Origin of the sequence: Pantoea sp. 18059 (assembly GCF_902706165.1) — a bacterium.
GTDB classification, from domain to species: domain Bacteria; phylum Pseudomonadota; class Gammaproteobacteria; order Enterobacterales; family Enterobacteriaceae; genus Pantoea; species Pantoea agglomerans.
The window spans coordinates 1-56625 of the sequence record NZ_CACSJS010000007.1 but is presented as its reverse complement, the minus strand read 5'-3'; the positions used below and the strand labels follow the sequence as shown (position 1 = coordinate 56625).

The following is a 56625-nucleotide window of genomic DNA, read 5'->3' as shown; positions in this document are numbered from 1 at the left end:
GCCCAGCGCCATGGCATCATAGCCAATCAGGTTCATCGCGCGAAAATCGGGTTCAGCGTCCAGCTCATCGGACTCCGGTACGCCCGTGTTCACATCACCGGCAGAGAGAATCAATGCGCCGCCGCCTCTGGACTGCACATCGTAGCGCATCGTATCCATTAAGGTTTTCTGCGCCGCCAGACCATATTCACCCTGCTCAGTAAACCAGAAATGACCATGCTCATCGTTGGTGTGCAGCAGGCTGAAACGATAGGTGCGATCGGCCTGGGCGGCCTGTGAAAACAGCGGCATCAGGGCCACCAGTAGTGCCACGCCCGCCCCTGTCCATTTAGATAACAACACTGTGATTCTCCTTAATTTGCCGTCTGGCCCGATTTTCTGCCGGTTTGCCCCACTGTGTCGCACATTCCCCCGGCGAACTCAAGGCCAACGCACATTCGCCTGTCTCTGTATGCCGCTCTTTTTATCTCCGGACCGCTTTTGCTGAGCATGACAATAGCCGCAAGGCCGCGCCCGCGTCAGACTGGTTTGTTCCGGATAAGCCAGAACGGGTAGCCAGGCCTGATGTTAACCAGTTGTTTACCCCTGCAAAAGTGCCGCTGACGGGCTTTACCCTGTCTGTGCGCGCATTTAACCCTTATTTGTGTCATACCCACGGCATTTAGGGATGCTAATTTTTATTTACCCGGACCGCTTTAAACCGTCAAATCAGCCAATATTATGGATAATGAACAAAAACACCCTTTCGATTGTGCATTTGACTTTTTTTCCTGCTTTTTTAGGGTATTCCCGCAAATTGCTCAGCGAAAGAATAGATTTTGTTTTAAACTCATTTGTTACAAGCGGATACATTTGTATACAAGGAGACAGGCATGCATCACACCACACCGTTGATCACTACCATTGTCGGAGCACTGGTTCTGGCATTTCTCCTTGGGATGCTGGCGAACCGCCTGCGTATTTCGCCCCTGGTTGGCTACCTGATGGCAGGCGTGCTGGCTGGACCTTTTACTCCCGGCTTTGTTGCCGATACCAATCTGGCTCCTGAACTGGCAGAACTCGGCGTGATTCTGCTGATGTTTGGTGTCGGCCTGCACTTCTCAATGAAAGATCTCATGTCGGTAAAGTCGATAGCCATTCCCGGTGCCATCGCACAGATCGCGGTCGCGACGTTACTGGGAATGGGCTTATCGTGGACAATGGGATGGTCGTGGATGACCGGCCTGGTGTTTGGTCTCTGCCTCTCTACCGCCAGTACCGTGGTGTTACTGCGCGCGCTTGAAGAGCGGCAACTGATCGATAGCCAGCGCGGGCAGATTGCGATTGGCTGGCTGATTGTTGAAGATCTGGTGATGGTGCTGACGCTGGTGCTGCTGCCTGCGATTGCCGGCATGATGGAACAGGGCAACGCCAGCGCCGGACTGCTGGTCTGGGACCTGCTGTGGACCATCGGCAAAGTCGCCGCCTTTATGGTGCTGATGATGGTGGTGGGACGGCGTGCCGTCCCCTGGATCCTCGCCCGCAGCGCCGCCACCGGCTCGCGTGAGCTGTTTACTCTGGCGGTATTAGCGCTGGCGCTGGGCATCGCCTTTGGTGCTGTTGAATTCTTTGATGTTTCGTTTGCGCTGGGCGCTTTCTTTGCCGGTATGGTGCTGAACGAATCGGAACTGAGCCACCGCGCCGCGCGCGATACGCTGCCGCTGCGTGATGCCTTTGCCGTGCTGTTCTTTGTCTCGGTCGGCATGCTGTTTGACCCGTCGATTCTGGTGACGCAGCCGCTGGCAGTGCTGGGCGCGCTGGTGATTATTGTGGTGGGTAAATCGGTCGCCGCCTGGCTGCTGGTGTCGCTGCTCGGCCATTCACGTCGTACGGCGTTGACCATTTCGGTCAGTCTGGCGCAGATTGGTGAATTCGCCTTTATTCTGGCCGGTCTGGGTATCTCGCTGGGCCTGCTGACTGACGAGGGCCGCAACCTGGTGCTGGCCGCCGCCATCCTGTCGATTATGCTTAATCCGATCCTGTTTACCCTGCTGGAGCGTTTCCTGGCGAAAACGGAGACGATGGAAGAGCAGACGCTGGAAGAGGCGATTGAAGAAGAGAAGCAGATCCCGGTGGATTTCTGCAATCACGCGGTAATTGTAGGTTACGGCCGGGTGGGCAGTCTGATTGGTCAGAAGCTGCTTGAGGCCAATGTTCCGCTGGTGGTAGTTGAAAACTCCCGCGCCCGTGTTGAAGCGCTGCGCGAGCGCGGTATTAAGGCGGTGCTGGGTAATGCAGCCCGCGCTGACACCATGGAACTGGCCCGACTCGACTGCGCCCGCTGGCTGTTACTGACTATTCCGAATGGCTATGAAGCGGGTGAAGTGGTCACCGCCGCGCGTGAAAAACATCAGAATATCGAGATTATCGCCCGCGCCCACTATGACGATGAAGTCGAGTACATCATGGAACGGGGTGCCACCCGTGTGGTGATGGGCGAACGTGAGATCGCCAGCAGTATGCTGCAAATCCTGCAGGATGAGATGACCCAGGGCGAAGATTTACAGCCCTGCGATGTCGTGCGCTGATTCGTGTTAAGCAAAACCTGGCAGGCTACTGATCTATCAAAATCAGGTTGAATTTTACCGCAACGAATAAACTCAACACGCAGGGAACACGGGCAGAAGAGGAAAGCGTCCCGCCGACCGGGACAAAAACGCCGGGAGCGTTTTTGAACAACGCAATGCGTTGGCCCGGCTACGGGCGCACCTCAGGGATGAGGTGCGTACTAAAAACGCCGGGAGCGTTTTTGAACAACGCAAAGCGTTGGCCCGGCTATGGGCGCACCTCAGGGATGAGGTGCGTACTAAAAACGCCGGGAGCGTTTTTGAACAACGCAATGCGTTGGCCCGGCGACGGGCGCACCTCAGGGATGAGGTGCGTAGTCGTGCGGGCCGAGCGGCCATGGATGGCTTAACCGACTTTCCGATCTGACCGTGTTCCCTGAGCAGGCTCGATCTCATCGCTAACCGAGCCAGACATTGCCAGTCTTCTAAGGCCCTTCTCTTCAGAAGGGCTTTTTTATGCGCGGCAGCTGCCAGCTTTACCGATCCCAGTAAGACTCTTCCAGACTGTCTTCCCGCTCCGGCAGGCCGCGGGTCAGACGCGGCGAATGCTGATTCAGCACCTGGTAGCTGACGCGGTTGGCATATTTACATACCTGCGCCAGCGATGAGTAGGTCAGGTAAGGACGCGCATGTTTGCTGGAGTTTGGCACATTCAGGCTGTGATAGTTGTTGGCGGTGATGTCATGCAGTAACGCCGCCAGCGCACCATCTCCGGCGCCGTTGGTGTTCATGATCTTTTCCGGTCCGCCCATATAAGGCGCGATGTGCGAGAAAATGCGCAGCGGCTGCTGGCAATCCTGCTGGCGCATCACCCGGCTGAACTCATACTGGTTGAATTCAGCAATCGCGCCAGGCAGCAGCGGATGGTTGGTTTTGCGTTTGAACTCTTCTTCGGTGTAACCCGCCATATAGAGCCCAATCGGGCCAGCAGTACACAGCACCAGATCGACCCAGTCCAGCGCCATATTGGCGGCGAGCAGCGGATCGCTTTCGCCGGTCAGCGCCAGCGCTTCCTCTTCATTCATCGCCACGATGCTGACATGCTCGCGCAGGAAATCGCGCCAGAACTGAGGATTGTCGCCAATCACATGTTTGGTGCCCAGCGTCAGCACCACCGGCACGTTGTGGCGTTTGGCATACTCAATCGCCCGTAACGTTGCCTGAGGCATCGGTTCACCTTCGGCACAGCGCACCAGATAGGAGGTCAGTACCAGCGCAGAGGCTCCGGCGATCACCTCTTCCGGTACGTTATCCGGATGCAGCTGGTTCATCTGGCCGGGGCTGATAGCAAAGGTTCGCTCGCCATGTTCGCCAATCAGCGTAAAGCAGCGTCCAATGGCGCCATCCACGCCCTGCAGATAGTTAAGATCGACCCGGCTTGAGGTGTTACAGAGATAGCGATAGGCGTAGCCGCCAATCTGGATGTTATTGCACATGACGCCCAGCAGCACGGAGCGGTCATCGGCCAGCACCGAGAAATTATGCAGCGTGTTACCGATGGTGCCACCAGCAAACTGATGGGTGATCAGCGCTTCCTGCATCAGCTCGTTGTACAACGCTTCCGCGACGGCATTATCGATAACCAGCGAGTGCCCGGCACTCAGGCCATAACGTGCGAGAAAAGCGTCATCGACTTTGGCTTCGATATCCACCAGCGTCTGGTCGATACCCACTACCCAGCTGCCTGCATCAACGTCGTGCTGGGCGGGCTGTAACAGGGGGTCGCGTGCGCTGACGGGAAAGTAGTGTTTGGATTTGCGTTTGCCGGGAAATTTCATCGGGAGGTGCCGTCTGGAAAAACAGGCGGAGAATGATATCACACTCTCCGCCTGCGCTTTAACGGCGTGCGTCGACCAGTTGCACCATCATGTCGATATGCGCCTCATCGGCATTCAGCGCAGGGATATACTCAAACTTCTCACCCCCGGCATGCATAAAGATTTCGCAGTTTTCACCACTGATCTCTTCCAGCGTCTCCAGGCAGTCTGACGAGAAGCCCGGGCTCATCACCTGAACATGTTTGATCCCTTTAGCGGGCAGGCTTTCCATGGTTTTATCGGTGTAGGGCATCAGCCACGGCTCACGACCAAAACGCGACTGGAAGGTCATCATATACTGATCATCACGCAGGCCCAGCGCTTTGACCAGGGCCGCCGTGGTATCCGCACAGCGCTGCGGGTAGTCATCGCCTTCGTTAGCAAAACGCTGCGGAATGCCGTGGAAGGATAACACCAGCAGATCGGGCTGACCGTGCCGCTCAAAGGATCGCTCCACCGTCGCTTTCAGCGCGGCGATATAGGCCGGATGTTCGGCGTAGTCGCGGATAAACTGCACATCAGGCAGCGAGCGGTAATCTTTGAATACCGCGGTCAGGCCGTCCCACACTGCCGCCACGGTGGAGCAGGAGAATTGCGGATAGAGCGGCAGCACAATCAGGCGGGTCACGCCCTGCGCCATTAGCTTATCAACCGCGCTTTTCAGGCTTGGATTACCGTAGCTCATGCCCACCTCGACGGGCATATCGACCCGTGCCGCCAGCGCATCGCGCTGACGCATGCTGTAAACCAGCAGCGGTGAACCGCCTTCCATCCAGACCGATGCGTAGAGCTTAGAGACGCGCGGCGAGCGAAACGGCAGAATAACGGCATTGAGAACCGGCCACCAGAGCCAGCGCGGCGCATCGACCACGCGCGGATCGCTTAAAAACTGTTTCAGATAGCGTTTAACTGCAGGTGTGGTGGGCGCGTCTGGCGTACCTAAATTAACCAATAACACGCCGGCCTTATCTTGCCTCATTTGAGTTCCTTGATAACAACGGGGATGCGTGAAAACGGGGAAATTGTAGCGGAATTAGTGGGAGGTAAAAGCGATTACTGCAAAAGGGGCCAGTAATACCGGCCCCTGTGAACTTAGCCCAGGATCTTAGCCAGCTCGGCACTGACTTCGGTCACCTTACGGGTGCCGTCGATTTTGTGATAGGCAGTGTTGCCCACTTCCGCTTCTTTGCTGTAGTAAGCAATCAGCGGCGCGGTCATCTGATGATATTCCACCAGGCGCTTACGCACGGTCTCTTCCTGATCGTCTTTACGCATGGTCAGCTCTTCGCCGGTCACATCATCTTTGCCTTCCACTTTCGGTGGATTAAAAGTGACGTGATAAACGCGGCCTGATGGCGTGTGAACGCGACGGCCCACGATACGCTCAACGATCAGTTCATCCGGTACGGCGAACTCCAGCACGTGATCAACGGTGATCCCGGCCTCTTTCATTGCATCTGCCTGAGGAATGGTGCGCGGGAAACCGTCCAGCAGGAAACCGTTTTTGCAGTCTTCCTGGGTGATACGCTCTTTGACCAGCGCAATCACCAGCTCATCGGTCACCAGTTTGCCAGCATCCATGATGGCTTTCGCCTGGTTGCCCAGCTCGCTGCCTGCTTTTACTGCTGCACGCAACATGTCGCCGGTGGAGATTTGCGGAATGCCATACTTCTCCATGATGAATTGGGCCTGAGTCCCCTTACCTGCGCCCGGAGCTCCGAGCAGAATAATACGCATTGCGTAAATCCCCTTGCGAATCGCATTGATCTATCTTAGAAGCGAAAGAACATACCATTATGACCCGCTCATCACAAGGAAGGGCGCGGATCGCGCAGGGCGACCTGAGTCGCTTTTTGGCCCTGCCCCCTACCCGCCTGGCCTGCCGGACGCTTTTTCAGATTTACCGCCTGAGCCGAGCAGGAATTGCAGTCGTCGGCTCAGATGATGGGTCATATTCACGCTTTTTTTGCCGCTGCCGCGCACGTTAGCATTCAGCAGCAGCCGCGCCTGCTGCGGCCATTTCACCACATCTTCCGCATCTGACAGCGTTGTGATCACGGAGGCCGGGACATTAAAGCTGGCAAACGGCAAACCGGGCTGATGGCAGGAGTTCAGCGGCAGCGGGTCTGACAGGGAGAGCGCATCGACGGTGGCGGCATTGTAAGGTCGCCAGTGCGGATCGTCGAAGCGGCGCAGTGCCTCATGCGTGGCGGTCAGGGTCAGCCCCTGTTCGAAAAGCCGCAGTTCGCTGCGCACCAGCGTACTGAAGTCATGTGTCCGCAACGCCACCAGCACCAGATCGCTGCAGATCTCGGCGTGGCGATCCAGTCGGGTGACAAACAGATGGGCTTCGTCGATCAGTTTCTGATGCAGCACGCTGGCAAAACTCTCGCTCGCCTCCGTCACACCCTGGTTCTGGCAATCCCGCAGCGGACGCACGCGGCCATTGGGCAATTCGACATGCGGTACCAGCATGATGCTGCCCGCGATCAGCGGAACTGCTGGCAGGATGTTGAGTTCGGTTACCGGAAAGTGCGAGGCGTAACGGTGCTGATTGCGCGCCTGCTCCTGCCGCAGAAAGAGCTGAGAAAGAAGGACCTGCGCCACATGCAGCGAGGGCGCGAAGAAGAGATCGAACTGCTCCAGCCGGTAAAAACGTGAGAGCGCCAGGCGTAACCGATGGCGCGCCTCTGCTGAAGTTTCAGAGGATAAAGAGCGGTGTGCCATGGTTGTCTCGCTTCGGGGAGTGTGCGGCGTGAACGCTGGTTAAGCGAGGCGGAATACCCTGAAAAATCACAGATATAAGGCTGAGTCAACCCGCCAGAATTTGCCCTACAGAGTAGGTCAATGCGGCTGGACTTTAAAATGATATAAATTGACAATCCCTGTTAGATTTTTGCACAGGGGAAGAGGATGAACAGACTGCCGCCACTGAGAGCGCTGCACTATTTTCACCAGGCAGCCTTACACAGCAGTTTTAGCGTGGCGGCTGAACATCTGCATGTTACGCACAGCGCCATCAGCCATCAGATTCGCCAGCTGGAGAGCTGGATGGGCAAACCACTTTTTGTCCGCAGCCATGGCCGCGTGAAACTGACCTCACACGGTGAACGTCTGCTGCTGAGCTGTCAGCAGGCGTTCAGTGAGTTGCGCAGCAGCTGCGAAAGCATTCGTACCGGGCTGCTTCAGCAGATTCGGGTCTCCTGCGCCCCCAGTTTTTTGTCGCAATGGCTGATTCCCCGTATCGCCAGTTTTTATCAACGCTATCCGGAGATTGAGGTTCACTTCCAGCCGCTGACGCAGATCTCGCAACTGCGCAGTGAACATGTGGATGTACTGATCCTCAGTCACGGCGAGCCCCCTGAATCTGACATAGACGCCACGCTGGTCAGCGAGGATGAGATTGGGCCGCTCTGCGCACCTCACTTTGCTTCGCAACTGCGGGTCGGCGAGGATCTGGCCGCGATGCCCCTGCTGCATGCGGATACCCGGCTGCACGCCTGGTCAGAGTGGGCGGACAAAGCTGGGGTCAGCGGCCGCTTTAACGGCGGAAAGCATTTTGAGAGTCTGACACTGGGGATTCAGGCCGCACGAAGTGGTCTTGGCGTCCTGATGGCACCGCGTTTGCTGGTACGCAAAGAGCTGGAGGATGGCACGCTGCTTGCGCCGCTTGGCTTTGTACGCGTCGAGCGGGCCACATGGATGATGACAAAACAGAGCCGTCGGCACGATACGGAGATCAGCCTGTTTCGCGACTGGCTGCAGGATGCCGCAAAACCATAAAAAAAGCCGGTGAGGGTCACCGGCTTCAGACAGCTGACAAATTTACTGCTTTTTAACCCTGAAATCCCGCTCACAATCAGCGCTGACTGATTCAGACAGACGGCATCAGAGTCAATGCGATGGGAGCATACGCCTGGAGCAAAGCATCGCGGGCCATGGACAAAAACGCCGGGAGCGTTTTTGAACAACGCAAAGCGTTGGCCCGGCAACGGGCGCACCTCAGGATGAGGTGCGTAATCGCCCGCGCTGAGCCCGCCAGGGATGGCGGCTTTTTGCGTCTTTGCGGAGGGCGTATGCTCCCTGAGCCAGCATCGTAGCTGCAACTTCAGGCCGGTGAAAACCACCGGCCTGTTACCATTATGCGGTCAGCAACTGGTTCATGCGGCGGATAAACTGGTTAGGATCGTCCAGCGTGCCGCGCTCGGCCAGCAAGGCCTGATCCAGCAGCAGCTCAATCCACTCACCGAAGCGTGCTTCATCCTGCGTATCCGCAACACGTTTCACCAGCGGATGATCCGGGTTGATTTCGAACAGGTACTTCACTTCCGGCACTTCCTGTCCGGCCGCGGCAAACAGCTTCGCCATCTGCGTGGTCATCTCGTTTGCGTCGGTGGTGACAATCGCCGGAGTATCGGTCAGGCGATGCGTCAGACGCACCTCTTTCACACGTTCGCCCAACAGAGTTTTCACCCGCTCAACAAAAGGCTCCAGCGCTTTTTCCGCCTCTTTCTGCTCTTCGGTCTCTTCATCCGCCAGCTTGCTCAGCGATTCATCCGCTTTGCTGACTGACTGGAAGGTTTTACCATCGAACTCAGTGAGATAGCTCATCATCCATTCGTCGATGCGATCGGAGAGCAGCAGCACCTCAATGCCTTTTTTGCGGAACAGTTCCAGATGCGGGCTGCTCTTCGCGGCGGCATAGCTGTCAGCGGTGATGTAGTAAATCTTCTCCTGACCTTCCACCATGCGGCTGACGTAATCTTCCAGCGAAATGGTCTGTGCTGAACCTTCGCTCTGGGTAGTGGCGAAACGCAGCAGCTTAGCGATCGTCTCCTGGTTAGCGTGATCTTCCGCCGGGCCCTCTTTCAGCACCAGACCAAACTCATTCCAGAAGGTCTGGTATTTCTCGTTGTCATCTTTCGCCAGTTTTTCCAGCATCTGCAGGGTACGCTTCGTCAGCGCGGCGCGCAGACTCTGGGTCACGCGGCTATCCTGCAGGATCTCACGGGAGACGTTCAGAGGCAGATCGTTGGAGTCAATCAGGCCACGCACAAAGCGCAGATAGTTCGGCATAAACTGCTCAGCGTCATCCATGATAAAGACGCGCTGTACGTAGAGTTTCAGGCCATGTTTCTGATCGCGGTTCCACATATCAAATGGCGCACGCGCCGGAATGTAGAGCAGGCTGGTATATTCCTGCTTACCTTCCACCCGATTGTGGCTCCAGGCGACCGGATCGCTGTAATCGTGGGCGATATGCTTGTAGAACTCGTTGTACTCTTCGTCGCTGATCTCAGATTTGTTGCGGGTCCACAGCGCCTGGGCTTTGTTAATCTTCTCCCAGTGTGTCCCTTCGCCTTCTTCATCTTTGCTTTCGATCTCAACCGGCAGCGCGATGTGATCGGAATATTTGCTGATGATGTTGCGCACGCGCCATGCATCCAGGAACTCATCCTCGCCTTCGCGCAGATGCAGGGTGATCTCGGTACCGCGATCGGCTTTCTCAATCTCAGCCAGGGTATATTCGCCCTCGCCTGCGGATTCCCAGAACACGCCTTCTTCGGCTGACGCGCCCGCGGCACGGGTACGCACAGTGACTTTATCCGCCACGATGAATGCAGAATAGAAACCGACACCGAACTGACCAATCAGCTGGCTATCTTTCGCCTGATCGGAGCCCAGCGATTCAAGGAAGGATTTGGTGCCTGACTTGGCGATAGTCCCGAGGTTCTCAATGACCTCATCGCGACGCATACCGATACCGTTGTCGCTGAGCGTAATGGTACGGTTGTCCTTATCAACAGAGAGACGAACATGCAGCTCGCCATCACCTTCATACAGGCTGGAATCTGACAGGGCACGGAAGCGCAGTTTGTCTGCCGCATCCGAGGCGTTGGAGATCAGCTCACGCAGGAAAATTTCTTTGTTTGAATAGAGAGAATGGATCATCAGGTGCAGAAGTTGTTTTACTTCCGACTGAAAGCCACGGGTCTCTTGTCCTTTCATGGTCATTGCTACCTCAACAAAACAGGTTGAACAAACGTTGAGGTTGATGTGGGGGTGACAGGGAGATTTTCAAGCCGGTGTCTGTCACAACACCGGCAAGTGATTAAAATTTAAACTTCTGGCGGCCCGCCAGTGAATGGGACAGCGTGGTGCCATCAACCATCTCCAGCTCACCGCCCACCGGCACGCCGTGCGCGATACGGCTGGCGTCGACGCCATACTGACCACAGAGTTCCGCGATGTAGTTCGCGGTCGCCTCGCCTTCCACCGTCGGGTTGGTGGCGAGGATCACTTCCTGCAGGGTTTCACTCTCCAGTCGCTGCTCCAGACGATCCAGGCCAATATCAGCCGGACCGATGCCGTCGAGCGGCGAGAGATGTCCCATCAGCACAAAGTAGCGACCGCCAAACTGGCCGGTTTGCTCAATGGCGTGAATATCCGCCGGGCTTTCCACCACGCAGATTTGACCATTCTGCTGACGCCGTGGATTGGCGCAGATGGTGCAAATTTCCTGCTCGGTAAATGTCCGGCAATCGGCGCAGTGTCCGATCTCCGACATCGCCCGGGTCAGCGCCTGCGCCAGCCGCATGCCACCGCTGCGATCGCGCTGCAGCAGCTGAAACGCCATGCGCTGCGCCGACTTCGGCCCAACGCCAGGCAGACAGCGCAGCGACTCCATCAAAGATTCAAGCAGTGGACTGGTTTGCATCAGAACGGCATCTTAAAGCCTGGTGGCAGTTGCATGCCTGAAGAGACAGAAGCCATCTTCTCTTTCTGGGTTTCATCAATGCGACGTGCCGCATCGTTGAACGCGGCTGCAATCAGATCTTCCAGCATATCTTTGTCATCTTCCAGCAGGCTGGGATCGACTTCCACGCGACGGCAGTTGTGCGCGCCGTTAATGGTGACTTTTACCAGGCCAGCACCAGACTCACCGGTCACTTCAATCGCGGCAATCTCTTCCTGAACCTTGGCCATTTTGTCCTGCATCTGCTGGGCCTGTTTCATCAGGTTGCCCAATCCGCCTTTACCACCAAACATAGTTTTCTCTCTCAGCTGAGGCTACAACGCTATCGTTAAGATAGCAGCAGCGTGTTCAAACAGGTCGGATACTCTCCTCATCCAGATCGGCATCAAAAAAGCGCTGCAGCGTCTGGATGTGGGTATCACAGGTGATCGACTGACGCGCCTGCGCCAGTTTCTCTTCGTAAATGGCCTGACGCCATTCAAGTGGCGTCAACACCGATGAATTATCGTCTTCAACTACCGAGAGTTCAACTCTCTGCCCGGCATGCTGACTCAGCGCATCGCTTAATACCTGCTGCGCCGACGGTGAATTAAGGTGACGCTGGCTGCTACGCAAATGCAGGCAGACCCCAGTTTCGGTGGTCTCTTTCCAGGCATTTAACGCCAGCTGCTGCACCAGTTTCGGCAGCGGCAGGATCGCAATCTCTGCGGCCCAGGGATCGCGCTGCTGCGCTTCTTCGGCCAGACGCGCCGCCAGCTCAGGGGTTTTCTCATGCTCCAGCGCAGAACGCAAGGCCTTTGGCGTCGCCACCGGCTCCGCCACTTCCACCGGCTGATTAACCGCTTTCCAGCGGTACGCTTCCTCTTTTACCGGGGCGGCAGGCTCGCGATCGCGGATACGCTGCTGACTGCGCTCGGTGACCGAGGCCAGCCGCTCCAGCGCGGAGTTGGCCGGCCGCGCACCTGGCGCTGCCGGCTCACGCTTTTTTGGCTTGTTCGCTCCCTGACGCAACAACTGAGTGCGCGCCTGCAGGAGCTGACTGGTGGAACTGGAGAGTGCGGTGTCAGGTGCGGCATCTGGCGACGGCGAATGCTGCGGTGCAGCATCGGGCGCGGCCATCTGCGGCTGAGCGGCAACCTGCTGCTGCGTCTGCTCCGGCATCTGCTGTTGAGTCTGCTGCGCGACGGGCGACGCGGTGTGCGACGGCGGCGTAGCGGCAGGTGACGGTGAGGCTGGCTGTGCTGCCGGTTGCCGTGCTAACGACGATGGGCCGGATGCTGCCGGTGACGTCTGCGCAGGGGCGACAGGCGCCGTCTGCTGAGTTAATGCGGGACGCGCAATGGGTTCAGCCACGGCAGCTTTAGGATGAAACGCCAGTGCACGCAGCAGCGTCATCTCCACACCCATGCGACGATCGGGCGCAATCGGCAGATCCTTGCGGCCCATCAGCAGGGTCTGATAATAGAGTTGCAGATCGGCGGGCGGCACCACCCGCGCCAGTTCACGCAAGCGAAGGGCGTTACTCTCATCATCGTCATTAAGCGAGGTCGGCAGCAATTGCACCATCGCAATCTGGTGCAGCAGGCGCAGCATTTCTACCAGCAGCGCTTCCCATTCCACACCCCGTGACGCGGCCTGGCTCAACAGGCTCATCACCTGCTGACCGTCACCGTCGACCAGCGCTTCCAGCAGCCCCAGCGGCTGTTCATCGTCCAGCGTGCCGAGCATGACGCTGACCGTACTGCTGGTCACCGCGCCCTGCCCCATGGCAATGGCCTGGTCGGTAAGGCTCAGCGCATCACGCATACTGCCATCGGCAGCCCGCGCCAGCAGCTGTAGCGCCCGGGTTTCACTCTCAATCTGTTCCTGCTTCAGAACATGCTCAAGCTGCTGACGGATTTGATCCACATCCAGCGCTTTGAGGTGGAACTGCAGGCAGCGCGAGAGAATGGTCACCGGCAGTTTCTGCGGATCGGTGGTCGCCAGCAGGAATTTAACGTGTGAAGGGGGCTCTTCCAGCGTCTTTAACAGCGCATTGAAGCTGTGACGCGACAGCATATGCACTTCATCGATCAGATAGACTTTGAAGCGGCCACGCGCCGGGGCGTACTGCACGTTGTCGAGCAGATCGCGGGTATCTTCAACTTTGGTACGCGATGCGGCGTCAATCTCAATCAGATCGACAAAGCGGCCCTGCTCAATTTCACGGCAGTTATCACACTGACCACAGGGGGTGGCAGTGATACCGGTTTCGCAGTTAAGGCCTTTGGCCAGCAGACGCGCAATAGTGGTTTTCCCTACTCCGCGGGTGCCGGAGAAGAGATAAGCATGATGGATGCGTCCCAGAGACAATCCATTCGCCAGCGCCGTCAGAACATGTTCCTGACCGACAACATCAGCAAAAGCCTGGGGACGCCATTTTCGCGCAAGTACCTGATAGCTCATGTGGAGTTCGACGAAGTTGGATGGAAAGATGAGCGCAGACGCTCTGCAACCCCTGTATAAGATTGCAGTAGTCTATCAGCTACGCTTTTGGCTGGCACTCGTTATCTTGACGCCGAAGGCGTGACGGCCTCGCCGGATGGCAAGGCCGAAAGAGTGGCTTAGTGGCCGGGGAATTTAACCAAGCTGTAGCTCTCAACGCCCATGGCATTAAGACGCGTTTCTCCGGTCAGATCGAACAGGTTAATAATGAAGGCCGCGTCTTTAACTTCACCGCCTGCACGACGAATCAGTTTAACAGTCGCTTCAATCGTCCCGCCGGTCGCCAGCAGATCGTCAACCACCAGCACCAGATCGCCTGGCTGGATGGCATCTTTGTGCAATTCCAGCTTATCGGTGCCGTACTCCAGCTCATAGGATTCGCTGTAGACTTCACGGGGCAGTTTGCCGGGCTTACGCACCGGAACAAAACCGACGCCGAGGCCTAACGCCACCGGTGCACCAAACAGGAAACCACGCGCTTCCGTCCCCACCACCTTAGTGATGCCTTTATTACGGTAACGCTCAACCAGCAGCGCAATCGACGCGGCATAGGCTTTGGGATCTTCCAGCAGGCTGGTGACATCGCGGAACAGGATGCCTGGCTTAGGATAATCGGGAATGCTTTTAATGCTGTTTTTAATGAATTCAAGCTGCTGCGCAGTGTCGGTCATAATGATACGCCTGGTAAAAAATTCTGTTTCGCGCAGCTTCAAAAGCGCTAATACCTGATAACAGGCTCAGCGGAAGTCAATTCACAAAGGGAAGCCACGCACGAAGACGCCCAAATCTAAGCAAATGACCGGCTAAATGCAACTTTATCGCGGCGGCGGCGGTGCGTCCGCTGCTTCTGCCACCACCGGAATACGCCACATAAACAGCAGCAGCGCCGCCAGCATGATCAGCAGCATGATGCGTACCCAGAGCTGATGCACCAGGAAGAGTGAGAGACTAAAGGTGGCGACGATCAGGCAGATAGCGCGTACTTTAGCCCCTGGCGGCATCGCGCGATGCTGCTGCCAGTGACGCAGATAGCGGCCAAATGGCGATTTCCACAGCAGCCAGTGATGAAAACGCGGCGATGAACGGGCAAAACACCAGGCCGCCAGCAGCATGAATGGCGTGGTAGGTAATAAAGGTAATACAATGCCCAGCGTCCCCAGCACAATCGCCAGCCAGCCGAGGGTTAATAACAGAATGCGTTGCATGAATGCCGCCCAACTCTTTCCTCATCAGCGTACGTTAGCACAATTGAGCGTCACGCGATGAGTGCGATCGCCATACAACAGCGTCTGCAACAGCTCCTTATCGCCCTGCGGCAGGAACTCGCCTGCCATTCAGATGGGGTTTGCCGTCTGCCACGTTTTGATACTCAGCTGTTTCGCACCAAAGGCACGCGGCTGGCTGATTACCTGCTGGAAGTGGAACAGAATTTTGCCCGGCTGTGCGACAGCAGCCACGATCTGGCCCGTAGTGCGTGGCTGGCTGAACGCCTGGTCGATCAGATTGCCGCCCTGCAACGCGAGGCGAGTACGCAACAGCTGCGTACCCGACGCGAACAGCCCATCAGGAACCCACGCGCCGCAAAATATCAGGAGTACCGTGAATTTGAACGGCGTTTACTGGCAATGATCGATCAGCGTGAGCAGCGCCTGGCGCTGGCCGAAACGCTGGCGGTACAGCATCAGCTGAAACAGGATCTGGAAACGTTAGAGCAGCGACTGGCACGCTGTCGGCAGGCGATTCGCTCTGTCGAATGGGCCTCTTCGTTGCGCGGCAGCGAATAAAGCGCAGCGTGACAAAAGCGCTCCTATACTGGGTGTGATTCGGCGCGGAGAAGAACCATGGCTTTACTTGTGTGGCTGTTAAGCGGTTTACTGCTGGGGTTGCTGAAGCGTCTGCTGATGCCGGGACCACCGGGCGGCCTGGTTGCTACCCTGACGCTGTCGATGATCGGTGCACTGATTGGCGGCTATATCGCCTCCTATTTTGAACTGGGCACCCTGGCAACGCTGCATATTGGCGCACTGGGCGTGGCGATTCTCGGTGCATTAGTGATGCTGCTGGTCGCGGCCCGACTACGTATTTAGGAGAAGAGATGTCACTGGAAAATGCCCCTGACGACGTCAAACTGGCAGTTGATCTGATTCAACTACTGGAAGAGCATCAACTGCCGGTAGAAACCGTGCTTTCAGCGCTGGCCATGGTGCAGCGCGATTTCGAAAACAAGCGTGATCGCCCATCGGCTTAGTGGTGGGCAGTCAGCGTCGGACTGAGGCGCAGCATATCGATAAAGGCATTGACCAGCGTCGGCGCGTCTCCGGCTAAATCAAAACTGTCCGGAGCAAACAGCCAGCTTTCCATCATACCGTTGACGTAACCGCGCAGGATAAGAGCGGCCTGACGCGTGCTGAGACTGCCCGGAAGTTGTCCGGCTTCGATACACTGGCGCAGCACATCTTCAATTTTGTCGTAGCATTCCAGCAGTAAGCTCTGCTGCATATTCTTCAGCGCCGACATTTCGCCCACAAATTCACATTTGTGGAAAATGATCTCCATCAAGGCGCGGCGCTGCGGATCCTTTGCTGTCGCGTCAAAGATATAGACCAGCATCGCTCGCAACACAGAGAGTGGATCGCCAGGGTATTTTGTCTGATACTCAAGTTCCACATCGTCCAGACCAGCATCACAACGAAGCCATATTTCATGTAATACATCGGCTTTATTTTTGAAGTGCCAGTAGATGGCCCCTCGCGTGACGCTGGCAGCGGTTGCAATATCCGCCAGAGAAGTGGCTGAAACGCCCTGCTGCGAAAACAGAACAATGGCGGCATCAAGAATTTGATGTCGCGTTTCAAGTGCTTGCGCTTTGGTTTTTCGTGCCATAAGGGGCTTTTTTTACAAACAGGTAAGTTTACATACATTTGCGAATGTATGTACCATAGCATGACCTGCGACTTGACACAGCAATGGGTTTTTCAGTTTGTGATCCATTGACCAATTGATATCGGACACTAGAGGTTTATTTATGAATAAAATCAGAGGATTATCGCCTCTGGCGGCCGTCCTGATGCTATCAGGCAGCTTTTTGTTAACAGGATGTGACAACAATAAATCCGAACAAGCCGCCCAGCAACCGCCAGCAGTGGGGGTTGTAACACTGAAAACTGAACCCCTGAAAATCTCGACTGAATTACCTGGCCGCACCTCGGCATATCGTGTCGCCGAAGTCCGTCCGCAGGTTTCCGGTATCATTCTGAAGCGTAACTTTGTTGAAGGCAGCGATGTCAAAGCGGGTCAGTCTCTTTATCAGATCGATCCTGCTACCTATCAGGCTGCCTATGACAGCGCCAAAGGTGATTTAACTCAGGCGCAGGCCAATGCTCGCATCGCTCAGCTGACAGTCAAACGTTATAAGCCTTTACTCGGCACCAAATATATCAGTCAGCAGGATTACGACACCGCCGTTGCCACGGCCGCGCAAAACGATGCTGCGGTTCAGGTAGCAAAAGCCAATGTAGAAACGGCCCGCATTAACCTGGCTTATACCAAAGTCACCTCGCCTATCAGTGGCCGCATCGGCAAATCGTCAGTAACGGAAGGTGCGCTGGTACAAAACGCACAAACCACCGCTCTGGCCACTGTGCAGCAACTTGACCCGATGTATGTCGACGTCACCCAGTCGAGCGAAGATTTCATGCGCTTACGTTCAGAACTGGAGTCGGGTCAGCTGAAGCAGAACGATGGCAAAGCCAACGTGACCCTGCTGATGCAGAACGGCAACAGCTATCCACAGACAGGTACGCTGGAGTTCTCTGACGTTACCGTTGATGAAACCACGGGTTCTATCACCCTGCGCGCCATTGTCCCGAACCCGAACCATGCGCTGTTACCGGGTATGTTTGTTCGCGCTCGTCTGGATGAAGGTACCAATCCTAATGCGTTGCTGGTTCCGCAACAGGCGGTAGCCCGTACCCCAACGGGTCAGGCAACGGTCATGGTGGTAGGTGCAGATAACAAAGTGGAAGCTCGTCAGGTCACCACCTCTCAGGCGATTGGCGACAAGTGGTTAGTCACCGACGGTGTTAAAGCGGGTGAACGTGTGATCAGCACGGGTCTGCAGCGAGCCAAGCCGGGCGCACAGGTTACCCCACAAGAAGTCTCAGACGATGCGAAAGCGGCACCCGATTCAAAGCCGCAGTCTGACAAGTCATCGTCATAACAGGAGCCGTTGATTCATGGCTAAGTTCTTTATCGATCGGCCCATCTTTGCGTGGGTGCTCGCCATCATCATTATGCTGGTCGGTGCGCTATCGATTCTCAAACTTCCGATTGAGCAATATCCCAATGTTGCACCGCCGGCGATTGAGATTCAGGCCACCTACCCTGGTGCAGATGCTAAAACGCTGCAGGACTCGGTGACCCAGGTCATCGAACAAAATATGAACGGCATTGATGGACTGATGTATATGTCCTCAAGCAGCGACTCATCCGGTACGCTGACCCTGACGATCTCCTTTGAGTCAGGAACAGATGCCGATATCGCGCAGGTTCAGGTGCAGAACAAACTGCAGCTGGCGACGCCGCTGTTACCGCAGGAAGTACAGCAACAGGGGATTCAGGTTAAGAAATCTTCCAGTAGCTTCCTGATGGTAGCGGGCTTCATCAGCGACGATGACAATATGACGCAGAATGATATTTCTGACTTTATTTCATCGTCCATCAAAGACCCGATCAGCCGTACCAAAGGCGTGGGTGATACCCAGGTATTTGGTGCGCAGTACGCGATGCGTATCTGGATGGATCCGCACAAGCTGAACAACTACAACCTGACGCCGGTTGATGTTATCAGCGCCCTGAATACGCAGAACACCCAGGTTGCTGCCGGTCAGTTGGGCGGTACGCCTCCGGTTCCGGGACAGCAGCTTAACGCCTCTATCATTGCGCAAACCCGTCTCACCTCAACCGATGAATTCGGCAAAATCCTGCTGAAAGTGAATGAAGATGGTTCTCAGGTTCGTCTGCGTGATGTGGCAAGGATTGAACTTGGCGCGGAAAACTACGAGATCGTTGCCCGTTATAACGGCAAGCCTGCGTCCGGTATCGGTATCAAGCTGGCCACCGGTGCGAATGCGCTGGATACCGCCAATGCGGTGAAAGAAGAACTGGCCAAATTGCAGCCGACGTTCCCGGCCGGTTTGAAAGTGGTCTATCCGTATGACACCACGCCTTTCGTTAAGATCTCGATTTTCGAAGTGGTGAAAACGCTGATCGAAGCGATCGTGCTGGTGTTCCTGGTCATGTATCTGTTTCTGCAGAACTTCCGCGCCACGCTCATTCCTACCATCGCGGTCCCTGTGGTATTGCTGGGTACGTTTGCCGTTATCAGCGCTTTTGGCTATTCGATAAACACCCTGACGATGTTCGGGATGGTGCTGGCCATCGGCTTGCTGGTGGATGACGCCATCGTGGTGGTCGAGAACGTTGAGCGCGTAATGGCGGAAGAGGGATTACCGCCAAAAGAAGCGACTAAGCGTTCTATGGAGCAGATCCAGGGCGCACTGGTCGGTATCGCACTGGTGCTGGCTGCCGTATTTATTCCAATGGCGTTCTTTGGTGGTTCGACCGGTGTTATCTACCGTCAGTTCTCCATCACTATCGTTTCGGCAATGGCGCTGTCGGTGCTGGTCGCCTTTATTCTGACGCCGGCACTCTGTGCCACCATGCTCAAACCGATTAAAAAAGGCGAGCACGGTAAAACCACCGGTTTCTTCGGCTGGTTCAACCGCATGTTCGACAAAAGCACCAACCACTATGTGGATGGTGTGGGTCACATGGTTCGCAGTACGGGTCGCTATATGGTGATCTATCTGGTGATCGTGGTCGGTATGGCGTTTCTGTTTGTGCGACTGCCCTCTTCATTCTTACCGGAAGAGGATCAGGGTCTGCTGCTGGCTCAGGCGCAGCTGCCTGCTGGTGCAACCCAGGAGCGTACGCAGAAAGTGCTGGACCAAGTGACGGATTACTTCCTGACCCAGGAGAAAGACACGGTTAAATCGGTGTTTACCGTTAACGGCTTCGGCTTTGCCGGTCGTGGACAGAACACCGGTATCGCCTTCGTCAGTCTCAAGCCGTGGGATGAGCGTACCGGCAGCGACATGAAAGTACCGGCGATTGCTGGCCGTGCCATGCAGGCGCTGGGCGCGATCAAAGATGCAATGGTCATTCCTTTCAACCTGCCAGCCATTATTGAACTGGGTAACGCGACCGGCTTCGACTTTGAGCTGATCGACCAGAATAACCTTGGCCACGATAAGCTGACGGAAGCGCGTAATCAGCTGTTCGGCATGATTGCGCAGCATCCTGATACGCTGGTTGGCGTCCGTCCTAACGGGATGGAAGATACCCCGCAGTACAAGCTGACGATCGATCAAGAGAAAGCACAGGCGCTGGGCGTATCACTGAGTGATATCAACACCACGCTGGCGGCTTCCTGGGGCGGTTCCTACGTCAATGACTTCATTGACCGCGGTCGCGTGAAGAAAGTTTACGTCATGGGTAAAGCGGACGCCCGCATGCTGCCGGACGACATTGGTAAATGGTACGTGCGCAACAGCAGCGGAACCATGGTGCCCTTCTCTGCCTTCTCGTCAGCGAAATGGCAATATGGCTCACCGCGCCTTGAGCGTTACAACGGTCTGCCTGCGATGGAAATCCTGGGACAGGCTGCGCCAGGCAAAAGCTCGGGTGCGGCAATGGACCTGATGGAAGAGCTGGCGGCGAAACTGCCTGCCGGTATCGGCTATGACTGGACCGGTATGTCCTATCAGGAACGCTTGTCAGGTAACCAGGCCCCTGCGCTCTATGCCATCTCGCTGATTGTGGTCTTCCTGTGTCTCGCCGCACTGTACGAGAGCTGGTCGATTCCATTCTCGGTTATGCTGGTTGTCCCGCTCGGGGTCATTGGTGCACTGATCTTTACCACCCTGCGTGGCCTGAGTAATGACGTCTACTTCGTAGTGGGGTTACTGACAACCATCGGCCTCTCCACCAAGAACGCCATCCTTATCGTCGAATTTGCTAAAGATTTGATGGATAAAGAGGGTAAAGGGCTGATTGAAGCTGCGCTGGAAGCGTGCCGTATGCGTCTGCGTCCTATCCTGATGACGTCACTGGCGTTTATTCTCGGGGTACTGCCGCTGGCGATCAGTACCGGTGCCGGTTCCGGTTCGCAAAACGCCGTAGGTACCGGTGTTATCGGTGGTATGGTCACCGCGACCATACTGGCGATCTTCTTCGTTCCTGTGTTCTTTGTGGTGGTACGCCGCCGCTTTGGCAAGAAAAAAGAAGAGTCAGCGAACAGTCATCCGGTTGAGCATAACCAGACTCACTAAGCTGTAAATCATCTGAGGCCGCGCAAGCGGCCTTTTTTATGCCTGCGATTCTGCCCTTCTCCTTTCCTGCCCCCTTGCTTTTCCTGTCTCATGGACAGTTGCAATCCTGGCCTGTGCATCGCATAATATTGTTATAGTATAACATTACATAGGTGTGCATTATGAAAGCGAATATTCATCCTCACTATCGTCACGTGGTCTTCCATGACACATCGGCTGATGTCTGGTTCAAAATCGGATCAACCATCAAAACCGATCGCACTGTGGAGTTCGAAGGCGAAACGCTGCCCTACGTCACCCTGGATGTGTCGTCTGCCTCACATGTGTTCTACACCGGCAAACAGAAAGATTTTGCCAAAGAGGGCAGCACCGCGCGCTTTAACCAGCGTTTCGGGCGCTTTCTTGGAAAGAAATAGAGGAGAGGATCATGCAGGTATTAAGCTCGCTTCGTTCAGCAAAAAATCGCCATCGGGATTGTAAAGTGGTCCGCCGCAAAGGCCGTATTTACGTGATCTGTAAATCGAACCCGCGGTTTAAAGCAGTACAGGGAAGAAAGAAAAAACGCTAGTTTGTGTCGTGATGACTGGCCGGGCTTGCCCGGCCTTTTTTATGCTTAGTGCATGCTCTTCAGCATCGCATTCACGTTGTGTTTAAAAGCCGCCTGATAGGTGGCTGCCGGGCCAGAGGCCGTGGATAACGCTTCCGGATAGAGCTCACCACCCGGCTCTGCCCCGGTGGCGCTGGCAATCTGTTTTACCAGACGCGGGTCGGTCTGGTTCTCAATGAAATAGCGATTGATGTGCTGCTGCTTCAGTTGGGTGATTAAATTACCCACGTTGCTGGCACTCGCTTCCGCCTCAGTAGAGAACCCTACCGGCGCCAGGAAAGTCACGCCATATCGCTGTCCAAAGTAACCAAACGCATCGTGACTGGTCAGCACTTTACGCTTATCAGCTGGCACAGCGTCAAAGGCGGTTTTTGCCCAGCGATCCAGCGCCTGCAGTTGCTGAATGTAATTCTGTCCACGCTGACGAATGGCCGGAGCATCTTCAGGATCGGCTTTGACCAGCGCATTCATCACGTTGGTCGCGTAGATAACGCCGTTCTGCATGCTGTTCCAGGCGTGAGGATCGGTAACGGTTTTACCCTCCTCCTCCATGCTGCGGGTGGTGACACCGGTTGAAGCGACAACGGGCTGACCCCGATACCCTGAGGCGCTGACCAGCCGATCCATCCACCCTTCCAGTCCCAGTCCGCTGACAAACACCAGATCGGCCTTCGCCAGCGCCTGACTGTCCTGCGGTGTCGGTTCAAAAGTATGAGGATCGCCATTCGGCCCCACCAGGCTTTTAACCTTTACATGATCGCCGCCGACCTGCTTAACGATGTCAGCCAGCACGGTAAAGCTCGCCACGACATCCACCGTTTTGGCCATCGCCAGAGGCGTGGCAAACAGCGCAGCGAGCGCCAGGCTAACCGGTAATTTTTTCATAGATACCCCTTAAGATTAATGGCGGCGTAAAATTCCGCCGCACGGCCCTGTAAGAATGGAGAAAAAAAACAGCATGGCGGCGCTCAGCACCACAGCGGGACCCGCCGGCAATGAGAAGTGCCAGGAGAGCATCAGCCCGGCCAGCGACGAAATCATTGCCATGAAAATGGCGATAACCAGCATCGCGGCGAGATGGCGACTCCAGAAGCGGGCGCTGGCGGCGGGCAACATCATTAAACCCACTGACATCAGGGTGCCCAGCACCTGAAAACCCGCCACCAGATTCAGCACCACCAGCATTAAAAACAGACCATGCACCAGCGGCGCGTTCCATTTTCCCTGCGCACGCAGGAAGTCGCCGTCAAATGCATCGATGACCAGCGGACGATAGATCACCGCCAGCAGAATCAGCGTAAAGGCAGCGATGCCGCCCACCAGCAACAGCGCTGCGTTGTCTACCGCCAGCAGCGAGCCAAACAGAACGTGCAGCAGATCCACACTTGAGCCGCGTAATGAAACCAGCGTGACGCCCAGCGCCAGTGAACCCAGATAGAACCCGGCAAAACTGGCATCCTCTTTCAGCGGCGTGTAGCGACTGACCGCGCCAGAGAGCAGCGCCACGGCTAAACCAGCGATCAGGCCGCCAACACCCATCGCGACCAGTGACAATCCGGAGATCAGATAGCCAATGGCGGCACCGGGCAGCACCGCGTGTGATAAGGCATCGCCAATCAGGCTCATACGTCGCAGGGAGAGGAATACCCCGAGCGGCGTGGCGCTGACGGCCAGCGCCAGACAGGCCACCAGCGCGCGTCGCATAAAACCAAACTCAATAAAGGGTTGAATCAGGGTCACGGCGCACGACTCCCCAGAGAGGAAGCAGGCAGGCAGGTGCAGTTAACCTCACGTTCATCCATCGACATCACGTTACTGAAGTAGCGCGCCACCAGCGGACGATCGTGCAGCACCACCAGCAGGGTTGTTCCGGCCTGCTGTTGCTGCTCAAGGATCGACATCAGTAGCGTCACCGTCTGGCTGTCAATGCCGTTAAATGGCTCATCCAGAAGCCAGAGCTGGCTGCGCTGCAGCATCAGCCGCGCAAACAATACCCGCTGCAGTTGTCCACCGGATAACGTCGCGGGCTGCGCATCCGCATAATCACTCATCTGAACCGCTTCCAGCGCCTGCCAGATCTCCCGACGCAGTATCCGGTTAATGCCGCCAAACCAGCCGCAGCGTGGCCAGCAGCCAATAGAGACCAGTTCAAATACCGTCAGGGGAAAGCGGGTCTCAAGTTCGGTGCGCTGCGGCAACCAGCCGATATCCCGGCGTGCAACCTGCAGCTCGCAGCGCCCGGCTATCGGTGGCAGTAAGCCAGCAATGGTTTTTAACAGGGTTGATTTGCCGCTACCGTTCGCGCCGACCAGCGCAGTCATCGAGCCTGCTGCGAGCTGGCCGGTAATAGCCGGGGTCACAACCTGTCCCTGGTAGCCCGCGCGAAGTGCGTTAAACAGGATCATGTGCTGATCCCCCATTTTATTGCCACAGCAAGCAGCGTGATAAATAGCAGTACTACTCCCAGCCGCCCGCCCAGTGACATAAGTAGTCCACTCTGACGCATTACTTCACCATAATGTTATAACATAACAGTAAAGATACCTGATGTTGCTCTCTGTTGAATGTGGGATTGTGTATCAAAAGATAAATATCAGCTGCACACACTGGCAGACCCGCGCTGGCGGTAAGGCCTGCGGCTGCGTCTGGCAAATCTCAGAAACTGAGAGTTTTGTGCTCAACTGACTTGCAAACCAGTTGCAGAAAACCAATGATAGGTTTATTAACGGTTATAAGTGGAACAGATATGCTGTCACGCATTGAATGTGATATTGCCGCGGGTGAATCGGACTGCGCAAAAATAGCAGAGATTGTTCAGCGGAATATTCTCAAAATAACCGATTTGCTGGTAGGGGATTTACGCTGGTACTCACAAAATGCCCGGTTAGTTCCAGGCAGTTTAAAAATCATTTCGGTTGAATACCAGGATCTGAATAGTTTTAAATTACTTTACGATTTTGACTGGAATTTATTTAGTCCCTGCCTGGATCTAAATGAAACCGTGACGCAGTCAGAACAGGTAAACTTTCACATTAAGCCCGGTGCACTTGAGTTTGATGTGATCGACAATGAGCAACCCTCCCCTGGCGATGAATTGTAATATTTAGTAATGGAGGTGAGCAGAACTAATGGTTTTACACTATCTTTAAGGTATCCCGTTTAATAACTGCCCGAATAATCGCTTCCTGGCCGCGTGATCTTCTCTCGCCGCCCTGCGGCAACTGTGCTAGCTATGGAGGGGAAAAAGATGGACGAATACTCACCGAAACGGCATGATATTGCCCAGCTTAAATACCTTTGTGAGAGTCTGTTTGACGACAGCATGGCAACATTAACCGACAGTCATCATGGCTGGGTTAATGATCCCACTTCTGAAAGCAATCTACAGCTTAACGATTTGATTGAGCATATCGCCTCTTTCACCATGAATTACAAAATTAAGCACGTTGAAGATGAAGCGCTGATTTCGCAAATCGATGAATATCTTGATGATACTTTTATGCTATTCAGCAATTATGGTGTCAATAGTCCGGATCTTCAGCGGTGGCAACGTTCAGCAAAACGCTTATTTAATCTGTTCACTGAAGAGTGCGCTTTTCTCCAGCAACCGAGCCATTCATTATAGTAAAGACATGAGAACGGTTTATTTATGAACAAAACCCTGACTAAAACCGATTATTTGATGCGACTGCGGCGCTGCCGCTCTCTTGATACCCTGGAAAGGGTGATTGAAAAAAATAAGTATGAATTACCGGAAGATGAATTAGCGGTATTTTACTCAGCAGCTGACCATCGCCTGGCGGAACTGACGATGAACAAGCTCTACGATAAAGTCCCGGGTTCAGTATGGAAATTTGTCCGTTAATCTGATCGCTTACAGCTCAGTTTTACCCCAATAAAGTACCGGATAATCCTGCCTGCCGGCAAAGGATCGGCCCAGGCGGGTTTTGCCTGTCTGCAGCTTAGGGGGAGAATATCGAAGGGACAAAGTGGTGGGGGCCCTGCCAGCTACATCCCGGCACACGCGTCACCTGCTACGGCTGCTTCCTTCCGGATCTGACCGAGTTCACAAGCTAGCATTGCGGGAGAACCAACAGGGCCCCCATTGACAAGCCCTCTTTACGAGAGCGGGGGCATTATCTGGGAAGGAGGTAGCAATTGCAAGCGTAGTCGGGACAACCGTTGTTTTCTTGAACAACCACCGCTTTTACGCTTTCTCCGCCTTTTCCCCGTGCTAAAGTTAAAACCCTTTTTCCTGATGAAATAAGTACATGAATCAGCCAGACACTTTCCAGCAACGCATCTGGCAAATTGTTGCCGCTATTCCGGCTGGCCGCGTCACCACCTATGGCGATGTGGCGCTACTGGCCGGTTCTCCGCGCGCGGCGCGTCAGGTTGGTGGCGTGCTGAGTCGCTTACCCGAGGGAACTACCCTTCCCTGGCATCGCGTCGTAAACCGACACGGCACAATTTCTCTTCAGGGTGACCGTCTGTTGCGGCAGCGGGATGCACTGGAGGCGGAAGGCATAGAGGTGAGTGATGACGGACAGCTCGATCTCGAGACTTATCGCTGGCGATTTTAGACAGGGTAAAAAGGGCGACAATGTCGCCCCGAAATGAGTTTACAGACGGGTTGGAGCAGGAACCGCAGCAGACGGCGTCACCTGAGTCGGTGAGGTCGAAGGAACGGTGGTCGCTGCGCCCGGCTGGGTTGGCATCGCCATAGACGGTACCGGTACCAGCAGCAGCTCTGCTTTGGTGCCACCCTGGTTAATCACTGGCTTCACGCCTTCAGTGATAAAGGCCAGCTTACCGTCGATTGAGATAGCTGCGCTTAACAGAATGCGTGCATCAGGCTTGATGTCGGCTGGGTTAAACGGCAGCACGAACTGGAACGGTGCCTGTTTGCCTTCGGTACGCACCACGCGCTGCGACAGCACTTTTGAGGGTGCATCGGCGACGGACGCATCAGAGAGCGTCACGGTTAATACCGCATCCGGCGGCAGCGCAATGCGCTGGCGGATAAAGACTGAACCACTTACGTTGGGCTGCGCAATCGCCGCCGTCTGTCCTGCAACCGCAGAACCCAGAGTTGGCGTTGGCACGGGTTTACTCTTGTCGGCGCATCCTACAACAGCAACCGCCATAACTACTCCACTGAACACATGCCTGAGTTTCATTGATGTCGTCTCCATTTGATCAAAATGATTGTCGGCAGCGAATCCTGCTTACAGCGCTTCACTCGCCGTATGTCCTTAATGTTGGCACAAAAATGAAATTTTGCCTGGCACCGACAATGTAGAAAGTCTGATTGACGTCAACTGGTCCGATCTTTCACACTGAGCAGGTCACTATATTGAGGAACGCGCCATGAGTCAGGCACTGCAAAATCTGCTGAATTTATTAAATCTGGAAAAACTGGAAGAGGGTTTATATCGCGGCCAGAGCGAAGATATTGGCCTTCGTCAGGTGTTTGGCGGTCAGGTGGTGGGTCAGGCGCTGTATGCCGCAAAGCAAACTGTGGCGGAAGATCGCATTATTCACTCTTTTCACAGCTATTTTTTGCGGCCCGGCGATAGTCAGAAAGCGATTATTTACGATGTTGAAACGCTGCGTGATGGCAAAAGTTTCAGCGCACGTAGGGTCAGTGCCATTCAGAATGGGCAGCCGATTTTTTATATGACCGCCTCGTTCCAGTCACCGGAAAGCGGCTTTGAACATCAGAATCCGATGCCACAGGTGGAGGGGCCAGAGAATCTGTTAACTGAACAGGCGATGGCGCAGAAAATGGCGCATCTGCTGCCAGAAAAGCTACGTGAAAAATTCATTGCTGAGCGTCCGCTGGAGATCCGCCCGGTACAGATTCACAATCCTCTCCGGGGCCATGTGGATAAGCCTGAACGCCAGGTCTGGATCCGTGCCACCGGCCCACTGCCCGACGATTTGCGTATCCATCAGTATCTGCTCGGCTATGCTTCCGATCTCAATTTCCTGCCGGTCGCGCTCCAGCCGCACGGCAAAGGCTTTTTAGAGCCGGACATGCAGGTCGCCACTATCGACCACTCAATGTGGTTCCACCGCCCGTTCGACTTCAGTGAATGGCTGCTCTATAGCGTAGTCAGTACTTCGGCGTCAGGCGCACGGGGTTTTGTCCGGGGCGAGTTCTACAATCAGCAGGGTGTGCTGGTGGCCTCAACGGTTCAGGAAGGGGTGATGCGTCAGCGCAGCGAATAAAAAAAGGGGGCGATTACTCGCCCCCGGTTGATCTTTTCACTGCCCATCCATTACTGGTTGTAAGCATTCTCGCCGTGGCTGTTTACATCCAGACCTTCACGCTCATGCTCTTCCGGAACGCGCAGACCGACAATCAAATCAGCCAGCTTGAAGCCGATGAAGGCGACAACGCCCGACCAGACGATAGTCAGGCCCACGCTGAAGAGCTGTACCCAGACCTGATGGCCCATGGTGACACCCTCTGCATAGCCTACGCCGCCCAGTGAAGAGGAGGCAAACACGCCAGTCAGGATACAGCCGACAATGCCGCACACGCCATGCACGCCGAACACATCGCAGGGATCATCCACGCGCAGCCATTTTTTCAGAGTGGTCACGCCCCACAGTCCCGCCAGTCCGCCGACCAGGCCGATAATTAATGCACCGCCGACGCCGACATAACCACAGGCAGGCGTAATCGCTACCAGCCCGGCAATAAAGCCTGAACAGGCACCCAGCAGCGAAGGCTTACCACGTACCGCCCACTCGCCAAAGGTCCATGACAACACGGCGCCCGCTGTGGCGACAACGGTGTTCAGGAAGGCCAGCGCCGCGATTTCGTTTGCTGCAGAAGCAGAACCGGCGTTGAAACCGAACCAGCCGACATACAGAATGGCGGTGCCGGTGAATACCATTGGCAGGTTGTGTGGTTTGAAGGCCTCTTTACCAAAGCCGGCACGTTTGCCCACCAGATAAGCGCCCACCAGACCGGCGACAGCGGCGTTAATATGCACCACGGTGCCGCCAGCAAAGTCCAGCGCGCCATCCTGTGCCAGGAAACCGCCAGCCCACACCATGTGCGCGATAGGCAGGTAAGCCAGGGTCAGCCAGACGCCGACAAAAATCAGTACGGCAGAGAAACGGATGCGTTCTGCGATAGCACCGACAATCAGGCCCACCGTGATACAGGCAAACGAGGCCTGGAACGCGACATGAATATATTGATAGAAGCTGCCCATGACGGCGGTCAGCTGAATGTTTTTCAGCATCACCCAGTTAAAGCTGCCAAAGAAGGCGTTGCCTTCACTGAACGCCAGTGAATAGCCGTAAACCATCCATAATACGCAGACCAGTGAGAAGGTGACGGCAACCTGAGTCAGCATCGACAGCACGTTTTTACCGCGAATCAAACCACCATAAAACAGCGCGATACCTGGAATTGACATAAACAGCACCAGCGCGGTGCAAATCATCATAAATGCGTTATCAGCCTTGTCCGCAACGGCAGGCGCAGCCATTGCGAGTGAGGGTAACAGTGCCAGGCTGGTGAGGCCCAACTTAGCGAAAATTTTATTCATTTTTATTCCATCCCATCACAGTACTGAGTCTTTATTACAGAGCGGCTTCGTCGGTCTCGCCGGTACGAATACGGATGACGCGCTGCAGTTCAGCTACGAAAATTTTACCGTCGCCAATTTTGCCGGTGTAAGCCGCTTTACTGATGACATCCACCACTTCGTCTAACTGATCGTCGGCAATAGCGATATCAATTTTGACCTTAGGCAGGAAGTTCACGCTGTACTCTGCGCCACGATAAAGCTCTGCATGGCCCTTCTGACGGCCAAAACCTTTCACTTCGGAGACGGTCAGTCCCTGAATGCCGATAGAGGATAAAGCTTCACGTACATCCTCCAGCTTGAATGGCTTAATTACGACGGTAACCAGCTTCATTGGATCCCCTCCAGCGAGTAAATAGGTAAGGTTTACGGACACGCAGGGATATAAGCAAAGCCTGTGCCAGAGTGTGAAAATGACGGTAATACGTTGTTCAGGCGAGACGCGACAAGGGATGCTTTAAAGAGGATGGGAAACAGAGAGGCCGTACAGGGGTAATTGCAGCGGAGGGCTGCACTCCTTTGGTGCTTCAGGCGTCAAAGGAGTGCATTTATACAGATTAATCTGATAAAGGTGCGCAAAAAAGGTGCAACTCAGCCTTCAGTTGTTACAGCGACGCCCGATACCAGATCTTCACCTGCCTGCTGCAGCTGATACATCTGCCAGTAACGTCCCTGCATCGCCAGCAGTTGCTGATGCGTACCCTGCTCAACCACACGACCACGATGCAGCACAAGAATCTTGTCTGCTTCAATAATCGTTGAGAGGCGGTGAGCAATCACCACCAGCGTGCTGTGCTGGCGCAGCGTCTCAAGCGTCTGCTGAATGGCCTGCTCGGTGCCGGAATCAATATTGGCCGTCGCTTCGTCGAGGATCAGTATCTGCGGCAGATCAACCAGCACCCGGGCCAGTGCCAGCAGCTGCTTCTGCCCGACCGACAGATTATTGCCCTGCTCACCCAGCCGGGTATGAATTCCCTCCGGCAACGCATGCGCCAGCGGAGCCAGCTGCACCTGTTCCAGCACCGTCCAGACGGCCTCTTCGCTGATGTCACGTCCCAGCCGCACATTCGCCAGCAGCGTATCGGCCAGCACCACCGGATCCTGCTGCACCATCGCAATACCGCGCCGCAGCACGGCATGGCTCAGGTCGCTAATGGGTCGATCATCAATGCGGATCTCGCCGCGCGTCACCGGGTAGTAACCCATTAACAGGTTCGCCAGCGTGCTTTTACCGCTGCCGGTATGTCCCACCAGCGCCACAAACTCGCGTGGGGCAACCTCAAGATTGATATCACTGAGCACATCGCGGTTTTCACGGTAGGCAAAGCTCAGATTGTTCAGGGTGATACGACCTGAAGCCAGCGGTTGTTGATCGGCACCATACTGCTGCTGTGCAGCATCCATCAGTTCGAAAATACGCTCACCTGAAACTACCGCCTGCTGCAGCATCGATTGCTGAGTGGTCAGCTCAATCAGCGGCTCATTCAGACGCCCCAGATAGGTAATAAAGGCATAGAGTACCCCCACTTCAAACACGCCAGGCATCGAGAAACTAAACAGGATCAGCAGCCCACACAACACCATCGCTGAAAACAGACTCAACAGCGGACGCAGCAGAAAACCATCCAGACGCAGCGTTTCCATTCGCGCCAGATAGTGAGAGCGGCTTGCTTCGCCCATTCGCTCACCAAATCGCGCCTGCTGACGAAACTGCTGGATCACGCTCATACCGCTGATGACTTCGTTAAAGCCATTATTGATGTCTGCCAGATAGCTGCGAACCCGACGGGCAATGGGCGTGCTGTAACGCTGATAGATGAACATCACCACCAGTACCAGCGGGAAGATCATCATCGCCACCAGCGCCATGCGCCAGTCAAGGCTGAACATCGCCACCATCATGGCGCCGACCAGTGCGGCACTGCGCAGCACGGTTGAAACCACCGTGACGTAGAGATCGCGGATGACTTCGGTGTCGTTAGTCACGCGTGAAATAATCTGCCCGACCGGCTGGGTATCAAAGGCACTCAGCGGCTGACAGAGTGCGGCATTCATCACGTCACTGCGTAACCGCTGTACCACGCCGATAGCGGCTCGGTTAAACAACAGCGCCTGCCAGTAGTGCAGCCCGGCGGCCAGCAGCTGAAGCAGGATAAAACTGACCACCAGTCCGGCGACCACTCCCCAGGGCATCTGATGTTTCGCCACCAGGTTGTCGATAAAATAGCTGACCAGCACCGGTCCGGTCACTTCCGCCGCGGCAGCGATCCACAGCATCCCTACCGCCAGCGACAGGGATTTGCGCCACGGCTTACCGTAGCTCAGCAGACGCTTCAGGGTAGGCCACAAGCGTGCAGACTTAGCCATGCGGCACTCCTTTCTCATTTTCATCATCATCCAGCGCCGCTTCCAGTTGCTGGTAACGGTACATGTCCCGATACCAGCCAGCCCTGCCGGTCAGCGCGTCGTGGTCGCCCCGCTGCGCCACTCTGCCCTGCTGCAGGACCAGGATTTCACTGGCTTCCGTCAGTGCCGATAAGCGGTGCGCGCTGATAATCAGCGTGCGTCCCTGCCCCCAGATGCGCAGGTTATGCAGGATTTCGTGTTCGGTACGGCCATCGACCGCGGAAAGCGCGTCGTCCAGAATCAGGATTTCCGCATTCAGCAGCAGCGCCCGGGCAATCGAAAGACGCTGCTTCTGCCCACCCGACAGCATCACACCGCGCTCCCCGACTTCCGTTTCATAGCCCTGCGGCAAACGCAGGATATCGTCATGAACGCAGGCCAGCGTGGCGGCATGCTCAATCTCCTGCTGGGTTGCGCCCGGTTTTCCCAGCGCAATATTGTTCGCCACGCTGTCTGAGAACAGGAACGGTGTCTGGCTGACCACGGCCAGACGGCTGCGCCAGCTGTCCAGCCGCAACTGCGGCAGCGGGATCTGGTGATAACGGATGTCGCCCTGCTGAATATCAAAGTGGCGCTGAATCAGGCTAAGCAGCGTACTTTTGCCACTGCCGGTTGGCCCGCACAGCCCCAGCATCTCGCCGGGTTTCAGCTGGAAGCTGACATCGCTTAAGACCGGACCCACGCTGGCCGGATAGTTAAAGGCACGAATCGCGACCTGCAGCGTGCCCGGCTCAGATGGCAGTGACTTATCGCCATCTTCCACCGCTGGCGCTTCAGCCAGCAGCGCGCCGATACGGCTCCAGGCGGCGCTGCCGCGTTCAACAATATTAAACATCCACGCCAGCGCCAGCATCGGCCAGATCATCAGGCCGAGATACATCACAAAGCTGGTGAGCTGCCCCAGCGTCATCTCTCCATGCCAGACCAGCCAGCTGCCGCCACCAATCGCCAGCAGGTTTGAGAAGCCGATAGCGATATAGATAGTGGGATCGAAACGGGCATCGACCCGCGCCACGCGCAGGTTTTTTTCACCGGTATCGCGGGCGATATCGGAAAATTGCTGCGACTGATGCTGTTCAAGGCCAAAGGATTTAATCATCCGGATGCTGGTCAGGCTCTCCTGCGTCTGATCGTTGAGACTGGAGAAGGCGGCCTGTGCCAGCTTAAAGCGATGGTGCAGTTGATTACCGTAGCGATGGATCACGATGGCCATAATGGGCATCGGCACCAGCGCAAGCAGCGTCAGCTGCCAGCTGATCTGCGTGCTCATTACCAGCAGCACCACGCAGCCCATGACCAGCGAGTCGACCAGCGTCAGAACCCCTTCCCCGGCCGCAAACACCACCCGATCCACGTCGTTGGTGGCGCGCGCAATCAGGTCGCCGGTGCGGTGACGCAGATAAAATGCCGGTTGCTGACGACTCAGCTGGCGATAGAAATCTTCGCGCAGCTCAACCGCCAGCTGGTAGGAGGCACCAAACAGCAGCACGCGCCAGACATAGCGCAGCAGATAGACCACCACCGCCGTTGCCAGCATGATCCCAATCCACATCATGATGCGGCTGGTGCTCATGTTGTCACGCGTCACGCCATCGACAATCACCCCGACCACATGCGGTGGCAGCAGCTGCAGAATAGCAATAACAATCAGCAGGAGGACCGCGCCCAGATAGCGCCGCCACTCCCGCAGAAAATACCAACTTAATTGACTGAATAATCGCACAACGCTGCTCTCAATCTCAGGCCCTCAGGGGGCAACAGGTAAAGCCGTGGTGTATTTAATCTCTTCCATGGCGAAGCTGGATGTCACATCAATCAGGCCAGGCACCCCATTCACTAATCGCTTGTAGAAAGCATCATAGCTTTTCATGTCGGCCACCTGAATGCGCAGCAGGTAATCATACTCGCCTGCCATACGGTAAAAGGCCATTACCTCCGGCATGCTGCTCACCACCGAGACAAATGCCTGATACCAGTCGCGACTGTGCTGCTGCGTTTTAACAAACATAAACGCCGTCAGTGACAGTCCGATTTTATCTCCATCCAGCAACGCCACCCGTGCGCGAATAATGCCATCATCTTCAAGCTTTTTCAGGCGCTTCCAGCAGGGTGTGGTGGTGAGGTTGACGGCATCCGCCAGCGCCTGCAGCGACAGCGTGCAGTCATGCTGCAGCAGTGAGAGCAATTTAAGGTCAGTTTTATCTAACATTCGCGGCTCCGGGAGAATCATTTTCTCCATTACCGCCATTTTAGCGGTAATTGTGCAATCTCTTTTTCCTGCACGTGCCATAAAATAGCCGCATCACTTTTTTACCGGACGCCTGAGATGCACACCTGCTGGATTCGCCACGCTATCAACGAAATTAACGCTGATTTTCAACGATCGGCTGAGACCCATTTGATCCGTTTCGATCTGGCGGACTTTCCCGGTATCTGGTTCTATCTGAAAGATGAAAGTACCCATCCCAGTGGCAGTCTTAAACACCGGCTGGCACGATCCCTGTTCCTCTACGGCCTCTCCAACGGCTGGATTAAACAGGATACGCCGATTATCGAAGCCTCGTCAGGCAGCACTGCCGTTTCTGAGGCGTACTTCGCAAGGCTGCTGGGTCTGCCCTTTATTGCGGTGATGCCGGCGAGCACGGCGAAGCGTAAAATTGAGCAGATCACCTTTTATGGCGGACAGTGCCATTTTGTTGAAGATCCCTGCCAGCTCTATGCTGAATCTGAACGGCTGGCGCGGGAGCTCAATGGCCATTTTATGGATCAGTTTACCTATGCTGAACGTGCCACCGACTGGCGCGGCAATAACAATATTGCAGAGAGCATTTTCCGTCAGATGGAGCATGAACCTTATCCGATTCCCCATACGATAATCATGAGTGCGGGCACCGGCGGCACCTCAGCCACGCTGGGCCGCTATATCCGTTATCAGGGACTGGAAACCAAACTGCTGGTGGTTGATCCGCAGCATTCGGTGTTTTTTGATTACTGGCAGCAGCGTGATGCTACCCTGACCAGCGCGCGCGGCAGCATGATCGAAGGAATTGGCCGTCCGCGAGTGGAGCCGTCGTTTATGCCTGACGTGATCGACGAAATGATCAAAGTGCCGGATGGTGCAACGCTGGCCGCCATGCTGAAACTGGAAAAGATTCTGGGACGCAAGCCTGGCGCCTCTACCGGCACCAATTTCTGGGGCATGATGCAGGTGGCAAAACGCCTACGGGCAGCGAATCAGCAGGGAGCTCTGGTGACACTGCTGTGCGACAGCGGCGAACGTTATCCCGATAGCTACTATCAGCCTGAGTGGGTGGCAAAACATATTGGCGATATCACGCCATGGCAGCGCGAGCTGGAATAAAAAACCGGACATCCTGTCCGGTTCACGGCAATCCTCAGCATTCGGGGGAATACGCGAGGTCGGGTGTTGCCAGCCAGTGATTTAAATAGTGAGACACCGCCTGTGTCTCGCAATGCCCTAATACCGGCAGATGCGGTAGCGCGGCTTTCAGCTGCGCCATCGCATTGCCCATGATAAAACCCTGTCCGGCCTGCGCCAGCATCTCGCGATCGTTCATCGCATCACCAAACGCCATACACTCCGCCATGGTCAGCGACAGATGGTCACATAACAGTGCCAGCGCGCTGCCTTTATTGCAGCTGGCGGGTAACACCTCCAGACAATCCACGGCAGAGAAGCAGATGTTAGCCTGCTCGCCCAGTGCGGCATCCAGCTCTGTTTTTAGCTGACAGAGGCGCTGATGCTGATCGATAAAGCAGATTTTTGTCACCTGATGCGCGGGCAATCTTTTAAGATCGCACAGCTGATAGCCAAATCCGCTGATCTGATGGGCCACCAGCAGTTCAGGCTGTGGGTGATCGGTAAACCACCCCTGATCGTTGAAAACATGCATGGTGGCGTGCGTATCCCAGCGGCGGTGGATCACCTCTTCGGCGACCGAAGAGGGCAGATCACGCGCAAAGATCAGATTGCCCTGCCTGTCGTGTACACGGGTACCATTACCGGTAATCAGCCACGCGGGCAGTGTCATTTTTTCCCGTAAGATCTGCATCTCCAGCAGATGGCGGCCCGTCGCCAGCGCCAGATTAATGCCACGCAGATGCAACGCCTGCAGGCTATCCAGCGTCTGCTGACCCAGCTGATGATCCGGCAGCAATAATGTGCCATCCATATCGAACGCGGCTAAACGCACCATGATTTACCTCCTGCTGAAAGATGAACTCCACTATTGCCTGTTAATTGCGGAACTAATAGTGAATACTTTTAAAAAACTGTTCCGGGTTTAACATGCGCCAGCTTAACCGTCTTAATCAGTTCCAGCGTCTGTGGCAGCAGAGTCAGGGCGCCCCACAGCAAACCTGCGTGGCGGAGATGGCCCGCCACTGTATCTGCAGCGAGCGTCATCTGCGCACGTTGCTGTCACAGTGGCAGCATGCAGGCTGGCTCAGTTGGCGCGGCGAACCAGGCCGTGGCAAACAGGGACAGATAGTGTTTCTGCGCTCACCTGAACAATTACGGCAGCAGTTGCTGCAACAACAGCTCGACGCCGGAGACGCTGCTGAGGCCTTGCAGCTGCTGGATCTGCCGCCGGAAAGGCTGATCAATATGCTGCGGCCATTAATGGGTGGACAGTGGCAGAACGATACGCCGGTGCTGCGCATCCCCTACTATCGTCCGATGGAGAGCACAGAGCCGCGTCAGATTACCGGTCGGGCCGAACAGCACCTGGCTCGCCAGATCTATTCCGGTCTGACTCGCTTTGAGCAGGATGAGCCGGCCGGCGATCTGGCGCATCACTGGCAATATGACGAGGCGTCATCTGGCTGGTTATTCTGGTTACGGCCTCAGCTGATGTGGCACAACGACGAACCTGTGCAGGCCGCACAACTGGTGGCGCAGTTCCACCAGCTGTTGCGGGATAGGCGCGTCAGCATGTTACTGGCCGATGTGGTCAGCGTGGATGCGCCCCATCCGCTTGCGGTGCGTTTCGTACTGCGCCGCCCTGATTTCTGGCTGCCCCATCGGCTCGCCCACTTGTTGTGCCTGCTGCCCCATCCCATCGATCCCGTCACGGGCAGCGGGCCGTGGAAACTCAGGCACTTCAGCACCGAACTGGTCAGGATTGAAAGTCACGCGCGCTGGCATCTGCAGCGTCCTCTGCTGCAGGCGGTGGAGTACTGGATTACTCCTCAGCTGTTTGATCCCGCTCTCGGCAGCAGCTGTCGTCATCCGGTGCAGATTGCGATAGGGGATGCCACAGAGCTCAGGACGCTGCAACCGGTCAGCAGCAGTATCAGCCTCGGCTTCTGTTATCTGGTCTGCCGACCACGAGCCGGATTTACCGCTGATCAGGCTCGCACGCTTTTCCAGCTGATCCAGCAAAGCGGCATTGTCAGCCGGTTGCCTCTGGATGAGGGACTCATCACTCCCAGTAAAGAGTTGTTACCTGGCTGGAGTGTGCCGCTGATTGATGCTGTCACGGTTCCCTTACCGGCGACCCTGACGCTGCATTATCAGTTGCCGGTTGAGCTGCACCAGATGTCACAGGCGCTGGTTGCACTGTTAAAACAGCACGGCTGCACCCTGAAGGTAGTTTTTCATCCGGTAAAAAACTGGCACGGCATCGACCCGCTTGATGAGGCGGATATCGTGATGGGCGACAGACTGATTGGTGATGCGCCGGTCTTTACGCTGGCCAGCTGGTTGCAGACTGACCCGCTATGGCGACCGCTGTGGCCCACGCAGCAGGGCGAAGAGATTCAGGCGCAACTGCTGGCTATCCAGCAAATTGCTGACGACGAAACCCGTGCCCGCTCGCTGCATCAGCTTTATCATCAGCTGATGACGGGCGGCATCCTGCTGCCACTGTTCAATTATCGCTATCAAATCTACGCGCCGCCGGGCGTTGAAGGGATTGAACTGAATACGCTGGGCTGGTTCGATTTCAGCCGCGCATGGATTCCCCCGCCCATTGATCCGCCATGCAGCTGTTCAGCGGCGGACTGAGGCATTACCATAAGCGCAAAATTAATTATCAGGAAAACACCATGAAACGCGCTGTTGTAGTTTTCAGCGGTGGACAAGACTCCACTACCTGCCTGATTCAGGCCTTAGAGCAATATGATGATGTTCATTGCGTCACTTTCGACTATGGACAACGCCATCGGGAAGAGATCGATGTGGCCCGCGACCTGGCGATTAAACTGGGCGCGCGCGCGCATAAAGTGCTGGATGTCACCATGCTGAACGAACTCGCCGTCAGCAGCCTGACGCGGGATAACATTCCGGTGCCGGCTTATAATCCCGAGGCCAGTGGATTACCCAGTACGTTTGTGCCGGGACGCAATATTCTCTTTCTGACGCTGGCCTCGGTTTACGCTTATCAGGTCGAAGCGGAAGCGGTGATCACTGGCGTCTGTGAGACCGATTTCTCCGGCTATCCCGATTGCCGCGATGAGTTTGTCAAAGCGCTGAACCATGCGGTGTCGCTGGGCATGGCGCGCGATGTTCGTTTTGAGACGCCGCTGATGTGGCTCAATAAAGCGGAAACCTGGGCGCTGGCGGATTACTGGCAGCAGCTTGCGCTGGTACGCGAGCAGACGCTGACCTGCTATAACGGCGTGAAAGGTGATGGATGTGGTGAGTGTGCAGCCTGTCATTTACGGGCCAATGGCCTGCAGGGTTATCTCAACGATCGTGCTGGCGTAATGGCGGCAATGAAAGCAAAAAGCGGCCTTAACTAAGAGTGTCTGACGTGGCGGCAGAGAATCCGGGTTGCCGCCTTTTTATCGACTCATGCCATCAGACGCATCAGTCGCTCGCGCAACTCCCCTTCCAGCGCAACCGCCTTCTGAGTCCGCAAATCAATACAGACAAAAGTGAGTGCGGCATCCGCCACCACGGTCTCCTGCCCTGCCAGCAAAACCCGCTGCGCAATAATGCCGCTTTTGCCATTCAACTGCGTGATCTCACTGTCGATAGTCAGCACGTCGCCCAGCACGGCCGGGCGACGGTAGTTGATGTTGATGTTTACCACCACAAAAGCCAGTTTCTGTTCCTGCAACCAGTGGAATGCTTCCACCTCTTCCAGCCATTCCCAGCGCGCCTCCTCCAGAAACTCAAGATAGCGCGCATTATTGACGTGCTGATAGACATCCAGATGATAGCCGCGCACTTTTATGGTGGTCTGCATGGTCATGCTCTCCTGCTGCTGTGAATTAACTGGTTGGACCTGTTCACTTTAGCAGAGTCGCCTGTCTATCGTGGGTTAAGCATCACAGATGTGTACTGCTTCACAATTTCAGCCGGGCCGCATTTCGCTCTATCAGCGCATTGCCGATACCCGGCACTTCACTGAGTTGCTGAATTGCGCTAAACGGTCCGTACTGTTCGCGATAGCTCACAATTGCCTGCGCCTTTTTCAGCCCCACCCCATTCATAACGGCAGAGAGCTGTTCGGCTGTTGCTTCATTGATGCTGACCTGCTCCTGCTGTGGCTGCGCGGCTGTTTCCGGCTTCGACGCAGGGTGTGAGCTCTGCGTGACGGCTGCGCTGACAGGTTCAGGTGCCGCAGAGACGCTGCTGTGACAGAGTGCGCCGCCCAGCGCGAGTGAAAGATAGAAGGCAACGAGTTTAGGTTTAGCCATGCTGTGTTTCTCCTTGTGTGTAAACAGCAGCGACAGATTGGCACTACTGCACACAAGGCTCAAAAGCGGGATTTCAGAAATGGAAAAGGCCGCGAATGCGGCCTTTGATTGTTACAGTCGTTGCGCAGTTTCTGCGAGGCTTACTGCATTTGTGCGGCAGCGCCGTACTTAATTTTGGCCTCTTTACGCAGGTTTTGCAGTAACGCTTCAAACGCCAGCTGGGCATTATTCTGCGTGACGCCTTTGACCATTTCGTCAATCTGCGCCTGCGGCATGCTGCCGGTTTTAACTTTATCAACCGCCACCAGTACCACATTGCCCTGCATATCTTCGCTGACACCCCAGGAAGGTTTATTTTCCGCAGGCTGAGGCAGGTTAAAGGCAGTCTGTGCCACCGGATCCTGCGCATTGCGATCAACGGTCTTGCTGGCGCTCAGCGTCAGACCTGCGGCAGTCAGCGCATCCTGCTTACCGGCTTTGAGATCGGCCAGCAGCTTATCGGCCTGAGCTTTCGCCTGCTGCGTCGCTTTATCATGCTTAAGCGTGTCAGTGATCTGCGCCTTAACCTGCTCAAGCGGTTTTACCGCTTCCGGTTTATGCTCACTGATACGCAGCACAAAGGCACGGTCGCCATCGACAGTGATGATATCGGAGTTGTTGCCCGGCGCGCCGTTTTGCCCGACCAGACCGCCATTAAAGATCGCCTGCTTCACCGCATCAAAGTTAAGCTCATCTGGCAGCGTATCCTGACTGAACCAGCCAGTCTCTTTCGCTTTCAGACCAGAAGCCTGCTCTGCACCCGCCAGTGACTCATTGTCATTGCTGGCCGCTTCGCTGACTTTCTGTTGCACTTTGTAGAAGGCATCAACGCCCTTCTCCTGCTTCACTTTCGCTGCAATGGCGCTGCGCACTTCATCCAGTGGTTTAACCTGCTCTGGCTGAATATCGTCAAGACGAACCACCAGGAAGCCCACTGAAGATTTGATGACGCCTGACATCTGGCCTTTCTCAGTCAGACCGGCATTTTTCAGCTCATCCGGAGTCGTAGAGGGTTCCAGCCAGCCCATATCGCCGCCCTTACGCGCAGAGATCGGGTCAATGGATTTGGCTTTTGCCACGTCAGCGAAGCTGGCACCTGCTTTCAGCTGCGCCAGGACCGCATTGGCATCGGCTTCAGTTTTGGTCTGAATGACGCTGTAGCGCGTACGCTGTGGCTGCGAATAGTCCGCTTTATGCTGGTCGTACCAGGCCTGAATATCGGCCTCGCTGGCATCCTGCTGCATGCTGGCCGCATCCATCAGGAGGTAGCTGACACGGAACTGCTCTGGTGCCATAAAGCTGGTTTTATGCTGCTGATAATACTGACTGATTTCGTCGTCAGTGACGGCCTGCTTCGCCGCCAGTGCATTGACGTCCAGCGTCGCCTGACGAATCTCACGCTGCTGTGAAACCAGGTCCACCAGTTTGCTGGCTTCGCCTTTCAGCGTGAAGTCGGTGTTAGCCACGGCATTGATCAGCTGTTGATTGGAGAGCTGCTTACGCAGCGCTTCGGCATACTGGTCGGCGCTGAAGCCCATATTGCTGATCAGACTCAGATATTTGGCATTGTCGAATTTACCGTTGGTCTGAAAAGCCTGCTGATTGAAGATAGCCTGCTTCACCTGATCGTCGCTGATGCTGAGGTGGAGATCTTTGATGTAGCTATCAAGCAGCGCCTGATCGATTAACTGCGACAGCGCCTGCTGGCGAATCTGCTGCATGTAGCCATCGTTGCTGGCCAGCTGTGAGAACTGATCGCCCAGCATCTGCTGCTGACGACTGCGCTCGCTGTTGAACGCCTGCTCCAGCTGTCCCCGGCTAATCTCCTGGCCGTTAACTTTGGCCGCATAGTCGTTATTGCCGCCAATCAGATAGTTGCCAACGCCCGTCAGCACAAAGGAGAGGATAATCAGCCCCAAAATAATCTTGAGCACGACATGGTTCGACGCCGCGCGTAAATTGTCCATCATGGTATGGCAACACTCCGCTGTAGTGTGAATGTAAAGCTCGGTCGCAATTCGCCATTGGCTGGCGACTCACGCAACTGCTGGCTTAGCTGGCAGTCTCAATCCGGTCCAGGTCCATCTTACGGCCCGATTCTCACCGGTTAAAACAAAAAAGGCACATCTGATTGATGTGCCCGTATGTTACATGAGAACGGGTTAATCGTCCTCTAATCCACTGAAGAAAATGCGTCAATGAATCTATTCGTTGTTATTAATTGACAGCGTCTTTCAATGCTTTACCAGCACGGAAGCCTGGTACTTTACCGGCCGGGATGGTGATCTCTTTACCGGTTTGCGGGTTGCGGCCGGTACGTGCAGCGCGGTCACGCACAGAGAATGTGCCGAAACCTACCAGAGCCACTTCATCACCGTCTTTCAGCGCATCTGAAACTGAGCCCATAAATGCATCTAAAACACGTCCCGCTGCAGCTTTAGAAATATCAGCATCGGCAGCAATTTTGTCGATCAATTGTGACTTATTCACTCTCTTCATCCCCTCTTTTATTATTTCACATCGTACCCTGCATCCGGCAGGGTGCGAACGCGCAGCAAGTTATATCAAGCCTGTGGAGCCGAAACAACGGAATTTCTCTGAGAACGTCGCGTCGGCAGCCACCTAAATTAACGGCACAAAAAAAAGCTGGCAAGCGCCAATTGCCTTGCCAGCTCCGCTTTTTAACGGTTTTTGCCGTTAATCACTATTTTGCTGTTACAACCTGCATACCGTATGGCGCATTTTCCAGTGCCAGATTCAGCACCTCTTCAATGCGTTTCACCGGATGAATCTCCAGATCGGCAATCACGTTCTGTGGAATCTCTTCCAGGTCGCGCTTGTTGTCGTCAGGGATCAGCACGGTTTTAATGCCACCACGGTGCGCTGCCAGCAGTTTCTCTTTCAGCCCGCCAATCGGCAGCACCTGACCACGCAGGGTGATCTCACCGGTCATCGCCACATCCGCCCGCACCGGGTTACCGGTCAGACAGGAGACCAGCGCAGTACACATGGCGATACCGGCACTTGGACCATCTTTCGGCGTAGCGCCTTCAGGGACGTGAACGTGAATATCACGTTTTTCGTAGAAGTCACCATTGATGCCCAGCTTCTCGGCACGGGCACGCACCACGGTCAGCGCAGCCTGAATCGACTCCTGCATCACTTCACCCAGAGAACCGGTGTAAGTCAGCTTGCCTTTACCTGGTACACAGGCGGTTTCGATGGTCAGCAGATCGCCACCCACTTCGGTCCATGCCAGACCCGTTACCTGACCCACACGGTTTTCGCTGTCCGCACGACCGTAGTCGAAGCGCTGAACGCCCAGGAAATCCTTGAGGTTTTCGCCATTGATAGTGATGTGCTTTTTCGTCTTGTCCATCAGCAGCGATTTAACCGCTTTACGGCACAGTTTCGACAGCTCACGCTCAAGGCTACGCACACCGGCTTCACGGGTGTAGTAACGGATAATGCCCACAATCGCGCTGTCTTCAACCGTAATTTCATTGGCTTTCAGGGCGTTGCGCTCAATCTGCTTGGTCAGCAGATGCTGCTTAGCGATGTTCAGTTTTTCATCTTCGGTGTAACCCGACAGACGAATCACTTCCATACGGTCCAGCAGCGGTGCCGGGATGTTCATTGAGTTCGATGTAGCAACGAACATCACATCAGAGAGGTCATAGTCGACTTCCAGATAGTGGTCGTTGAACGCAATGTTCTGCTCAGGATCAAGCACTTCCAGCAGCGCTGAAGCCGGATCGCCGCGCATGTCAGAGGACATTTTGTCGATTTCATCCAGCAGGAACAGTGGGTTTTTAACCCCGACTTTCGCCATTTTCTGGATTAATTTACCCGGCATAGAGCCGATGTAAGTACGACGGTGACCGCGGATTTCAGCTTCATCACGCACGCCACCCAGCGCCATACGCACATATTTGCGTCCGGTCGCTTTGGCGATCGACTGACCGAGAGAGGTTTTACCTACCCCTGGCGGTCCCACCAGGCACAGAATCGGCCCTTTGATTTTGCTGACGCGACTCTGAACCGCAAGATACTCAAGAATACGATCCTTCACGCGCTCCAGCCCGTAATGGTCGGTATCCAGCGTCTCCTGCGCTTTACGCAGATCTTTCTTCACTTTGCTGCGCGCGTTCCACGGAACCTGCACCATCCAGTCGATATAGCCGCGAACCACGGTCGCTTCAGCGGACATCGGGGACATCATCTTCAGCTTCTGCAGCTCAGCTTCCGCTTTCTCGCGCGCTTCTTCCGGCATTTTTGCCGCGTCGATTTTGCGTTTTAACGCTTCGTACTCGTCGGGCGCGTCGTCCATCTCGCCCAGCTCTTTCTGAATCGCCTTCATCTGCTCATTCAGATAGTACTCGCGCTGGCTCTTCTCCATCTGCTTCTTAACACGGTTGCGAATGCGCTTCTCAACCTGCAGCAGATCGATTTCAGATTCCATCATCGCCATCAGATATTCCAGACGTTCGTTGACGTCGGACATCTCCAGCACAGACTGTTTGTCTGCCAGCTTCAGTGGCATATGTGCTGCGACGGTGTCGGCAAGGCGGGCCGCATCGTCAATGTTGTTCAGCGAGGTTAAAACCTCGGGTGGGATCTTCTTGTTGAGTTTGATGTAGCCTTCAAACTGATTGATCGCCGTGCGCACCAGCACTTCCTGCTCGCGCTCTTCAATCTCTGGCGAAACCAGATATTCAGCTTGTGCCACAAAATGGTCACCGTTATCGGCCAGCGTCGTAATGTGGGCGCGCTGTAAACCTTCGACCAGGACTTTGACGGTGCCATCCGGCAGTTTCAGCATTTGTAATACTGATGCAACGGTCCCTACTGAGAAGAGATCGTTAATGCCAGGTTCATCCGTTGAAGCCTCTTTCTGTGCGACCAGCATGATTTTTTTATCATGATCCATTGCGGCTTCAAGGCACCGAATTGATTTTTCCCGGCCAACAAACAACGGAATTACCATGTGCGGATAAACCACCACGTCGCGCAGCGGCAACACGGGGATTTCAATGCGTTCAGAACGCTCAGGATTCATAGAGCTCTCTCTTTGTTTAATGTCCGCCAGGTGATGGGAACCGCATCAGGCAGGTATGCAGTTAAACCCACAGGTATCTGAGTATATGGGGATGATTGTCCGACATTCAACGTCACAGAGGCGAGAAAAGCAAAAGGGGAAACATTTTCCCCTTTTTTATTACGACAAGATGGACGATCTGTTTAATTATTCGCCAGATGCCTGGGCTTCATGCTTACCGTAGATCAACATGGGCTCAGACTGACCTTCAATAACTGATTCATCAATCACTACTTTTTCCACGTCGTCCATGGAAGGCAGGTCATACATCGTTTCCAGTAACGCGCCTTCTACAATTGAACGCAGACCACGTGCACCGGTTTTACGTGACATCGCTTTCTTAGCAATGGCGGTTAACGCCTCGTCACGGAACTCCAGCTCAACGCCTTCCAGGTTAAACAGCGCCTGGTACTGTTTGGTCAGGGCGTTCTTCGGCTCACGCAGAATCTGAATCAGCGCTTCTTCGCTCAGCTCGCTCAGGGTCGCAACAACAGGCAGACGACCGATGAACTCAGGGATCAGACCAAATTTGATCAAATCTTCTGGTTCACACTGCGCAAGCAGTTCGCCTTCGCTGGCTTTCTGCGATTTCCCTTTCACGGTCGCGCCGAAGCCGATACCGGATCCGGTTTCAACACGCTGGGCGATCACTTTGTCCAGGCCGGCAAATGCGCCGCCGCAGATAAACAGAATTTTAGAGGTATCAACCTGCAAAAATTCCTGCTGCGGATGCTTACGTCCACCCTGCGGGGGAACGGCAGCCACGGTGCCTTCAATCAGTTTAAGCAGTGCCTGCTGTACGCCTTCGCCTGACACGTCACGGGTAATCGACGGGTTATCAGACTTACGTGAGATTTTGTCGATTTCATCGATGTAAACGATGCCGCGTTGTGCTTTCTGTACGTCGTAGTCGCATTTCTGCAGCAGTTTCTGGATGATGTTTTCAACATCTTCACCCACGTAACCGGCTTCAGTCAGCGTGGTGGCATCAGCCATGGTGAACGGCACATCCAGCAAGCGTGCCAGCGTTTCTGCCAGCAGCGTTTTACCACTACCGGTCGGGCCAATCAGCAGAATGTTGCTTTTGCCCAGCTCGATACCATTGCTGGTATCGCCGTTGCGCAGACGCTTGTAGTGGTTGTAAACCGCAACCGCCAGCACTTTCTTCGCTCTTTCCTGACCGATGACATAATCATCGAGGTGATGGCGAATTTCATGTGGGGTTGGCAACGCACTACGTTCACGATGCGGGGCAACTTCTTTAATCTCTTCGCGAATGATGTCGTTGCACAGGTCAACACACTCATCGCAGATATACACTGACGGCCCGGCAATCAGCTTTCGCACTTCATGCTGGCTTTTGCCGCAAAAAGAGCAGTACAGCAACTTTCCTGAACCGTCTTTGCGCTTATCTGTCATCAGTTAACCTCTTCTTGTTCTCAGGCCATACCCGCGTACGGCTCAGGCCGTGCGGAGACGGCCGAAATTCATTCAACCCATAATAGTACCGTTGTCCTGTTAACTATAGACCAGGGACAACGGTAAGTCGGGTCTTATTGACGATGCGTCAGAATTGAATCGACTAATCCATACTCTACCGCTTCATTTGCAGAGAGGAAACGGTCACGCTCGGTGTCACGCTCAATTTCTTCCAGCGTTTTACCGGTGTGCTCAGCCATCAGCTCATTCATACGCTGCTTAACTTTAAGGATTTCGCGCGCATGGATCTCGATGTCTGACGCCTGACCCTGATAACCGCCCAGCGGCTGGTGGATCATCACACGTGAGTTTGGCAGACAGAAACGTTTGCCTTTGGTCCCCGCCGTCAGCAGGAAAGCACCCATAGAACAGGCCTGACCCATACAGATAGTGCTGACATCCGGTTTGATAAATTTCATGGTGTCGTAGATCGACATACCGGCCGTGATCACACCGCCTGGCGAGTTAATGTAGAGATAGATATCTTTTTCCGGGTTTTCAGCTTCCAGAAACAGCATCTGCGCCACAATCAGATTAGCCATGTGGTCTTCGACCTGGCCAGTCAGAAAAATGACGCGCTCTTTAAGCAGACGGGAGTAGATGTCGTAAGAACGCTCACCACGCGAAGTTTGTTCAACCACCATTGGCACCAGCGCATTGTGCGGTGCTGTATATTCACGATCGCCACTGTATGACATTACCGTCTCCTGGATAAATTTCATTGGCAACATTCTGTACCGATTCTACGTAAGACGCGCGGGAAACTCCACGCCGCGCCTTTTTCCGACACCTTCAGGACGGTTAATCAGCCAGCCTCACTCTCATTTCTGCATACTCCCTGTATCTGGGGATGCTGCACGCATGTTTCAAGCATAACAATCTTTTCCCTGTTCGCTAACCCGGAAAAAGCGATGCGTGAATAATTCGCCTGTTTATTAAACAAATAGCGGCGAAGAGTGGCTATCCGGACGCAAAACACAAAAAAGCCCGCGACTTTTCAGTCACGGGCTTAGCACAGACGGTTAAATGCGTGATCAGGCCTGAGCGGTCTGATTCATCAGATCCTGGAAGTTGGTCTCTTTCTCGGTCACTTTAGCTTTCGCCAGGACCGCTTCAACCGCTTGCTCTTCCAGCGCAACGTTGCGCATATTGTTCATCAGCTCGTTATTCTTGCTGTAGAACTCGATCACTTCCTGCGGATCTTCATACGCAGAAGCCATCTCTTCAATCATGGTGCTTACGCGTGCTTCGTCAGCTTTCAGCTCGTGGGTACGAATCACTTCGCCCAGCAGCAGACCGACAACCACACGGCGTTTAGCCTGCTCTTCGAACAGTTCGCGTGGCAGTTCCAGCGCCTGCTGTTCGTTGCCACCGAAACGCTGTGCAGCCTGACGACGCAGAACGTCGATTTCGCTGTCAACCAGCGCAGCTGGCACGTCGATTTCGTTCGCTTCAACCAGACCGTCGATTGCCTGAGTTTTGATGCGATTACGGATAGCGCCTTTCAGCTCGCGATCCATGTTCTTACGCACTTCAGTACGCAGACCGGCAACTGAACCATCTTCAACGCCGAAACGTTTGATGAACTCTTCAGTCAGCTCTGGCAGTTCGCGCGTTTCAACTTTCTTCAGCACGATCTCGAACTTCGCATCTTTCCCTTTCAGGTTTTCTGCGTGGTAGTCGTCCGGGAATTTCACGTCGATAGTGAAAGTTTCGCCCGCTTTGTGACCCACAACGCCTTCTTCAAAGCCTGGGATCATGCGGCCCTGGCCCATGGCCAGAACGAAATCAGAGGCTTTGCCGCCTTCGAACTCTTCACCGTCCACAGAACCGTTGAAATCGATAGTGGCACGATCTTCCGGACCTGCTGCAGCGTCGCTTTCGATCCAGTTGGCCTGCTGCTTGCGCAGAGTGTCCAGCATGGTATCAACGTCAGCATCAGTTACTTCAACGACAGGTTTTTCGACTTCGATGTTTTCCAGGCCTTTCAGCTCAACTTCCGGATAGACTTCGAATTCAACCGCGTAGGTGAAATCCTGACCTTCTTTGTATTCGCCTGGCACGTAGTTCGGTGCGCCAGCCGGATTAATTTTTTCTTTGATGATGGCGTCAACAAAGTTGCGCGTCATCAGCTCGCCCAGCACGTCCTGACGGACAGAAGCGCCGTAACGCTGTGCCACGATGTTCATCGGCACTTTGCCTTTACGGAAACCATCGATGCGAACTTTCCTGGCAACGTCAACCAGTTCTTTTTTTACAGCGCTTTCGATGCTGTCAGCAGCGACAGTAATCGTAATGCGACGGCCCAGGCCCTGAGTGGTTTCTACAGAAACTTGCATCTTGTTACCTCAAAAAATCACGTGCTCGGTCAACTTCAGACACCACACATAGTGAAATGCGCCGTATCCAACAACCGGGACGGCTTCCGTGAAGAGAACCTGATCCCTGTTACCAGAAGCGTCCCGAAGACATTCCGGAAAAATAGACGCAGCATTATAGCGGCATCGCTGGAATGAGTCGAGGATGCTAACTCACCACTTTTCAGCAGGTTTGCTGCTTTTTTGAGCCAGGGATCGCGTTTTTCGCTAAATAACAGAAAAAACGGCCCGCAGGCCGTTTCAGAGAAGGGAGATCAGGCGAGTGTTCCGGCACCACGACAGTTAGGCGAAGCCAGTACGGTATCCTGCAACCCTTCCCACTCTTTCAGGGTATAAGTATGCAGGGCCAGGGCATGTACGCTGCCCGCTAACTCAGCGGCCAGTTCGCCATAAATCAGGCGATGACGCGCCAGAAAGCGCTGGCCTGCAAAGCAGTCGCTCACGATGACCACTTTGAAGTGACTTTCCGATCCGGCAGGAACGTTGTGCCGGTAACTTTCGTCGTGCACTTCCAGATGAGCTGGCTGAAACGCCACACGCAGCTTTTCTTCTATTTGTTCGCGGATCATGGCTATTACTCCTCAATGGCGAGCGCAGTGCCCCATCTCATTCAATCTTAGTCGCTTTTAGTGCGCTTACCCGCAAGCGCACGCTAAATATTGCATTTTATGTCAGGCCGCTTCCGGCACGCATAATAACGCAGCTGAAACGAACAGCAAACCGACCTGTCAGAGAAGAGGCTTAAAACGGTTTCAGACACAATTTCACCGGCAACAGGGCTTTTTTCACTGCCGGGCAATGCTATGATGACCGCAGTTTTTGCAAACCAACCCCCTGACACCAACGAGAAAAAGTATGTTGAAAAAACTGTTATTCCCACTGTTGGCTGCGTTCATTTTAGCCGGCTGTGCAACCAGCAATAATACCCTGACTATCCAGCCTAAAATTCAGTTACCGCAGCAGGACCCAGGCCTGATGGGCGTGACTGTCAGCATCAACGGTGCCGACCAGCGTAAAGATCAGGCGCTGGCAAAAGTAAACCGTGATGGTCAGTTAGTGACCTTAACGTCATCGCGTGACCTGCGCTTCCTGCTGCAGGAAGTGCTGGAGAAGCAGATGACAGCACGCGGCTATATGATTGGTCCTAATGGCGCGGTCGATCTGCAGATTGTGGTGAACAACCTCTATGCCGACGTCACTCAGGGCAATGTGCGCTACAGCATCACCACCAAAGCGGACATCTCTATTATCGCAACAGCGAAAAACGGCAACAAACAGGTTAAAAACTACCGCCAGACTTACAGCGTAGAAGGCGCGTTCAACGCCAATAACCAGAAGATTACCAACGCGGTGAACGCCACTATGAGCGATGTGATCGCGGATATGGCTCAGGACACCAGCGTCAACGACTTCATCAAGCAGAACGCCCGTTAATTCAGTCTCTCCTCTGCCCTGCCTTGCGCAGGGCTTTTTGTTATCTGCAGGATCCGCATGAACCACTATCTTCGCCTCTTCAGCCAGAAAAACGCCGCCGTATTGCTGCTTCTTGGTTTTGCTTCCGGACTGCCGCTGGCCCTGACATCGGGCACGTTGCAGGCGTGGATGACGGTGGAAAATGTCGACCTGAAAACCATCGGCTTCTTTTCGCTGGTCGGCCAGGCCTATGTCTTTAAGTTTCTCTGGTCACCGATGATGGACCGCTATACGCCGCCGTTTCTGGGCCGGCGTCGCGGCTGGTTACTGGTCAGTCAGCTGGCGCTGGTTGGCGGGATAATCGCGATGGGATTTCTGCAACCGGGACGCGATCTTACCCTGATGGCCGCGCTGGCCGTGCTGATTGCCTTCTGCTCCGCCTCACAGGACATCGTTTTTGACGCATGGAAAACGGACATCCTGCCGCCTGAAGAGCGTGGCAGCGGCGCGGCGATTACCGTGCTGGGGTATCGACTGGCAATGCTGATTTCCGGCGGGCTGGCGTTGTGGCTGGCTGACCGCTACCTCGGCTGGCAGGCAACCTACTGGCTGATGGCGCTGATGATGGTGCCGGGCATTATCGCCACGCTGGTGGCGAGCGAGCCAGATACCCGTATCTCCACACCCCATTCACTGCGTCAGGCGGTGGTCGATCCACTAAAAGATTTCTTTCAGCGCAACAACGCCTGGCTGCTGATTACCCTGATTATTCTTTACAAGCTAGGCGATGCGTTTGCCGCCTCGCTGACCACCACTTTTTTGATTCGCGGCGTGGGCTTCAACGCCGGTGACGTCGGTCTGGTCAACAAGACGCTGGGTCTGCTGGCGACCATTATCGGGGCGCTCTATGGCGGCGTACTGATGCAGCGTCTGAGCCTGTTCCGGGCGCTAATGATTTTCGGTCTGCTGCAGGCTGTCTCGAACTTTGGTTACTGGCTGCTGGCGGTGACCGACAAACAGTTGTGGAGCATGGCCAGCGCGGTCTTTGTTGAAAATCTCTGTGGCGGCATGGGCACCGCGGCCTTTGTGGCGCTGTTAATGACGCTGTGCAATAAGTCGTTCTCCGCTACCCAGTTCGCACTGTTGTCGGCGCTCTCAGCGGTGGGTCGGGTCTATGTTGGCCCGGCGGCGGGCTGGCTGGTGGAACTCTGGGGCTGGCCGACCTTTTATGCTTTCACGGTGATGGCGGGTCTGCCGGGCCTGGTACTGCTGGCTTTTTGCCGACAAACATTGAATCAGGTCGAGCAAAGTGGCAATTTTCTGACACGTAGCTACTATCCTCATGGCTATCGCTGGACTAATCGTCTGTTTGCAGCCGGATGCGGCGTGCTGGCACTCTGGCTGGTGGCTCTGGCACTGAATGCGTTGGGCGTGACGGCGCTGACACCGCTGCTTACCCGCCTGTTTGAGCTGGGTATGACACTCGCCCTGCTGGCGGTGCTTTCGGGAGTGTTGCTGGACTATCGGGCGCTGAAGAGAACCCCTGCGTTGCCTGCATCAGATGCTTAAGTGAAATCGATAGGTTTACGGGCTGCGGCTTATTTTATGACACCCCGATAAGTCGCCGCCATTTATCATCGCGTGTTATTTTTTAAAAATAACAATATGACCTGAGGAGGCGTAGCGGAAATACTAAAAACCGGTGAGCAATTACTTTAGTTAAATTTCATCGCGCAAATGATGCAGACTTGTTAAATATTTGGGAGTTAAAAGTAAGGGTTATTCCTTTCCCTGATTTTTTTACGGTTACTTCCATTGGTTTTTGTTATATTGATGCCAACTGCTTGTCTGCGTTAATTATTTGTCACCTGGCGCAACATCTGTGACACCCTTAGCAAAAGGTGTCAACACGTATCTGACACATCCTTAAGCTGGTTTACACTGCATAAACCTTCCCGTAAAATGCGCGCACACTTAAACGACAATAGAGCCCTTTGTCATTGAGGTCGTTAAATGAGACTCAGTAAATACAATAAAAGTTTGGGGATTTTGTCATTAATTGCAGGCACTTTATTAATGAGTGGCTGCGATAGTGCATTGTTAAATCCCAAAGGACAGATTGCACTGGAGCAACGTTCGCTGATACTGACTGCCTTTGGCCTGATGTTGATCGTCGTCATCCCCGCAGTCCTGATGGCCGTGGTGTTTGCCTGGAAATATCGGGCGTCCAACACGAATGCGAAGTACAGCCCTAACTGGTCACACTCTAACAAAGTGGAAGCCGTGGTCTGGACCATTCCGATCCTGATCATTCTCTTCCTCAGCGTGCTGACCTGGAAATCAACCCACGCACTGGAGCCCAGCAAACCGCTGCAATCTGATGTGAAACCGGTTGAGATCGATGTGGTTGCACTGGACTGGAAATGGTTGTTCATTTACCCGGAACAGGGTATTGCGACCGTGAACCAGATTGCTTTCCCGGCAAATACTCCGGTGAACTTCAAAATCACGTCTAACTCCGTCATGAACTCTTTCTTCATCCCAACGCTCGGCAGCCAGATTTATGCGATGGCTGGTATGCAGACCAAGCTGCATCTGATTGCAAATGAGCCGGGAATTTTCGACGGTATCTCTGCGAACTTCAGTGGTCGTGGTTTCTCTGGCATGAAGTTTAAAGCCATTGCAACCAAAGACGATGCGGAATTCCAGCAGTGGGTGGCTAAAGTTAAAGCAGCCCCTAACACGCTGAACACTATGGATGATTTCGAGAAAGTGGCTGTGCCAAGCGAAAATCACCCGGTGGAATATTTCTCTTCAGCTGATCCGAAACTGTTCATGCAAGTCATCGACAAGTTCAAGATGAGCCACGGGAAAATGGACATGCCAAAACATGAAGGTATGGACATGAGTCACGCCGCTTCCGCGGGAGCCGAGGAATAATACGATGTTCGGAAAATTAACACTTGATGCAGTGCCGTACCATGAGCCGATTATCATGGTTACGGTTGCCGCTATCCTGATAGGTGGTGCAGCGCTGGTTGCTGCGCTCACCTATTTTGGTAAGTGGAAATATCTGTGGTCTGAATGGCTGACGTCAGTCGACCACAAACGCCTGGGTATCATGTACATCATCATGGCGTTCGTCATGCTGATTCGTGGTTTCGCTGATGCCATTATGATGCGTACCCAGCAGGTTATGGCTTCGGCCGGTGAAGCGGGCATTCTGCCACCGCACCACTACGACCAGATCTTTACCGCGCATGGCGTGATTATGATCTTCTTCGTGGCGATGCCGTTTGTGGTTGGCCTGATGAACATCGCGGTTCCGTTGCAGATTGGTGCACGTGACGTTGCGTTCCCGTTCCTGAACAACCTGAGCTTCTGGTTTACTGCGGTCGGTGTGATCCTGGTTAACCTGTCTCTGGGTGTGGGCGAGTTCGCACAGACCGGCTGGCTGGCTTATCCGCCGCTCTCCGGCGCGGAGTACAGTCCCGGGGTCGGGGTCGATTACTGGATCTGGAGCCTTCAGCTTTCAGGTATTGGTACGACCTTAACCGGTATTAACTTCTTCGTGACCATCCTGAAGATGCGTGCACCGGGCATGAGCCTGTTCAAAATGCCGGTATTTACCTGGACCGCGCTGTGCACCAACGTCCTGATCATCGCTGCGTTCCCGGTTCTTACCGTGACCCTGGCGCTGTTGACCCTTGATCGTTATCTCGGCTTCCATTTCTTCACCAATGAAATGGGCGGGAACATGATGATGTACGTCAACCTGATCTGGGTCTGGGGCCATCCGGAAGTGTATATCCTGGTACTGCCGGTGTTTGGTGTGTTCGCAGAAATTACCGCGACCTTCTCCAAAAAACGTCTGTTTGGTTATACCTCACTGGTGTGGGCGACCATCGCCATTACCGTGCTGTCGTTTATCGTCTGGTTGCACCACTTCTTCACCATGGGTGCAGGTGCCAACGTTAACGCCTTCTTCGGTATCATGACGATGATCATCGCGATTCCGACCGGGGTTAAAATCTTTAACTGGCTGTTCACCATGTATCAGGGCCGCATTCAGATGCACTCTGCCATGCTGTGGACCGTTGGCTTCCTGGTAACCTTCTCTGTAGGGGGTATGACCGGCGTACTGCTGGCCGTTCCGGGTGCTGACTTTATTCTGCACAACAGCCTGTTCCTGATTGCACACTTCCATAACGTTATCATCGGTGGTGTGGTGTTCGGTTGTATGGCGGGCGTGACCTACTGGTTCCCGAAAGCATTTGGCTTCACCCTGAACGAAACCTGGGGCAAGCGCGCATTCTGGTTCTGGATCATTGGCTTCTTCGTTGCCTTTATGCCGCTGTACGCACTGGGCTTCATGGGTATGACACGTCGTCTGAGCCAGGATATCGATCCACAGTTCCACACCTTACTGGTGGTAGCTGCGGGCGGTGCCGGTCTGATTGCGCTGGGTATTCTGTGTCAGCTGACCATGTTCTACGTCTCGGTACGTGACCGCGATCAGAACCGTGATGTGACGGGTGACCCATGGGGCGGTCGTACGCTGGAGTGGGCAACCTCTTCACCACCACCGTTCTATAACTTTGCTGTCATCCCGCATGTGCATGAGCGTGACGCTTTCTGGGAAATGAAAGAGAAAGGCGAAGCGTACAAACAGCCGGAATCTTATGAAGAGATTCATATGCCGAAAAACAGCGGTGCCGCAATTATCATCTGCGCATTTGCAACGGTAATGGGTTTCGCGCTGATCTGGCATATCTGGTGGCTGGCGGGTGTTTCATTCCTCGGCATGATCGTTTCCTGGATCGTGAAGAGCTTCGACGAAGACGTGGATTACTACGTTCCGGTTGCCGAAGTTCAGAAGATTGAGAACCAGCACTTTGACGAAATCAGCAAAGCAGGTCTGAAATAATGTCAACTGAAACTCTGATTAAACATCACCACGACGCCCATGCGGAGCATGGGCATCACGATGCAGGAGCCAATAAAGTCTTTGGCTTCTGGATCTACCTGATGAGTGACTGCATTATCTTCGCAACCCTGTTTGCGACCTATGCTGTCATGGTCAACAACACTGCCGGTGGCCCGGCAGGTAAAGATATCTTTGAGCTGCCGTTTGTTCTGGTAGAAACCGCCCTGCTGCTGTTGAGTTCGATCACTTACGGCATGGCTGTTATCTCCATGAACAAGGAGCAAAAAGGTGCCGTTATCGGCTGGCTGGCGCTGACCTTCCTGTTCGGTCTGGGCTTCATCGGAATGGAAATCTATGAATTCCATCATCTGATTGCTGAAGGCTTTGGTCCGGATCGCAGTGGCTTCCTGTCTGGCTTCTTTACGCTGGTCGGTACCCACGGTCTGCACGTGACCTCAGGTCTGATCTGGATGCTGGTTCTGATGTTCCAGATTTCCAAACGTGGCCTGAACGCGACTAACCGCACTCGTATCATGTGTCTGAGCCTGTTCTGGCACTTCCTGGACGTGGTCTGGATTTGCGTCTTCACCGTTGTTTACCTGATGGGAGCCATGTAATGAGTCATTCTGTTAACGAACATGGCGCTTCACACGGTAGCGTGAAGTCCTACATGATCGGCTTCATCCTCTCTATCATCCTGACGGCGATCCCGTTCTGGATGGTAATGGATGGCAGTGCATCTCACGGTACTATCCTTGGTGTTGTTCTGGTATGTGCGGTGATTCAGGTGCTGGTTCACCTGGTCTACTTCCTGCACTTAGACAGCAAATCTGAGGGTGGCTGGAACATGGTAGCCATTGTCTTCTCGGCCATCATCATCCTGATTGTCGTAGTAGGCTCACTGTGGATCATGTGGAACCTCAACTACAACATGATGCCTCACTAAAGAGTCACGCGTAATGTTTAAGCAATACCTGCAAGTTACAAAACCAGGAATTATTTTCGGGAATTTAATTTCTGTGATCGGCGGATTTCTGTTGGCTTCCAAAGGCAACACGGATTACGCCCTGTTTCTCATCACCCTGGTGGGCGTGTCACTGGTGGTTGCATCGGGTTGTGTGTTTAACAACGTGATCGACCGCGACATTGACATCAAGATGGAGAGAACCAGGAATCGGGTGCTGGTAAAAGGCCTCATCTCCGCGAAAGTAAGCCTGGTTTATGCCACTGTGCTGGGTATTGCTGGCTTTGCGTTGCTCTACTTCGGTGCTAATCCGCTGGCCATGTGGCTGGCGGTGATGGGCTTCGTGGTGTACGTGGGCATCTACAGTCTCTACATGAAGCGTAATTCCGTTTACGGTACGCTGATTGGCAGTCTGTCGGGTGCTGCGCCGCCGGTTATCGGCTACTGCGCGGTCTCTAACCAGTTTGATGCTGGCGCACTCATCCTGCTGGCGATCTTTAGCCTGTGGCAGATGCCGCATTCGTACGCGATTGCCATCTTCCGCTTTAAAGATTACCAGGCAGCGAACATCCCGGTTCTGCCGGTGGTGAAAGGCATTTCCGTGGCTAAAAATCATATTACGCTCTATATCCTGGCGTTTATGATTGCCACGCTGATGCTGACGCTGGGAGGCTACGCGGGCTACAAATATCTGGTGGTGGCTGCTGCGGTCAGCGTCTGGTGGCTGGGCATGGCGTTATCGGGTTATAAAACCGCTGATGACCGTGTCTGGGCGCGTAAACTGTTTGTCTTCTCTATCGTGACCATCACCGCACTGAGCGTGATGATGTCGGTGGATTCGATGGCTCCGGCCTCGAAGGACCTGCTGACTTACGTCTGGTAACCGGCACCGATACAGCATGAAAAGGGCGCGATTTTCGCGCCCTTTCTTTTTGTTACCACTGCTTAAAAACTATTGTTTCTGTCTCTTATACACCTCTG

Annotated in this window: 55 protein-coding genes, 1 other RNA gene and 1 other annotated feature (1 of these 57 only partly in view); of the genes, 24 read left to right on the top strand and 32 right to left on the bottom strand. The window is 54.6% G+C overall.

Going from position 1 to position 56625, the window contains the following annotated elements; genetic code table 11:
- Positions 1 to 342, bottom strand: partial view of a bifunctional UDP-sugar hydrolase/5'-nucleotidase UshA gene (gene ushA / locus GVJ63_RS17255; RefSeq protein WP_159227160.1) — the start only. The gene continues 1425 nt to the left of window position 1, outside the view; the window shows 342 of its 1767 coding nt (coding positions 1-342); it begins with the start codon at positions 340 to 342; its stop codon lies beyond the left edge, outside the window.
- Positions 343 to 872: 530 nt separating this feature from the next.
- On the opposite strand from ushA, the gene ybaL reads away from it, so the two are divergent.
- Positions 873 to 2567, top strand: a complete 1695-nt coding sequence (ybaL, locus tag GVJ63_RS17250; protein ID WP_159227159.1) for a YbaL family putative K(+) efflux transporter — start codon at positions 873 to 875, stop codon at positions 2565 to 2567.
- A 515-nt stretch (positions 2568 to 3082) separates the two neighbouring features.
- Here ybaL and GVJ63_RS17245 read toward each other — a convergent pair.
- The 4 genes from GVJ63_RS17245 to GVJ63_RS17230 form a co-directional block, all read right to left on the bottom strand.
- Positions 3083 to 4384, bottom strand: coding sequence for an inosine/guanosine kinase (locus GVJ63_RS17245; protein ID WP_010255936.1), 1302 nt, complete (start codon positions 4382 to 4384; stop codon positions 3083 to 3085).
- A gap of 58 nt (positions 4385 to 4442) precedes the next feature.
- Complete coding sequence (gene hemH, locus GVJ63_RS17240; RefSeq protein ID WP_060679599.1) at positions 4443 to 5402, bottom strand: ferrochelatase; 960 nt, start codon at positions 5400 to 5402, stop codon at positions 4443 to 4445.
- Positions 5403 to 5515: 113 nt separating this feature from the next.
- Entirely contained in the window at positions 5516 to 6160 is a 645-nt protein-coding gene (gene adk / locus GVJ63_RS17235; protein WP_122889127.1) for an adenylate kinase, read from the bottom strand.
- Between the two features lie 129 nt (positions 6161 to 6289).
- Complete coding sequence (locus GVJ63_RS17230) at positions 6290 to 7150, bottom strand: DUF6024 family protein (protein WP_033756787.1); 861 nt, start codon at positions 7148 to 7150, stop codon at positions 6290 to 6292.
- A gap of 186 nt (positions 7151 to 7336) precedes the next feature.
- Here GVJ63_RS17230 and GVJ63_RS17225 point away from each other — a divergent pair, with 186 nt between their 5' ends.
- The gene (locus tag GVJ63_RS17225) at positions 7337 to 8206 is read left to right on the top strand and encodes a LysR substrate-binding domain-containing protein (protein ID WP_159227158.1); all 870 of its coding nucleotides are present in this window, start codon (positions 7337 to 7339) and stop codon (positions 8204 to 8206) included.
- 357 nt (positions 8207 to 8563) lie between these two features.
- Here GVJ63_RS17225 and htpG read toward each other — a convergent pair whose 3' ends face one another.
- From htpG to GVJ63_RS17195, 6 genes are all read right to left on the bottom strand, one after another.
- The gene (gene htpG, locus GVJ63_RS17220) at positions 8564 to 10438 is read right to left on the bottom strand and encodes a molecular chaperone HtpG (RefSeq protein ID WP_029519428.1); all 1875 of its coding nucleotides are present in this window, start codon (positions 10436 to 10438) and stop codon (positions 8564 to 8566) included.
- A gap of 97 nt (positions 10439 to 10535) precedes the next feature.
- Positions 10536 to 11141, bottom strand: coding sequence for a recombination mediator RecR (gene recR, locus GVJ63_RS17215; RefSeq protein ID WP_003850420.1), 606 nt, complete (start codon positions 11139 to 11141; stop codon positions 10536 to 10538).
- Positions 11141 to 11473 carry a YbaB/EbfC family nucleoid-associated protein gene (locus GVJ63_RS17210; protein WP_003850423.1) on the bottom strand — a complete coding sequence of 111 codons (333 nt, stop codon included), beginning with the start codon at positions 11471 to 11473 and terminating at the stop codon, positions 11141 to 11143. The genes recR and GVJ63_RS17210 overlap by 1 nt, the downstream gene beginning before the upstream one ends.
- A gap of 55 nt (positions 11474 to 11528) precedes the next feature.
- Positions 11529 to 13625 (bottom strand): DNA polymerase III subunit gamma/tau, encoded by a 2097-nt coding sequence (dnaX, locus tag GVJ63_RS17205; protein WP_158149507.1) that lies wholly within the window; start codon positions 13623 to 13625, stop codon positions 11529 to 11531.
- Positions 12126 to 12187 (bottom strand) — a sequence feature (DnaX frameshifting element). It overlaps the preceding gene by 62 nt.
- A 158-nt stretch (positions 13626 to 13783) precedes the next feature.
- Positions 13784 to 14335 carry an adenine phosphoribosyltransferase gene (gene apt / locus GVJ63_RS17200; protein WP_010671221.1) on the bottom strand — a complete coding sequence of 184 codons (552 nt, stop codon included), beginning with the start codon at positions 14333 to 14335 and terminating at the stop codon, positions 13784 to 13786.
- Positions 14336 to 14479: 144 nt separating this feature from the next.
- Complete coding sequence (locus GVJ63_RS17195) at positions 14480 to 14869, bottom strand: DUF454 family protein (protein WP_010255914.1); 390 nt, start codon at positions 14867 to 14869, stop codon at positions 14480 to 14482.
- Between the two features lie 57 nt (positions 14870 to 14926).
- On the opposite strand from GVJ63_RS17195, the gene priC reads away from it, so the two are divergent.
- Genes priC through rsmS form a run of 3 tightly spaced genes read left to right on the top strand, consistent with a single transcriptional unit; the run spans position 14927 to position 15912 of the window.
- On the top strand, positions 14927 to 15448 hold the full coding sequence (gene priC / locus GVJ63_RS17190) for a primosomal replication protein PriC (RefSeq protein ID WP_010671220.1): 522 nt from the start codon (positions 14927 to 14929) through the stop codon (positions 15446 to 15448).
- Positions 15449 to 15505: 57 nt separating this feature from the next.
- Positions 15506 to 15751, top strand: a complete 246-nt coding sequence (locus tag GVJ63_RS17185; RefSeq protein WP_159227157.1) for a hypothetical protein — start codon at positions 15506 to 15508, stop codon at positions 15749 to 15751.
- 8 nt (positions 15752 to 15759) lie between these two features.
- Positions 15760 to 15912, top strand: a complete 153-nt coding sequence (gene rsmS / locus GVJ63_RS17180; protein ID WP_010255907.1) for a pleiotropic regulatory protein RsmS — start codon at positions 15760 to 15762, stop codon at positions 15910 to 15912.
- Here rsmS and acrR read toward each other — a convergent pair.
- Positions 15909 to 16547 (bottom strand): multidrug efflux transporter transcriptional repressor AcrR, encoded by a 639-nt coding sequence (acrR, locus tag GVJ63_RS17175; protein WP_010255906.1) that lies wholly within the window; start codon positions 16545 to 16547, stop codon positions 15909 to 15911. The two genes, rsmS and acrR, sit on opposite strands and share 4 nt — an antisense overlap.
- A 142-nt stretch (positions 16548 to 16689) precedes the next feature.
- Here acrR and GVJ63_RS17170 point away from each other — a divergent pair, with 142 nt between their 5' ends.
- The 4 genes from GVJ63_RS17170 to ykgO all read left to right on the top strand — a co-directional run bounded on the left by GVJ63_RS17170 (position 16690) and on the right by ykgO (position 21623).
- Positions 16690 to 17883 (top strand): efflux RND transporter periplasmic adaptor subunit, encoded by a 1194-nt coding sequence (locus GVJ63_RS17170; RefSeq protein ID WP_010255904.1) that lies wholly within the window; start codon positions 16690 to 16692, stop codon positions 17881 to 17883.
- A gap of 16 nt (positions 17884 to 17899) precedes the next feature.
- Positions 17900 to 21055: a multidrug efflux RND transporter permease subunit AcrB gene (locus tag GVJ63_RS17165; protein WP_010255902.1), complete on the top strand. Its 3156-nt coding sequence runs from the start codon at positions 17900 to 17902 to the stop codon at positions 21053 to 21055.
- Between the two features lie 161 nt (positions 21056 to 21216).
- Positions 21217 to 21471, top strand: a complete 255-nt coding sequence (locus GVJ63_RS17160) for a type B 50S ribosomal protein L31 (RefSeq protein WP_010671219.1) — start codon at positions 21217 to 21219, stop codon at positions 21469 to 21471.
- 11 nt (positions 21472 to 21482) lie between these two features.
- Positions 21483 to 21623, top strand: coding sequence for a type B 50S ribosomal protein L36 (ykgO, locus tag GVJ63_RS17155; protein ID WP_010255896.1), 141 nt, complete (start codon positions 21483 to 21485; stop codon positions 21621 to 21623).
- Between the two features lie 45 nt (positions 21624 to 21668).
- Here ykgO and GVJ63_RS17150 read toward each other — a convergent pair whose 3' ends face one another.
- Genes GVJ63_RS17150 through GVJ63_RS17140 form a run of 3 tightly spaced genes read right to left on the bottom strand, consistent with a single transcriptional unit; the run spans position 21669 to position 24067 of the window.
- Entirely contained in the window at positions 21669 to 22547 is an 879-nt protein-coding gene (locus GVJ63_RS17150) for a metal ABC transporter substrate-binding protein (protein WP_010255893.1), read from the bottom strand.
- A gap of 15 nt (positions 22548 to 22562) precedes the next feature.
- Positions 22563 to 23402 carry a metal ABC transporter permease gene (locus GVJ63_RS17145; protein WP_159227156.1) on the bottom strand — a complete coding sequence of 280 codons (840 nt, stop codon included), beginning with the start codon at positions 23400 to 23402 and terminating at the stop codon, positions 22563 to 22565.
- The gene (locus GVJ63_RS17140; RefSeq protein WP_033766689.1) at positions 23399 to 24067 is read right to left on the bottom strand and encodes a metal ABC transporter ATP-binding protein; all 669 of its coding nucleotides are present in this window, start codon (positions 24065 to 24067) and stop codon (positions 23399 to 23401) included. The genes GVJ63_RS17145 and GVJ63_RS17140 overlap by 4 nt, the downstream gene beginning before the upstream one ends.
- Before the next feature lie 341 nt (positions 24068 to 24408).
- Here GVJ63_RS17140 and GVJ63_RS17135 point away from each other — a divergent pair, with 341 nt between their 5' ends.
- The 3 genes from GVJ63_RS17135 to GVJ63_RS17125 all read left to right on the top strand — a co-directional run bounded on the left by GVJ63_RS17135 (position 24409) and on the right by GVJ63_RS17125 (position 25527).
- Entirely contained in the window at positions 24409 to 24762 is a 354-nt protein-coding gene (locus GVJ63_RS17135) for a hypothetical protein (RefSeq protein WP_010255885.1), read from the top strand.
- A gap of 147 nt (positions 24763 to 24909) precedes the next feature.
- Positions 24910 to 25287 (top strand): Hha toxicity modulator TomB, encoded by a 378-nt coding sequence (tomB, locus tag GVJ63_RS17130; RefSeq protein WP_003850455.1) that lies wholly within the window; start codon positions 24910 to 24912, stop codon positions 25285 to 25287.
- Between the two features lie 24 nt (positions 25288 to 25311).
- A complete protein-coding gene (locus GVJ63_RS17125) occupies positions 25312 to 25527 on the top strand; it encodes an HHA domain-containing protein (protein ID WP_003850458.1) in 216 nt (71 codons plus the stop codon).
- Between the two features lie 134 nt (positions 25528 to 25661).
- Here the strand turns inward: GVJ63_RS17125 and ffs are convergent.
- Positions 25662 to 25758: signal recognition particle sRNA small type (gene ffs / locus GVJ63_RS17120), an RNA gene on the bottom strand.
- A 175-nt stretch (positions 25759 to 25933) separates the two neighbouring features.
- On the opposite strand from ffs, the gene GVJ63_RS17115 reads away from it, so the two are divergent.
- Positions 25934 to 26245, top strand: a complete 312-nt coding sequence (locus GVJ63_RS17115; protein WP_031293095.1) for an MGMT family protein — start codon at positions 25934 to 25936, stop codon at positions 26243 to 26245.
- A 39-nt stretch (positions 26246 to 26284) separates the two neighbouring features.
- On the opposite strand, the gene GVJ63_RS17110 is transcribed toward GVJ63_RS17115, so the two are convergent.
- On the bottom strand, positions 26285 to 26842 hold the full coding sequence (locus GVJ63_RS17110; protein ID WP_010255881.1) for a YbaY family lipoprotein: 558 nt from the start codon (positions 26840 to 26842) through the stop codon (positions 26285 to 26287).
- A 190-nt stretch (positions 26843 to 27032) separates the two neighbouring features.
- Here GVJ63_RS17110 and tesB point away from each other — a divergent pair, with 190 nt between their 5' ends.
- Positions 27033 to 27896 (top strand): acyl-CoA thioesterase II, encoded by an 864-nt coding sequence (gene tesB, locus GVJ63_RS17105; protein ID WP_124889747.1) that lies wholly within the window; start codon positions 27033 to 27035, stop codon positions 27894 to 27896.
- A 50-nt stretch (positions 27897 to 27946) separates the two neighbouring features.
- Here the strand turns inward: tesB and amtB are convergent, their stop codons facing one another.
- The 5 genes from amtB to GVJ63_RS17080 form a co-directional block, all read right to left on the bottom strand.
- A complete protein-coding gene (gene amtB / locus GVJ63_RS17100; RefSeq protein ID WP_010255877.1) occupies positions 27947 to 29233 on the bottom strand; it encodes an ammonium transporter AmtB in 1287 nt (428 codons plus the stop codon).
- A 34-nt stretch (positions 29234 to 29267) separates the two neighbouring features.
- A complete protein-coding gene (glnK, locus tag GVJ63_RS17095; protein WP_003850469.1) occupies positions 29268 to 29606 on the bottom strand; it encodes a P-II family nitrogen regulator in 339 nt (112 codons plus the stop codon).
- A gap of 257 nt (positions 29607 to 29863) precedes the next feature.
- On the bottom strand, positions 29864 to 31639 hold the full coding sequence (locus tag GVJ63_RS17090; protein WP_010671215.1) for a SmdB family multidrug efflux ABC transporter permease/ATP-binding protein: 1776 nt from the start codon (positions 31637 to 31639) through the stop codon (positions 29864 to 29866).
- Positions 31632 to 33401 carry a SmdA family multidrug ABC transporter permease/ATP-binding protein gene (locus tag GVJ63_RS17085; RefSeq protein ID WP_033756779.1) on the bottom strand — a complete coding sequence of 590 codons (1770 nt, stop codon included), beginning with the start codon at positions 33399 to 33401 and terminating at the stop codon, positions 31632 to 31634. Before GVJ63_RS17085 ends, GVJ63_RS17090 begins: the two co-directional genes overlap by 8 nt.
- Positions 33402 to 33425: 24 nt before the next feature.
- Positions 33426 to 33887, bottom strand: a complete 462-nt coding sequence (locus tag GVJ63_RS17080; protein WP_010671213.1) for an Lrp/AsnC family transcriptional regulator — start codon at positions 33885 to 33887, stop codon at positions 33426 to 33428.
- Between the two features lie 117 nt (positions 33888 to 34004).
- Between GVJ63_RS17080 and GVJ63_RS17075 the strand changes: the two genes are divergently transcribed.
- Positions 34005 to 35039 carry a PLP-dependent cysteine synthase family protein gene (locus tag GVJ63_RS17075; protein ID WP_010255863.1) on the top strand — a complete coding sequence of 345 codons (1035 nt, stop codon included), beginning with the start codon at positions 34005 to 34007 and terminating at the stop codon, positions 35037 to 35039.
- 34 nt (positions 35040 to 35073) lie between these two features.
- On the opposite strand, the gene cof is transcribed toward GVJ63_RS17075, so the two are convergent.
- Complete coding sequence (gene cof, locus GVJ63_RS17070) at positions 35074 to 35895, bottom strand: HMP-PP phosphatase (protein WP_159227155.1); 822 nt, start codon at positions 35893 to 35895, stop codon at positions 35074 to 35076.
- 92 nt (positions 35896 to 35987) lie between these two features.
- Here cof and GVJ63_RS17065 point away from each other — a divergent pair, with 92 nt between their 5' ends.
- Both GVJ63_RS17065 and queC read left to right on the top strand, forming a co-directional pair.
- Positions 35988 to 37706 carry an SgrR family transcriptional regulator gene (locus GVJ63_RS17065; RefSeq protein WP_159227154.1) on the top strand — a complete coding sequence of 573 codons (1719 nt, stop codon included), beginning with the start codon at positions 35988 to 35990 and terminating at the stop codon, positions 37704 to 37706.
- Between the two features lie 41 nt (positions 37707 to 37747).
- A complete protein-coding gene (gene queC, locus GVJ63_RS17060) occupies positions 37748 to 38443 on the top strand; it encodes a 7-cyano-7-deazaguanine synthase QueC (protein WP_031592184.1) in 696 nt (231 codons plus the stop codon).
- Positions 38444 to 38493: 50 nt separating this feature from the next.
- On the opposite strand, the gene GVJ63_RS17055 is transcribed toward queC, so the two are convergent.
- From GVJ63_RS17055 to bolA, 9 genes are all read right to left on the bottom strand, one after another.
- Complete coding sequence (locus tag GVJ63_RS17055) at positions 38494 to 38892, bottom strand: YbgC/FadM family acyl-CoA thioesterase (protein WP_010671209.1); 399 nt, start codon at positions 38890 to 38892, stop codon at positions 38494 to 38496.
- A gap of 100 nt (positions 38893 to 38992) precedes the next feature.
- Complete coding sequence (locus tag GVJ63_RS17050) at positions 38993 to 39346, bottom strand: helix-hairpin-helix domain-containing protein (protein WP_060679592.1); 354 nt, start codon at positions 39344 to 39346, stop codon at positions 38993 to 38995.
- 140 nt (positions 39347 to 39486) lie between these two features.
- On the bottom strand, positions 39487 to 41355 hold the full coding sequence (ppiD, locus tag GVJ63_RS17045) for a peptidylprolyl isomerase (protein WP_010255421.1): 1869 nt from the start codon (positions 41353 to 41355) through the stop codon (positions 39487 to 39489).
- A 247-nt stretch (positions 41356 to 41602) separates the two neighbouring features.
- A complete protein-coding gene (hupB, locus tag GVJ63_RS17040; protein ID WP_009091701.1) occupies positions 41603 to 41875 on the bottom strand; it encodes a nucleoid-associated protein HU-beta in 273 nt (90 codons plus the stop codon).
- A 214-nt stretch (positions 41876 to 42089) separates the two neighbouring features.
- Positions 42090 to 44444 (bottom strand): endopeptidase La, encoded by a 2355-nt coding sequence (gene lon, locus GVJ63_RS17035; RefSeq protein ID WP_010255415.1) that lies wholly within the window; start codon positions 44442 to 44444, stop codon positions 42090 to 42092.
- Between the two features lie 186 nt (positions 44445 to 44630).
- On the bottom strand, positions 44631 to 45902 hold the full coding sequence (gene clpX / locus GVJ63_RS17030) for an ATP-dependent protease ATP-binding subunit ClpX (protein ID WP_010671205.1): 1272 nt from the start codon (positions 45900 to 45902) through the stop codon (positions 44631 to 44633).
- Between the two features lie 134 nt (positions 45903 to 46036).
- Positions 46037 to 46660 carry an ATP-dependent Clp endopeptidase proteolytic subunit ClpP gene (clpP, locus tag GVJ63_RS17025; RefSeq protein ID WP_010255410.1) on the bottom strand — a complete coding sequence of 208 codons (624 nt, stop codon included), beginning with the start codon at positions 46658 to 46660 and terminating at the stop codon, positions 46037 to 46039.
- 336 nt (positions 46661 to 46996) lie between these two features.
- Positions 46997 to 48301 carry a trigger factor gene (gene tig, locus GVJ63_RS17020; RefSeq protein ID WP_010255408.1) on the bottom strand — a complete coding sequence of 435 codons (1305 nt, stop codon included), beginning with the start codon at positions 48299 to 48301 and terminating at the stop codon, positions 46997 to 46999.
- 293 nt (positions 48302 to 48594) lie between these two features.
- Positions 48595 to 48909, bottom strand: coding sequence for a transcriptional regulator BolA (bolA, locus tag GVJ63_RS17015; RefSeq protein WP_008924895.1), 315 nt, complete (start codon positions 48907 to 48909; stop codon positions 48595 to 48597).
- Between the two features lie 286 nt (positions 48910 to 49195).
- On the opposite strand from bolA, the gene GVJ63_RS17010 reads away from it, so the two are divergent.
- The 7 genes from GVJ63_RS17010 to cyoE all read left to right on the top strand — a co-directional run bounded on the left by GVJ63_RS17010 (position 49196) and on the right by cyoE (position 56527).
- Positions 49196 to 49774, top strand: coding sequence for a lipoprotein (locus GVJ63_RS17010; protein WP_010255406.1), 579 nt, complete (start codon positions 49196 to 49198; stop codon positions 49772 to 49774).
- A gap of 57 nt (positions 49775 to 49831) precedes the next feature.
- A complete protein-coding gene (gene ampG / locus GVJ63_RS17005) occupies positions 49832 to 51322 on the top strand; it encodes a muropeptide MFS transporter AmpG (RefSeq protein WP_010671204.1) in 1491 nt (496 codons plus the stop codon).
- A gap of 444 nt (positions 51323 to 51766) precedes the next feature.
- Positions 51767 to 52693, top strand: coding sequence for a cytochrome o ubiquinol oxidase subunit II (cyoA, locus tag GVJ63_RS17000; RefSeq protein WP_010255402.1), 927 nt, complete (start codon positions 51767 to 51769; stop codon positions 52691 to 52693).
- 4 nt (positions 52694 to 52697) lie between these two features.
- On the top strand, positions 52698 to 54680 hold the full coding sequence (cyoB, locus tag GVJ63_RS16995) for a cytochrome o ubiquinol oxidase subunit I (RefSeq protein ID WP_010255400.1): 1983 nt from the start codon (positions 52698 to 52700) through the stop codon (positions 54678 to 54680).
- Positions 54680 to 55297: a cytochrome o ubiquinol oxidase subunit III gene (locus GVJ63_RS16990; RefSeq protein ID WP_009091720.1), complete on the top strand. Its 618-nt coding sequence runs from the start codon at positions 54680 to 54682 to the stop codon at positions 55295 to 55297. Before cyoB ends, GVJ63_RS16990 begins: the two co-directional genes overlap by 1 nt.
- On the top strand, positions 55297 to 55626 hold the full coding sequence (locus GVJ63_RS16985) for a cytochrome o ubiquinol oxidase subunit IV (RefSeq protein ID WP_008924889.1): 330 nt from the start codon (positions 55297 to 55299) through the stop codon (positions 55624 to 55626). The genes GVJ63_RS16990 and GVJ63_RS16985 overlap by 1 nt, the downstream gene beginning before the upstream one ends.
- A gap of 13 nt (positions 55627 to 55639) precedes the next feature.
- Complete coding sequence (gene cyoE, locus GVJ63_RS16980; protein WP_010255394.1) at positions 55640 to 56527, top strand: heme o synthase; 888 nt, start codon at positions 55640 to 55642, stop codon at positions 56525 to 56527.
- Positions 56528 to 56625: the final 98 nt, after the last annotated feature.

Excerpts from the sequence above, each read along its gene's own strand:
- ybaL (WP_159227159.1), top strand. The coding sequence starts at position 873 with ATGCATCACACCACACCGTTGATCACTACCATTGTCGGAGCACTGGTT.
- GVJ63_RS17245 (WP_010255936.1), bottom strand. The coding sequence starts at position 4,384 with ATGAAATTTCCCGGCAAACGCAAATCCAAACACTACTTTCCCGTCAGC.
- hemH (WP_060679599.1), bottom strand. The coding sequence starts at position 5,402 with ATGAGGCAAGATAAGGCCGGCGTGTTATTGGTTAATTTAGGTACGCCA.
- adk (WP_122889127.1), bottom strand. The coding sequence starts at position 6,160 with ATGCGTATTATTCTGCTCGGAGCTCCGGGCGCAGGTAAGGGGACTCAG.
- GVJ63_RS17230 (WP_033756787.1), bottom strand. The coding sequence starts at position 7,150 with ATGGCACACCGCTCTTTATCCTCTGAAACTTCAGCAGAGGCGCGCCAT.
- GVJ63_RS17225 (WP_159227158.1), top strand. The coding sequence starts at position 7,337 with ATGAACAGACTGCCGCCACTGAGAGCGCTGCACTATTTTCACCAGGCA.
- htpG (WP_029519428.1), bottom strand. The coding sequence starts at position 10,438 with ATGACCATGAAAGGACAAGAGACCCGTGGCTTTCAGTCGGAAGTAAAA.
- recR (WP_003850420.1), bottom strand. The coding sequence starts at position 11,141 with ATGCAAACCAGTCCACTGCTTGAATCTTTGATGGAGTCGCTGCGCTGT.
- GVJ63_RS17210 (WP_003850423.1), bottom strand. The coding sequence starts at position 11,473 with ATGTTTGGTGGTAAAGGCGGATTGGGCAACCTGATGAAACAGGCCCAG.
- dnaX (WP_158149507.1), bottom strand. The coding sequence starts at position 13,625 with ATGAGCTATCAGGTACTTGCGCGAAAATGGCGTCCCCAGGCTTTTGCT.
- apt (WP_010671221.1), bottom strand. The coding sequence starts at position 14,335 with ATGACCGACACTGCGCAGCAGCTTGAATTCATTAAAAACAGCATTAAA.
- GVJ63_RS17195 (WP_010255914.1), bottom strand. The coding sequence starts at position 14,869 with ATGCAACGCATTCTGTTATTAACCCTCGGCTGGCTGGCGATTGTGCTG.
- priC (WP_010671220.1), top strand. The coding sequence starts at position 14,927 with ATGAGTGCGATCGCCATACAACAGCGTCTGCAACAGCTCCTTATCGCC.
- GVJ63_RS17185 (WP_159227157.1), top strand. The coding sequence starts at position 15,506 with ATGGCTTTACTTGTGTGGCTGTTAAGCGGTTTACTGCTGGGGTTGCTG.
- rsmS (WP_010255907.1), top strand. The coding sequence starts at position 15,760 with ATGTCACTGGAAAATGCCCCTGACGACGTCAAACTGGCAGTTGATCTG.
- acrR (WP_010255906.1), bottom strand. The coding sequence starts at position 16,547 with ATGGCACGAAAAACCAAAGCGCAAGCACTTGAAACGCGACATCAAATT.
- GVJ63_RS17170 (WP_010255904.1), top strand. The coding sequence starts at position 16,690 with ATGAATAAAATCAGAGGATTATCGCCTCTGGCGGCCGTCCTGATGCTA.
- GVJ63_RS17165 (WP_010255902.1), top strand. The coding sequence starts at position 17,900 with ATGGCTAAGTTCTTTATCGATCGGCCCATCTTTGCGTGGGTGCTCGCC.
- GVJ63_RS17160 (WP_010671219.1), top strand. The coding sequence starts at position 21,217 with ATGAAAGCGAATATTCATCCTCACTATCGTCACGTGGTCTTCCATGAC.
- ykgO (WP_010255896.1), top strand. The coding sequence starts at position 21,483 with ATGCAGGTATTAAGCTCGCTTCGTTCAGCAAAAAATCGCCATCGGGAT.
- GVJ63_RS17150 (WP_010255893.1), bottom strand. The coding sequence starts at position 22,547 with ATGAAAAAATTACCGGTTAGCCTGGCGCTCGCTGCGCTGTTTGCCACG.
- GVJ63_RS17140 (WP_033766689.1), bottom strand. The coding sequence starts at position 24,067 with ATGATCCTGTTTAACGCACTTCGCGCGGGCTACCAGGGACAGGTTGTG.
- GVJ63_RS17135 (WP_010255885.1), top strand. The coding sequence starts at position 24,409 with ATGCTGTCACGCATTGAATGTGATATTGCCGCGGGTGAATCGGACTGC.
- tomB (WP_003850455.1), top strand. The coding sequence starts at position 24,910 with ATGGACGAATACTCACCGAAACGGCATGATATTGCCCAGCTTAAATAC.
- GVJ63_RS17125 (WP_003850458.1), top strand. The coding sequence starts at position 25,312 with ATGAACAAAACCCTGACTAAAACCGATTATTTGATGCGACTGCGGCGC.
- GVJ63_RS17115 (WP_031293095.1), top strand. The coding sequence starts at position 25,934 with ATGAATCAGCCAGACACTTTCCAGCAACGCATCTGGCAAATTGTTGCC.
- GVJ63_RS17110 (WP_010255881.1), bottom strand. The coding sequence starts at position 26,842 with ATGAAACTCAGGCATGTGTTCAGTGGAGTAGTTATGGCGGTTGCTGTT.
- tesB (WP_124889747.1), top strand. The coding sequence starts at position 27,033 with ATGAGTCAGGCACTGCAAAATCTGCTGAATTTATTAAATCTGGAAAAA.
- amtB (WP_010255877.1), bottom strand. The coding sequence starts at position 29,233 with ATGAATAAAATTTTCGCTAAGTTGGGCCTCACCAGCCTGGCACTGTTA.
- glnK (WP_003850469.1), bottom strand. The coding sequence starts at position 29,606 with ATGAAGCTGGTTACCGTCGTAATTAAGCCATTCAAGCTGGAGGATGTA.
- GVJ63_RS17090 (WP_010671215.1), bottom strand. The coding sequence starts at position 31,639 with ATGGCTAAGTCTGCACGCTTGTGGCCTACCCTGAAGCGTCTGCTGAGC.
- GVJ63_RS17080 (WP_010671213.1), bottom strand. The coding sequence starts at position 33,887 with ATGTTAGATAAAACTGACCTTAAATTGCTCTCACTGCTGCAGCATGAC.
- GVJ63_RS17075 (WP_010255863.1), top strand. The coding sequence starts at position 34,005 with ATGCACACCTGCTGGATTCGCCACGCTATCAACGAAATTAACGCTGAT.
- cof (WP_159227155.1), bottom strand. The coding sequence starts at position 35,895 with ATGGTGCGTTTAGCCGCGTTCGATATGGATGGCACATTATTGCTGCCG.
- GVJ63_RS17065 (WP_159227154.1), top strand. The coding sequence starts at position 35,988 with ATGCGCCAGCTTAACCGTCTTAATCAGTTCCAGCGTCTGTGGCAGCAG.
- queC (WP_031592184.1), top strand. The coding sequence starts at position 37,748 with ATGAAACGCGCTGTTGTAGTTTTCAGCGGTGGACAAGACTCCACTACC.
- GVJ63_RS17055 (WP_010671209.1), bottom strand. The coding sequence starts at position 38,892 with ATGCAGACCACCATAAAAGTGCGCGGCTATCATCTGGATGTCTATCAG.
- GVJ63_RS17050 (WP_060679592.1), bottom strand. The coding sequence starts at position 39,346 with ATGGCTAAACCTAAACTCGTTGCCTTCTATCTTTCACTCGCGCTGGGC.
- ppiD (WP_010255421.1), bottom strand. The coding sequence starts at position 41,355 with ATGATGGACAATTTACGCGCGGCGTCGAACCATGTCGTGCTCAAGATT.
- lon (WP_010255415.1), bottom strand. The coding sequence starts at position 44,444 with ATGAATCCTGAGCGTTCTGAACGCATTGAAATCCCCGTGTTGCCGCTG.
- clpX (WP_010671205.1), bottom strand. The coding sequence starts at position 45,902 with ATGACAGATAAGCGCAAAGACGGTTCAGGAAAGTTGCTGTACTGCTCT.
- clpP (WP_010255410.1), bottom strand. The coding sequence starts at position 46,660 with ATGTCATACAGTGGCGATCGTGAATATACAGCACCGCACAATGCGCTG.
- tig (WP_010255408.1), bottom strand. The coding sequence starts at position 48,301 with ATGCAAGTTTCTGTAGAAACCACTCAGGGCCTGGGCCGTCGCATTACG.
- bolA (WP_008924895.1), bottom strand. The coding sequence starts at position 48,909 with ATGATCCGCGAACAAATAGAAGAAAAGCTGCGTGTGGCGTTTCAGCCA.
- GVJ63_RS17010 (WP_010255406.1), top strand. The coding sequence starts at position 49,196 with ATGTTGAAAAAACTGTTATTCCCACTGTTGGCTGCGTTCATTTTAGCC.
- ampG (WP_010671204.1), top strand. The coding sequence starts at position 49,832 with ATGAACCACTATCTTCGCCTCTTCAGCCAGAAAAACGCCGCCGTATTG.
- cyoA (WP_010255402.1), top strand. The coding sequence starts at position 51,767 with ATGAGACTCAGTAAATACAATAAAAGTTTGGGGATTTTGTCATTAATT.
- cyoB (WP_010255400.1), top strand. The coding sequence starts at position 52,698 with ATGTTCGGAAAATTAACACTTGATGCAGTGCCGTACCATGAGCCGATT.
- GVJ63_RS16990 (WP_009091720.1), top strand. The coding sequence starts at position 54,680 with ATGTCAACTGAAACTCTGATTAAACATCACCACGACGCCCATGCGGAG.
- GVJ63_RS16985 (WP_008924889.1), top strand. The coding sequence starts at position 55,297 with ATGAGTCATTCTGTTAACGAACATGGCGCTTCACACGGTAGCGTGAAG.
- cyoE (WP_010255394.1), top strand. The coding sequence starts at position 55,640 with ATGTTTAAGCAATACCTGCAAGTTACAAAACCAGGAATTATTTTCGGG.